The organism is Campylobacter sp. JH32 (assembly GCF_017846535.1).
Taxonomy (GTDB): domain Bacteria; phylum Campylobacterota; class Campylobacteria; order Campylobacterales; family Campylobacteraceae; genus Campylobacter_D; species Campylobacter_D coli.
In genome coordinates, this window is the sequence record NZ_JAEQBS010000012.1 from 1 (window position 1) to 45,967 (window position 45,967).

Below are 45,967 nucleotides of genomic sequence, written 5' to 3' on the forward strand. Positions count from 1 at the left end.
ATGATATGGCAGAATCTATTAAAGAGCAAACTGCAGGTATTACTCAAATCAATGAGAGTGTAGCTCAAATTGATCAAACCACTAAGGATAATGTAGAGATTGCTAATGAATCAGCTATTATTTCTAGTACAGTAAGTGATATAGCTAATAACATACTTGAAGATGTGAAAAAGAAAAGGTTTTGATTAAACTAATATGAAATATTGATTTTACATATTAGTTTATATGTTGGCTAATATATACAATTTAGATTGATATGCAAGTATCAATCTAAAGATTTTGATTTGTTGATACTTTTATTTATTACTCATTGATATCTTTAATTCATTATTCACCAATACCTAGATAGGTTGGGTGTTGATGAAATTTATTTACAAATTCTTCTTATATATTTCTTATCTTACTTATTTGAAAGTTTCTAAAAAGTTTCCAAACATTTCTATACTTTCATTGTTTTAATTTCAATACGGAGTAGAAAACAAATGCAAAGAAGAGTATTTTTAAAAGGTTCAGCTTTAGGTTCTATGGTGGCTTTTTTTGGAGGTTCAAATTTAAGTGCTGTGGTACTTAAGGATAAAGAGTTGTTAGGTTTTAAAGCTGTAAGTGCAAGCACAAAAGATGAAGTCATAGTGCCTGAGGGCTACGAGGCTAAAGTTTTGATATCGTGGGGAGATCCACTTTTTAGCAAAGCAAAAGCCTATGATGAAAGTAAAAATATCGATATGAATGCAGTGGATAATGCTCGCTTTGTTTTTGGAGATAATAATGATGGTATGAGTTTTTTTTCACTTTCAAAAAATAGAGGAATTTTAGCCATAAATAATGAATACATTAATCCTGAAATTATGTTTAATCATCAGGGTAAAAACTTGAGCAAAGAAGATGTTTTATATGAGCAAGCAAGTGTGGGTGTAAGTGTATTAGAAATTCAAAAAAAGGGTAATGAATGGGCTGTAGTTTTGGATTCTAAATACAATCGTAGAATTGATGCAAATACTAAAATGGAAGTAAGCGGAGCAGCTAAAAAAGAAGTTTTAAAAGATAAAAAATTTGCTTATGGAACTTTTGCAAACTGTGCAAATGGCCAAACTCCTTGGGGAACTTATATTAGCTGTGAAGAAAATTTTGATGATTATTTTGGAAGTTCTGATGAAAATTTAAAATTTGATGAAAATTTTAAGCGATATGGCTTTAAAACAAAAAGCGAATACGGCTGGGAAAAATTTGACGAAAGATTTGATCTAGCTAAAAATTTAGATGAAGCAAATCGTTTTGGTTGGATAGTAGAAATCAATCCTTTTGATGCAAAAAGCACTCCAATTAAAAGAACAGCCTTAGGTCGCTTTAAACATGAAAACGCAGAATTTATAGTAGAAAAAGATGGTTTGGTTATCGTTTATATGGGCGATGATGAAATCGATGAGTTTATTTATAAATTTGTTAGCAAGCACAAATATGTAAAAGGTGGAGATACAAGTAAAATTTTAGATGAAGGAACTTTGTATGTAGGCCAATTTAATGGCAATGTAGGGGATTTTAGAGGCAGTGGAAAATGGATAGCTTTAGAGTATGGTAAAAACGGCTTAGATGAAAGTAAAGGATTTAAATCACAAGCTGATATACTTATCAATACCCGCCTTGCTGCAAGTGTAGTGGGTGCAACTCCTATGGATAGATGCGAGTGGATAGCAAGCCATAAAGAAAGTGGCTCTAGGGAAGTTTTTGCTACTTTAACCAATAACAAAAACCGTACACAAGCTAATGCAGCTAATCCTAGAACAAAAAATCTTTATGGGCAAATTTTAAAATGGATACCAAAAAATTCACACAAGGATGATGAATTTACTTGGGAAATTTTTACTCTTGTGGGCAATCCTGATAATCAAAAAGGTTTAAACAAAGGGTCAAATAATATCACTAGTGAAAATAAATTTAATTCTCCTGATGGACTTAAATTTGATAGAGATGGAAGACTTTGGATACAAACAGATGGTTCTTATTCTAATAAAGGCGAATATGCGGGAATGGGAAATAATTGTATGCTAGCGGCCAATCCAAAAACAGGTGAAATCAAACGCTTTTTAACAGGGCCTATAGCTTGTGAGATAACAGGAATTGCTTTTGATGAGGATTATACTACTATGTTTGTAGGTATACAACATCCAGGAGAAGGACTTAAGGGTAGTACTTTTCCTTATGGAAAAACACCAAGATCAAGTATAGTAATGATAAGAAAACTTGATGGTGGAGTTATAGGAGCTTAATTAAAGATCTAAAGAACTTATAATAATATCTCTTTTATCCCAAAGATTAAATAAGATCAAAATTATAAGTTCTTCTTTATTTAGATTGTTTTAAGTCTTAAAAAATCTAGGACAAATTCCTAGATTAATGCAAGCTTTCTATATAAGCCATAGCACTAAGCGCTGCTACGGCTCCATCGCCTGCGGCACAAATAACTTGTTTTGGAGCATCTTTTCTAAGATCTCCTGCTGCAAAAAGCCCAGGAACATTAGTTTGCATTTTAAGATTGACACTTACTTGCCCGCCTTCTTCCATATTGCACAAAAACTTACCATCGTCTTGTTTTAAAATTTCATTTCTTACATTAAGTCCCACAAAGGTGAAAATTCCTGGCACATTTAAATCTCTAATGCTACCATCTTTTAATTTTACTTTCACGCCTGTAACACCCATTTTATCACCATATACTTCATCTATGCTTGCACTAGTGATAAGTTCGATTTTTTCATTTTTCTTCACTTTTTCTACTGTAGAAGGCGCAGCTCTAAATTCGTCCCTACGGTGGATTAGATAAACTTTAGAGCAAATATTGGCTAGATATAATGCTTCTTCTAAAGCAGTATCACCACCACCTAAAACCGCTACTTCTTTATTTTTATAGAAAAAACCATCACAAGTTGCACAAGTGCTTACACCCTTGCCAAAAAATTCATCCTCACCTTTAAAACCTGCTCTTTTTGGAGCAGAACCAGTGCAAACTATCACTGCTTTTGCAAGTTCTGTTTTACCGCCCTCTAGTCTAATGGTAAAACTTCCATCTTCATTTTTTGAAATTTGTTCTACACCTACCATTTCATGCTTTAAGCCAAAACGCATACATTGCTCACTCCAAGGTGCCATAAAAGAAATTCCATCCATAACTTGTGCAACACCTGGATAATTTTCAATTTCCGAACTAGAAGTAATTTGCCCTCCTGGCATCCCTTTTTCAAACATTACTACATTTTTAAGACCACCCCTAGTTGTGTAAAGTCCAGCACTAAGTCCTGCAGGTCCTCCACCTATAATTGCTACATCTAACATTCTTTTTCCTTTGTAATTTGAATTTTATTAAGAATGATATACAAATTATTCTTAATAGTAGTTAATAAAAATTATTATTTAGTATAAATTTGAAATTTTTGAATAAAAGGCTAGTAAAACTAGCCTTGAAGATTTTTATAGTAAAGAATTTAATTTATCGCTGATTGCTTGTTTTGATTGAGCACCAACTAATTGATCTACCACTTCACCATTTTTAAAGAAGATAAGAGTAGGGATAGAGCGAACGCCAAATTCAGCTGCTAAATCGCCTTGCTCATCTGTATTTACTTTACAAATTTTTGCTTTACCGTCAAAGTCATTCGCAAGTTCATCAATTACTGGAGCAAGCATTCTGCAAGGTCCACACCATGGAGCCCAAAAATCAACTAAAGCAACACCTTCTTTTGCTTGTGCAAAATTATCACTTGTTAATTCGATATATTTTCCCATAATTTTTCCTTTCACTAATTTTTGTAATTGTATTTTATTTTTTTAAATATTAGCTTAAAAACTGATATTTTCAAAAAATTGTATCATATCATCACTAATACAGATAAGATCCATTTGAAAATCATCTAAAATCCCATGTTTTAATTCATAAAATTCTATAGTTTTTAAAATTTTTTCATATTTTTTAACATTTAAGCGTTCAGAAACTTCATAATTATTTTGAGTAAATTTAACCTCGATAAAATGTAAAATTCCATCTTTTTTCGCAATGATATCAATCTCGCCAAATTTTGAACGAAAATTACGCTTTAAAATTTCAAATTTTTGTTTTTTTAAAAATTCACAAGCCTTATCTTCGCCTAAAATTCCACTAAGATATGATGCAAATCCCATTATTCTTCTATGCGCATCATAAAAGGCTTAGCCTTGATAAAATCTTGTTTTTCCAAGATAGAAAGTAAATTTTGAATACTTTTTTCAAAGGTATGATGAGTGGTAAAAAATAAAGTGCTGTAAGTTTCACCCTGTTTTGGTTTTTGCAAAAAGCTGTCTATCGAAATATTATTTTCGCTCATAAATTGAGTAATTTTAGATAAAACTCCTGTTTTATCTTCTACTTTTAATCTTAAATAATATTTTGTATAAATTTCATCTCTATTTAAAAGTTTAAAATTTAAATTATTTTCAAAGCCCATCATAGGACCCTTGGGTTCATTTCTTGCTATATCCATAAGATCAGCGATAACAGCACTTGCTGTAGCATTTCCTCCTGCACCTGCTCCATAATAAAGACTTTCGCCAAGTATATCACTGACTATGCTAATAGCATTCATCACCCCATCGACTTTTGCTATCATTTTATCTTTACTGATCATAGTAGGATGCACTCTTAATTCTACTATGGAATTTTGGGCTTTAGCTATGCCTAAAAGCTTGATAGTAAAGTCAAATTCTTTTGCAAAATACATATCTTCAGCAGAAATTTTACTGATACCTTCGATTAAAATATCTTCAGGTTTAGCGCGTAAACCATAAGCAATGCTTGCTAAAATCAAAAGCTTGTGCGCAGCATCTTGCCCTTCTATATCAAAGGTCGGATCTGCTTCTGCATAACCAAGTTCTTGCGCTTTTTTTAGCACATCATCAAAATTTAAACCCTTGCTATTCATAGCGCTTAAAATATAATTGCTCGTGCCATTGAGTATACCTTCAATACTCAAGATATTATTTGCGCTTAGTCCTTCTTTTAAAGCTTTGATAATAGGAATTCCGCCCGCAACACTTGCTTCATAGCCAAAAGTTGTATTTTTAGCTAACTCTTCAAGCTCATAGCGATGATAAGCAAGCATAGCTTTGTTTGCAGTGACTACAGGCTTATTTTTTTTAAGAATTTCACTGATAATTTTAAAAGGTGTTTCAACCCCACCCATTAATTCCACAAAAACATCTATATCATCTCGTTGCAAAATTTCATCTACATTTGTAACGATAGGAATCAGGGTATTTTCTTTTTGGCTTTTAGCAAGAGCAACAACAGGAATGATATCTTGTCCGCATCTTGCACGAATGATTTCTTTATTTTGAATTAAAACACGAGCAACAGCACTCCCTACAACCCCATATCCTAAAATAGCAACCTTCATTTTATTCTTCTTTCAAGTATTTTTTAATATTGCGTGCAGCTTGACGAATGCGGTTTTCATTTTCTATTAAAGCAATTCTTACATACTCATCTCCAGCTTCACCAAAACCAATACCTGGACTCACAGCTACTTCTGCGTGCTGCAAAAGTTGTTTAGAAAATTCCAAGCTTTTTAAATACATTTTACTTTCAGGCAGTTTTGCCCAAACAAACATACTAGCTCTTGGTTTGTGAAGTTTCCAACCCGCATTTTCAAATGCTTCTAGCAAGATATGCATTCTTTTATCATAAGTAGCACGAATTTCATCTACACAACTTTGATCCCCATCTAAAGCTATAGTAGCAGCTACTTGTATAGGAGTATACATACCATAATCAAACCATGATTTTATCTTTTTAAGAGCAGCTACTAAGCGTTTATTTCCAACTGTAAATCCCACACGCCAACCTGCCATATTGTAAGATTTTGAAAGAGTGTAGGTTTCTACAGCAACATCTTTTGCGCCCTCTACTTCTAAAATAGAAGGGGTTTTATAATCATCATAAGTTAAATCCGCATAAGCGATATCAGAAATAATATAAAATCGCTCTTTTTTTGCAGTTGCAACCAATCTTTCATAAAAACTTTTTTCACAAGTTACCGTTGTTGGATTGTGTGGAAAATTAACCACTACATATTTTGGACGCGGAATGCTTTCATGCAGGGTTTTATCCAAATCTTCAAAGAATTTGTTTTCATCAAGCTCAAATTTTTCATTATATTTAAGAGGCATTTTAGCTACATTTCCTCCTGCTATGATAAAAGCTTGAGTATGGATAGGATAAGCTGGAGCTGGCACTATAGCCACATCTCCTGGATTGATAATCGCTCTTGCTAAATTGACAAAACCCTCTTTAGAGCCCATAGTCGCTACTACTTCACTTTCAGGATCTAAATTTACTCCGTATTTTCTTTTATACCAATTGCAAATAGCTAGGCGAAGTTTATAAATCCCCATAGAGGTAGAATACCCCGAAGTTTTGTCTTTATTGGCGCTTTCACAAAGTTTATCAATGATATGTTGAGGGGTTTTACCATCGGGATTTCCCATAGAAAAATCGATGATATCCTTTCCAGCACGCCTTGCTGCCATTTTGATCGCATTTACTTCTGCAAAAACATAATTTGGAAGCCTTTCTATGGTATTGAAACGAATTTCATCAAACATTTCTCTTCCTTTTTATTTTTTTAGGGTGATTTTTAAACCTCTTCGGATATTGTCTAAACTATACATATCACTTACAATTGCATAAACTGCACCGCTTGGAATAAGCTCTGAAAAATGATTATTTTGAGCTTGACTCTTGACTGCTTTAATAAGATTTAAATTTTTATCTAAAAATAACACTTTAGGAAACCAAAAATCAGCATCATGAGCATCAATCATCAAATTTGAAGCCCCTTGAAGAGTAAATACATAATCTTTAAGCGGTCTTTCTAAAGCTTGTGTGGAATTAAGTTTTAAATCAATATTAGTATTAAGCTGAGCATTTTCAAAATTTAAATCATACTCATAGTCATAAGTACCTATGCGCTTGATATTGTCTATATAAACTGAATTATCTTTTAAAAGAGCGTATAAGGCACCTGGATCTAAAATGTATTGAGATTCTACTTGTATGGTATAGTCTATATTGCCATCGCGTAAAATCATATCCGTAGGAATAAAATATATATATCCAAGATTTGTAAGTGCGTCAGTTAAAATCTTAAAAAATACAACAGAATCTGCTTTAGCTTTAAAATTAAGCTTTAAAGTTCGAGGCTCTGGTAGAGTTAGGTTGATTAAAGAATTGGTTTTTAAAATTCTTGAAATTTTAGCTATGTCTGGATTGCCTTTATTATCCATATAGCTGGAGCTAGGAAACAAAAGACGCAATTGAGAATCTTTAGAAGGATTAGCAACTAAATTTTTCACTAGCTCTAAACTAGAAACAGCAAAAACAGAATTAGCTAAAAATAAAAAAATAAAGATTTTTTTTACCATTCTTTACCTTTATTTAACTTCATAAATTCAGCCGCCGAAATACTTGTAATTTTTCCATCTTTAATCAAAAAGCGCTTTGAATTTCCTGCAGGAAATTTTTGTTCTTTTCCATTTTCATCAAAAACACTTAAAGCCGCAGCTCCTGTTAAAACCAAACGATTTACTTCTAAAGAAAGATTAAAATCATTTTCTTTTACAAGACTAGTTTTTCTATAATTTGATAAATCAATCAAACCTATCCAAATTTTACCCGAAGCTTTAAAATGAGCTTCTTTATTGAGAGCTTTTGAGACTTCTGCAACTTCTTGATTTGTTGTTGCTAAAGAATCATTTGTGCTTAAATTTTCTTCATTGGCATTTGTATTATTTGGTGTGGTAGAAATTTGTTTTATTTCTTCTTTTGTATTGTTAAGTTCTGTATTTTGTATTTGAGTTAAATTGGCTTCTGTTTCATTTTCTTCAGCTTGATTGTCAATCACAACTACATTATTTTCTAAAGCTTTTAGATTAGATTGTGCTTTTCCGATAATATCTACAACGGCCGCACTTGAGTTGTTTTGATCCTTTTGAAAAAAAGATTTAATATAATCAAAATAATAAATCCCAAAACCTATAAGTGCTATAATTATAACTATAATTATAAAAGATACAAAACTAGTTGACTTTTGGCTATAAGCATCTAATTTAGGGGTTATCATCTTAGGCTTGGTGGTTGTATCGTTAAGATTATTTTCATTGAGATAGGTTTCAAATTCTTCATTAAAATCCGTAAAATCAAGTTCGTATTCACGACTTAAAATTTTTACGAAACCACGGACATTAAAACGATTTAAGGTGGCAAAATCCTTTTTAACTAAAGCTTCTAAAAATTCCAATTCGATTTTTGTTCTAGCAGCAACTTCTTTTAAATTTAAATCTTCAATTTTTTTCCAATTAAGCATTTATCATCCTATCACAAAGTATTGCAAAAGCTACACTGACATTAAGGCTGTCGAAATTATTTTTCATTTCTATGCCTACACATTCATCGCATTTTTTTATTATTTTAGCACTTAATCCCAAACCTTCACTTCCTAAAATCAAAGCTTTTTTACCCTTATCGACTTTATAATGATGAATTTGTTTACCTCCACTTGCACTAGCAAAAAGCTTAAATCCTACTTGTTTAAGCTCATTTAAAACGGTAAAAATATCATTATTTAAAGCAATTTCAAGATCTAGCGCCGCTCCACTGCTCGTGCGGATAACGCCTTCCATCGCGAGTCTTTCGCCGATAAAAATAAGTCCATCCACTCCTAAAGCATAAGCTGTTCTTACGATAGCTCCTATATTTCCAACATCACTGATACCATAAAGAATAGCTATAAATTCACCCTTTTTAAGAGTGTGCAAATCTTTAAATTCATACTCTTTAATATCTAGTAAAAAACCTTGATGATTTCCACCTTTAGCATAAGCTTGGGCTGTTTTAAAATCAAGTTTTTTGATCTTAAAGCCTGAACTAGCAATTTTTTTAAAAGTTTCTTTGTCGCACTCTTTAGCTAAATAAAGCTCATTTATAAGCTCTTTATGTCGTTCTAAAATATAAAAAAATATCTGTTTTCCATAAACTATCATTCTAAATTTTACCTAACTTTGACTTAAAAGCAGTTTTTGATAAATTTCTTTTGGATTTTTTCCATTCATCTTTGCCAAAAGCTTGCTTTTTGTTTTTAAAGGTATTTCAAGCTCTAAAATATCATTTTCACACAAGGAATGACTAATGTTATCTTTATCATTTTTAGCCAACACAACAACCCACTCACCCTTTAAATTTACCTGTTTTAATTCATTAAAAAGATCTATAGCCTTGCCTTTAAATTTGGCTTCAAATTTTTTAGAAATTTCTTTAATCGCAAAAACTTCTCTTTGACTATCTAAAATAGCTATTTGTTCTATTAAAGACAAAATGCGTTTAGGAGATTCGTAAATAACACTAGGATAAGGATGATTGAGTATTTTTTGGATATCTTTTTGGCGTTCTTTGCCTTTATTGGCTAAAAAACCCATAAAAATAAATTCTTTTTCGCACAAAGCCGAGCTTACAAGTGCCACCAAAGCTGCATTAGCACCGGGTAAAACTTCAAATTGGATATCATTTTCTAAAGCAAAATCAATTAAAAATTGCCCAGGATCACTAATCCCTGGCATACCCGCATCACTCAAAAAAGCAATGTCTTGATTAAAAAATTCCAAGTCTAAATTTTCTAAAACTTTTTTTTCATTGTGGGTGTGAAAAGATATAAATTTTTTATCTCCAAAATCGATTTCAAATTTAGAAGAAAGTAAAGAAAGTAAAGACTTGCTTACCCTTGTATCTTCACAAAAAAAAATATCGCAAGTCTTTAAAAGCTCTAAAGCACGAAAAGAAATATCGCTTAAATTTCCTATGGGTGTAGGAATAAAATAAAGCATAATTATTGCATTGCGTATTTTTTCTTAAATTTCTCTACACGACCTGCTGCATCTACGATTTTTTCGCTACCTGTGAAGAAAGGATGGCAGCTTGAACAAATATCAACTCTTAACTCACTTTTGTTTGATTTAGTAACAAAAGTATTGCCACAAGCGCAGCTAACTTTGCATTCTACATATTCTGGATGAATTTCTTTTTTCATAGCTTTTTCCTTAAAATTAAAACAATAAGCGGTGATTATATTAAATTTAATATAAAAAAAACATTAATTTAAGTAAAATTAAAGCAATATTTTTGCAGCCACTGCAATGGCAGCACTTTGACTTCTCAAAATATTAGGAACTTTAAGGCAAATTTTTTCTTTAAACATTTGTTTTTCTTTGGGGCTAAATCCACCCTCTGGACCTATAAAATAAAGTCGAGTTTTATCAAATTCCTTTACCTCACCTTCAAAATCAACCAAAACAGCATCAGGAAAAACCTTGCTAAATTCTTGTATATTTTTATAGCTTTGAATTTGCATTTTGTGACTTCTTCCGCACTGCTCACAAGATGAAATGATGATTTTTTCTAATCTCTCAAAATCAAGTTTAAAATTTCTTTGAGAAAATTCAGTAAAAACAAGGTGTAATTTTTTAACTCCAAGTTCATTTAAAAAAGGAAGTGTTTTTTCCAAAATTTTAGTATCAATAACCGCCAAGGCTAAATCAAGTTCGCTTTGCGGATGAGACTTAAAATGCTTATGTAAAAAATAAAGCAAACAAGAATTACGATCTAAATTTGAAATTTTATATTCATAAATAAAATCATCCTCTAAATTTCTTAAAGATAAAATTTCATTTTCTTTAATTCTTCTTGCTTTCAAGTGAGCAAATTCTTCGCCCTTAAGTTTTAAAATTTCTTCCCCTGCTTGCTTGTGGTATAAAAATTGCATTTATAAATATTTACCTGTTAAAAAAGGTAAGATTAAAAGGACAAGTTCACAAAATAAAATCATAAAACTAATGCGTCTAAAAGTTATATAGCGTCTTAATCTACGAGCTTTTTTAAATTGTATAAAATGAAAAATAGCTAAAGCAAAAATAAAAATCCAAGAAAAAATCATGAGCCAAAGATTTAAATGTGTTTGAAATTGTTTAATCGCTAAAAGCAAAGAACCTGTAAAAAGCATCAAGGCTAAAAAAACATAGTATATAGGTAAAAACAAACGGATTCTGCGGATAAATATAAATTCGGTTTTAAAATTTCCTTGAGTCAAGACAAGATAAAAAAACATTAAAAATCCACTAGCATAAAGACTATAAAGATGTAGAGCTAAAAAAAATTCATAACTTTTATCCATTTATTTCTCCTTGCTGATATATTTTGCTAAATTTTCTCTTTGTTCTTGGGTTAAGAAATTATGAGCTTCATCTTTTAAATTTTGAAGTCTTTGAATAAATTTTTCACTGCTTAAATTTTTAATTGCAATACCTTTTTTGGTTTTAACTTCTCCTTTTTCTCCATGACAAGTAGCGCATTTTTGTTTATATAAAGAATTAATAACACTTGGATTTACATCATAGTCTTCGCTGATACTGGCCTCATCATCAACCGGTAAGGGCAAATTCGTATCGCTAAATTCGGTTTTTTCATCATTTTGTTCAATTTGTACTATTTCTTCGGTAGTATTTTGGTTTTTGTGATTAAATTCTTTATCATCACTACAAGCGTTTAAAAATAAAACTGCAAATAAGCTTATTAAAATACTTAAGTTTTTACCCATTAAACCTCCTTAGGATTTGTAAAAATGTGTAAATTTTTCAACTTATCATAAAATTCTATATCATTCCATTCTGCTTTTATAGCAGGTGAAAATTCTATATCTTCAAGTGTGATTTTTGGCATAGTAGGACTATAAGCATCTTCTTTAAACCCTTGTGCATAGCCTGTTCTTGTTTCATGTACTATAATGCTTTGCAAATTTACACCTTGTTCGCCATTTATCATCTTGGTTTGTTTTAATAAAGCATCGATTAAAATAAAAAATACACGGCAAAAATTTTCAGCACTGACATTAACAGGCAAGCTTATCCAGCGCTGCGAGTATTTTTTCATTTCATTTAAATAAGATTCATCATCTTGATTAAAAAGTGTAATAGCATGATCAAAGCTGTCAATAATTTGACGCATATGGGTTTTTAAAAGCCCAAAGTCATAAACCATTCCCGCATTATCTAAATACTTGCTTTCAAGTAAAACCTCAACCTTGTAAGAATGTCCATGAATACTACTTTTACAACGACTTGAAGAACAAAATCTAACAATATGAGCATTTTCAAATTCAAATAATTTTCTTATAATCATACACCCTCTTTATCATTCCAAAGACGAATATGGATTCTATCAGAATAATTATAACCATTTTTAATACAAAACTCGGCTATTTTTAAAGCATTTTGTTTTAAATTTTGCTCATTTTCTCCCATAGGCATACAAAAAATTTCATTAGGCGCTTTTTCTAAAATTTCTAAAATTTCTAGTGACAAACTTTCTAATTGACTGGAATTTAAAACAAATTTGTAAAAGCTATCTTTAGCATAATGCTTAAAGCCTTTAAGGGCATTGAAATTTAATCTTTTTTCTTTACCCATCCCGCTATTTTGAAGCTTGACACTTAGAGCAAAAACACATTCTTTATAAAAAGGATATTTTTCAAAATCAAGCTCTATGCTTCCATTGCTTTCAAAATGCACTTCAAAATTATTTTTCAATAAAGCTTGGATAAAATCGATAAATTCTGGATTTTCATGATGGATTAAGGGTTCTCCTCCAGTAATCACCACAATAGGATTAAAATCTTTTTTTAAATCAAGCACGCGTTTAAAAAGTTCACTTGCATTTAAAATTTCATATTCTTCATTAAATTCTTTAGTAAAAACTGCCCTTATAGTATCGCAACCTTTAAGAGTTTTTCCATTTTTAATAAGCTTTACCCCAAAGCCTGAGCAATTAAAATTACATCCTGCAAAACGCATAAAAATGGCTAGTTTTCCGCTATATTTGCCTTCTCCTTGTATACTTAAAAAACTTTCAACAAGTTGCAAATTTAACCTCCGGTTTGATAAAAAGCGCGAGATGAAGTTTCGTTATCTACCACACTCCATCTATTTTTTTCAGGTTTATTGCGTAATACTTCTTGTAAAATGTTTGCAGCAGCGTTAATATCACCTTTTCTCACTGCTTCTTTAATGCTTAAAGCCTCATCAAAATAAAGACAAGGTATAAGTAAACCTTCAGCGCTTAAGCGAATGCGGTTGCAAGAATCACAAAATTCATGGCTATGTGGATCTATAATCCCAAATTCATAACCATCCGCACTATAAATACTCACAGGAGCTTTTTCAGCTTTTTTAATGAGTTTTACTTGATATTTTTGACTTAGAATTTGTATGATTTCATCTCTTTTTAGACCTTGTAATTTTCCATAAGCATGTATATTTTCCATAAATTCAATAAAGCGAATTTGAATGTTTTTAGATTTTGCAAATTCCAAAAGAGGTATCAACTCATCATCATTTAAACCCTTTAACACAACAGTGTTTAGCTTGACTTTTAAACCTACGCTTAAGGCCTCATCAATCCCCGCTAAGACACTATCTAAAACATCTTTTTGCGCGAGAATTTTTGCTTTTTTGCTTTCTAGGGTATCAAGAGAGATATTTAAACGCTTCAGTCCAGCATCTTTAAGATCTTTAGCAAAATCTTTTAATAAAAAACCATTCGTTGTAATGGCTAAATCAAGATCTTTTTTATAATCATTTATCATTTTTATAAACACACTTAAATCTTTACGCAGTAAAGGCTCTCCTCCAGTGATACGAATTTTTTCGATCCCTTCATCAATAGCCACTTTAACAAACAAAAAAAGCTCTTCAAAGCTCAGTAAATTTTCTTTAGGTTGATGATTAAAAGGAATTTTTGGCATACAATAAAGACAACGAAAATTACATCTTTGGGTTACTGATATTCTAAGATAATTAATCTTTCTGCCAAACTGATCAATAAGCATTGCCTCTCCTAGTGATTATTTGATAAGTTGTTTAAATTTTAAAACAAGCTCAACATTTCCAGTGCCTATACGCAAATCTTTTGCAATTTGCTCTATACTTTTTCCCTCTTTAAATAAATCCACAATTTTTTGCTCTTCGGTATCATAATTTGGTGTTAATTTTGTCATACTTTGTGCTTTTTGTTCCAAATTTAAAATACGATTTTGTTGCTCATTTTGAAAATCTTCTATAATATGCTCCATGGTTTTTAAAGTTCTTAAAACGGGGGTAATTTTTGCACTGATTTGTTTTTCAAGCGTGATTTGAATTTCTTCTTTCAATAGAGTAATTTTATAGTCCTCTTCCTCTTGATCGCCCTCATCTTTTACGCCTAATTCTTTGCGTAAATAATGAAGTTCTTTTGTAATATCTTCAACCACGCCTTGGAGTTTGTTTATTTTTGCACTACTTTCTTTATCTTTGATATTCATATAAGCTAATATTGCAACCAAAAGTACGATCATAAAAACTAAATAAAGCACATCATTACTCATTTTTGTCCTTTTTATTTCTTATCATATCTCTTTGCAATTGAACCACGAAAGCATCAAAAGCTATTCTATCTTCGGGTTTTATTTTGATAATTTGAGCTAATTTTTTATTTTGAGCTTTAGCAAAAATGGCCATTTTTTGATTATTAAGATCAAATCTTATGTAATACTCTTTTCCTTCTTCTAAAATCTCATCTAAAAAATTTAAATATTCAAAATTTAAAGATTCAACCACGCCTTTTTGTTTGAGTACTAAAAGATCTTTATTTTTATCCAAAGAATCCTCAAGTCTTAAAATATCTTCTTTTAAGCTCAAAAGTAAATCGAAAATGATTTTCTCGCCCTCATCAAAATCCACACGCAAGGCGAGTTTTTTCCATTTTGAAAGTTGAGAAATGGCACCTAATTTTAGATATTCTTGTAAAAAATGGTTATTTTCAATATCACAACACTCTAAAGAAGCTTCAAATCCTGCCTTAAAAAGACTTATTTCCATACTAAATCAACCCAAATAAAAATAAAAAATATTATACTTAAATATCCATTTAAAGTAAAAAACGCTTTATCAATGTGAGCAAAATTTTTATGTACAATTTTATGTTCAAAAGCCAAAATAATACCGCTGATAATCACTCCAAATAATGCAATATTTCCAAGCGCTACTCCCCAAACCTGCCAAACAAAAAGTAGCCAAAATAATACTGCTAATACATGGCAAAAAGCCGAGATAAATAAAGTCGCCTTAGAGCCAAATTTAGCAGGGATAGAATGAAGTCCTACTTTTTTATCATACTCCATATCTTGTAAAGAGTAAAGCAAATCAAATCCAGCCGTCCAAAAAGTTACCCCTAAGCATAAAATCACACTATAAATGTGAATTTCACCCATGACTATCACACTGCCTGCAATAGGTGCAAGTCCTAAACAAAATCCTAAAACTAAATGCGCTAAAGAACTAAAGCGTTTAAAAGCAGAATAAATTGCCAATACAAAAAGCACAGGAAAAGAAAGATAAAAAGCCAAAGTATTGATAAAATAAGAACACAATATAAAAATAATCGCATTAAGGATAATAAAAATCCAAACGCTTTTGCGTCCTATTTTTCCACTGACATTAGGGCGATTTGCACAGCGAGGATTGTCTTTATCGATATCTTCATCCATTAAACGATTGGTCGCCATAGCAAAATTTCTTGCACTTACAGCACAAATAATACCCAAAATCAAAGCCTTAAAACCAAACCAAGCGCTATCATTAACGAGTTTTGAAGCCACTATCATAGATGAAAATAAAAAGGGCAAGGCAAAAATAGAATGCTTAAATACCACAAGTTCCAAAATATCTTTAAATTTATTCCAAATTGTGTTCATGTTTTTCACTTTAAAATATTTTTTGCTATGATTTTACTAAAATTTTCATAAATTTTAGGATAAATTATCACATGTTTTTTCAAATCGCACTTATAGGAACCACTGCCAGTGGAAAGACTTATATAGCAAATGCCTTAGCTAAAGAATTTAATGCAGTGGTTTTAAGCCTTGATAGTCTTTGTGTTTATAAAGAAATCAATATAGCCAATGCCAAGCCATCTAAAGATGAGCTTGCAAATTTAAACTATTTTGGAGTAAATTTATTAAGTGTTGATGAGCATTTTAATGTAGAATTATTTATAAGAGAATACCAAAAAGCAAAAGAATTTGCTCTTATAAATGATTTGCCTTTGATTATAGTAGGTGGAACAGGTTTTTATCTAAAAACGATGATAGATGGTTTAAGTCAAAAAATTCAAGATACGACTAGCACTTTAAGTAATGATGAAATTTATGCTCTTTTATTAAAAATTGATCCGGCTTATAAAATAGAAAAAAATGATACTTATCGTCTTAAAAAATGGCTAAGTATTTATGAAAGTACAAATGAAATTCCTAGTGATTTTTTAAAAAAGACACAAAAAGATGGGGTGCTTAAGGATATTGAAATTTATGAGCTTGTATGGGATAGAGAAATTCTAAGAAAACGCATAGAAGCAAGAACAAAAGAAATGATTGATAATGGGCTTATAGAAGAAGCAAGAATGCTTTTTTCAAATTTTGATAACAATCTTAAAGCATTAAATTCTATAGGGCTTAAGGAATGCAAAGAGTATTTAGAAAATCAAATTTCTTTAAAAGAGCTTGAAAGTTTGATTAGTATACATACATCACAGCTTGCCAAGCGTCAAAGAACTTTTAATAAAAAATTCCAAAGCACTCCTTTGGAATTTTCTAAAGCCCTAGAGTTACTTAGAAATAAATTTTTAGCTAAAGAATAAATGCTCAACTAAAATTTTTATCCCTAAGATTATCAAAACAGCTCCCCCTAAAAATTCAGCTTTGTTTCTAAAGCGAGTGCCAAATTTATTGCCTAATTCTAAAGCAATAGCACATAAGATAAAAGTAATAGAGCCTATTAAAAATAATGCCAAAAACAAATCAACATCTAAAAAGGCAAAGCTAACTCCTATAGCTAAGGCATCAACACTTGTAGCTACAGCTAAGGCAAACATGATTTTAAATCCAAATTGATTTGAATTGGTGTCGCAATTTTCATTCTCAAAAGATTCTTTAATCATTTTTAGCCCAATTAAAGAAAGTAAAACAAAGGCTATCCAATGATCAATACTTGCAATAAAAGATGCAAAAGTGATGCCTATAGCATATCCAATAGCTGGCATTAAAGCTTGAAAACCACCAAAATAAACTCCTGTAATAATATAGTGTTTTAAATTCAATTTTTTAACACTAAATCCCTTACATAAAGATACAGCAAAAGCATCCATCGCTAGTGCACAGGATAAAAGAATAAGACTATAAAAATCCATGACAACTCCTATGAAAGATGTAAAAGTTGAGAATTATAATAAAAATTTCTTAATTAATTTTTTTAATGAAATTATGATTAAAAATTTATAGCAGTGGATTATATTTAATTAAACTTTAAGAATAAAAAATATATAATTCAACTTCGTTTTTATTTTTACTCCTTTTAAAAGTGGCCCATTCGTCTAGCGGTTAGGACATCGCCCTTTCACGGCGGTAACACGAGTTCGAGTCTCGTATGGGTCACCACTTAAATCCTTTTTTTAATATTTCCGAAATCAATCATAGATGTTCTTTAGGATTTTTACTTAATATTTTTATTGTTTTTCATAAAAATGGATTTATAAACTTATAAGAATTTTATTTGTAGAATTTTTTGTTTTATTAGAATGATGAGGATTAATAAACAAATGAGCCATGATACCAATTTTTTCTTGTTATATTTTAAAGATAAAATTCCAAAGGATTCTTTAATTTTTCTTAAGGAAAGTTTAGAAAAAGCAAGCGAAGAACAAAAAGAAAAGCTTTTATTTATCAAACTGAAAAATCCCCTATATGGACTTTTATTTGCTTTTTTGCTTCCTGGTTTAGATAGAATTTATAATGGCAATATAATTTTAGGTATACTTAAAATCATATCAGCAATACTTGTTTCTATAGGTTTAATAATAGCAGAAGATAAAAATGATGAAAGCACTATGCTGATTTTTATAAATTTATTTTTCATACTAAGTGTTTGGGTGATTTTGGATTATTTTTTGGTATGGAAAGATATTTGTCAAAATAATCTTAAAAAAATTTTTGAAGTTTTACAATGAAGCAAGATAAAACGATATTGCTCATATTTAAAGATAAGATTCCCGAAGAAAGGCTATTTATCTTAGAGGAAGAATTAAAAAAAGCCAAAAAGATCTAAGTGCTCTTTATGCTATCTCTCTTAAAAATCCTTTGGTTGGCCTTGTATTAAGTATAACTGTGGGATTATTTGGGGTTGATAGATTTTATAAGGGCGATATCTTGTTAGCTTGTATTAAATTAGCTTTTTTTATAATACCTTTATTTGCTACTTTTGCTGCTTTTATAGCATTGTTAGATGAGAGCCATTCGATTTTTATAGATTATTTTGCCATTTTTGCTTTAATGTTTGTTGTTGCTAGCATTTGGAAGCTTGTAGATATTTATCTTGTTTTTGTAGGTATTAAAAAAGATAATTTTCATAAAATTCTTAATTTTTTCTCTTAAAAAATGTCTTGGAAATTTAAAGAAATAATTAAAGACTTTCTTAGTCTTTTTATATAATTTTTATGCTACAATATTTTGTCAAACTACTAAATTAAAGGAGAAATTATGTTTGAATTAAGAAAATTACCTTATGATACCAATGCTTTTGGTGATTTTTTAAGTGCTGAAACTTTTAGTTATCATCATGGAAAACACCACAATACTTATGTAACAAATCTTAATAATCTTATCAAAGATACTGAATTTGCAAGTAAAGATCTTGTAAGCATTATTAAAAGTTCAAGTGGTGGAGTATTTAACAATGCTGCTCAAGTTTATAATCATGATTTTTATTTTGATTGCATTAAACCGATCACAGGCTGTGGCTGTGGTGGCTCATGCCAAAGTATGGATGCTAATTTACAAGCAGCTTTAGAAAAAGAATTTGGTTCTTTAGAGAATTTCAAAGCTGAATTTATCAAAGGTGCGACAGGGGTTTTTGGTTCAGGTTGGTTTTGGTTAGTTTATAATACTAAAAATCAAAAATTAGAATTTGTGGGTACTTCAAATGCAGCTACACCTATCACTGAAGATAAAGTTCCTTTACTTGTTGTGGATGTTTGGGAGCATGCTTATTATGTAGATCATCGTAATGCGCGTCCTGCGTATTTAGAAAAATTCTATGCTCATATTAACTGGGAATTTGTAGCAAAAGCTTATGAATGGGCTTTAAAAGAAGGTATGGGATCAGTTAGCTTTTACGCAAACGAACTTCATCCTGTAAAATAATACAAGGCATCTTAAAAGATGCCTTTTTACTCTCCTAAACTTGGAGTCATTTCGATAATCTTCCATGGAAGTCCTTGAGAATTAAGCTCATCCATAAAAGGTTTTGCGTCAAATTCTTCCATATTAAACACACCTTTTCCTTGCCAAATTCCTTTAGCGATTAGTTTTGTACCTATCATCGCAGGAACTCCTGTAGTGTAGCTTACCGCTTGTGCGCCGGTTTCTTTATAACATTCTTCGTGATTGCAAACATTATAAATATAAACTTGTCTGTCTTTGCCATCTTTTATACCACGGATTACACAACCTATATTGGTATAACCTTTTGTGCGAGGACCTAAACTTGCAGGATCAGGAAGTAGGGTTTTTAAAAATTCTATAGGAATGATTTCTTTACCTTGATGCATCACAGGTTTTATACCTAGCATTCCAACATTTTCAAGGCATTTCATATGAGTTAAATAACTTTGTCCAAAAGTCATAAAAAAGCGAATTCTCTTCAAGCCCTTGATATTTTTTACCAAGCTTTCAAGCTCTTCGTGATAAAGTAAGTAACTATCTTTTACGCCTACTTCAGGATAATCCCATTCCATTTTTATTTCCATCGGTTGTGTTTCTATCCACTCGCCTTTTTCCCAGTAGCGTCCCTTAGCAGAAACTTCTCTAAGATTGATTTCGGGATTAAAATTAGTCGCAAAAGCATAGCCATGATCGCCTGCGTTACAATCTAAAATATCTATATAAGAAATTTCATCAAATAAATTTTGCTGCGCATAAGCACAAAAAACATTTGTAACGCCAGGATCAAACCCACTTCCTAAAAGTCCTAAAATTCCTGCTTCTTTAAATTTATCATTTCTTGCCCATTGTTCTTTATACTCAAATTTAGCTAGATCTGGATGCTCATAGTTTGCTGTATCAACATAATCAATTCCTGCTTTTATGCAAGCATCCATCAAGCTTAAATCCTGATAAGGCAAAGCTACATTAAGCAAAATTTGCGCCCCTGTTTTTTTAATAAGCTCTACAACCGCATCGCTATCATCTGCATCAATTTGTGCGGTTTGAATTTCTACTCCTAGACGCTCTTTGATAAAACTAGCAATTTCATCGCATTTGCTTTTGGTTCTACTTGCTAGAGTGATTTTACTAAAGGTATCTGAATTCATTGCGCATTTTACGGTAGCTACGCGACTTACCCCGCCTGCGCCTATAATTAAAAGATTTTTCATTGGTCGTGTCCTTAAAGAAATTTTAGGAATTTTAGCTAAAAATTGATAATATCAAAATTTATTTTTTCTTTTAGCGTGTAATTTGAGCTGAGCAACATAAAAAAATCTATATTTTTATATCTTACTTTGAGTCTATAAAAAGCTCCTAAAAATTCTTTTTGCAAAATTGTAGCTTCAAAACGATTTCCTATTTTAAGTTCTGCATAGCCAAAAGTATAATTTTTTGAAGCAATCCACTGAAAAAATTCATCTTCTAAATCAAGCTCTTCTTCTATGATATTTAAATCAGGTAAAATTCTAGCACTTTTATGATTAGGCTTAAAATAAAGCTCTTTAGGATCTGCATGAGCTAGAATTTCTCCTTTATCAAGAAAGGCGATTTTATCAGACATACAATAAGCATCCTCGATATCGTGAGTTACCATAATGGCTGTAATTTTTTGTTTTTGTATGAGTTTTTTTAGCTCTCTTCTTAAGTCTTGTTTTAAATTCTGATCTAAATTAGAAAAAGGTTCATCTAAAAGCAAAAGTTTACAGCCTCTTGCTACTGCTCTAGCAAAAGCCACTCTTTGCGCTTGTCCGCCCGAAATTTCATCAATTTTCTTATATCTTAAATTTTCAATTTCAAAGGTTTTTAACAAATCCTCTAAAATTTGTTTTTTATCTTTTTTATCATAGAGTGCAAAAAGTATATTTTTTTCAACATTTAAATGGGGAAATAAAGCATAGTTTTGAAACATCATCGCCACTTCGCCCTTGCATTTTAAAAATTCACAAGAGCTCGCTTGTTCTAGTTGGGCGATGATTCTTAAAAGTGTACTTTTACCACTTCCGCTCCCTCCTAAAATGCTTAAAAATTCTCCTTCTTTAACATGAAGATTGATATTTTTTAAAGCTTGTATTTTGCCAAAATTTTTTGATAGGTTTTTAATTTCTAACATCATCTTTCCTTGTGATTTTATCCATCCAAATAACAACTATTAAAGAAAGTAAAACAATGAGCAGCGAAGGCAAAGCAGCATCATAAATTCTCTCATCACTTGCAAACCAAAAAGCTTTTACACTTAGAGTTTCAAAACCAAAAGGAGCTAAAATTCTACTCAAAGGAAGCTCTTTTATGGTATCGATAAAAACAATGATAAAAGCCAAAAATAAAAAATGTTTCATTAAAGGAGTATGAATTTTAAAAAATAAGATCAAATAACTCGGCCTTAAATTTAAACTTGCTTCATCGGTGTTAAGATGGATTTTATTATAACCCCCTTCTAAAGAATAAATTGCACTCGCTAGAAAACGAATAATATAAGCAAAAACTAAAATAATCAATGAAGTGCCTAATAAATTAAGATGAAAAATTTTATCTAAAAACACGAAAAGGACAATCATGCTAATTCCTAAGGCAGCCGCAGGTATAGAATAACCCAAAGAACTTAGCTTAAGAATACATAGGCTGAAAAAGTTATTTTTTATGATTCTTGAGCTAAACATTAAAAAATAAGCCAGTAAAGTCGTAATCAAAGCTGTGATGAAAGCCAATATAATGGTTTGAAAACTAATGATATAAAATTCTGCTTCAAAAAGTTTAAAATCTTTTAGCCCCCAATAAACAAGCCATATAAAAGGCAAGATAAATCCTAATAAAGCGATGATAAAACAATAAAAACAGGCTAAAATTTGCTTTATATGACTTAATTTCCTTTTTTTGATAAAAAGAGTTAAATTTTGATTAAAACTATAATGATGCTTGTTTTTATAATAATAATCTATATACATGATTAAAAAAACAAAAATCATCAAAATTCCTGACAAAATACTAGATGAATAAGAATCATTCAAATCATACCAGAGTTTAAAAATCCCTGCCGAAAAGGTATCTACCCCCAAATAAGCCGAAGCTCCATAGTCGCTTAAAGTTTCCATCAACACAAGCAAAGCTCCAGAAAAAATAGCAGGTCTTGCACTTAAAAGCATGATGCGTGAAAAAATTCTAAATTCAGAATATCCCATAATTTTAGCTACTTCATAAGCTTCTATGGCTTCGCTTTTAAAAGCAGTTTTGGCAAATAAGTAAATATAAGGATATAAAGAAATTCCTAAGACAAAAATAACTCCATAGTGGTTGAAAAAATCTATCCTAAAACCAAAAACTTCATGAAAAAAGCCCTGAAAATCCATAATTCCAACATATACAAAAGCTAAAATATAAGCAGGTATTGCCAAGGGTAAAATGAGTAATTTTTCTAAAATCCTACAAAAGTAAAAATTATAATTTGCCATCAAATAAGCACTACTTACACCTAAAATCAAGCTTAGTAATAACACCCCTATACTAACTATCAAAGTATCTTTGATGAATTTTAAAAACAAATAATCAAAAAAATGACTCAAATTTTCTTTAATGGATGAAATTTCAGCCAAATTGCTTGTATTGAAATTTTGAAAAAGAATATAAAAAAGCTCAGCAAAGATGCCAAAAATAGGTAGAGTAAGAAAAAGGGCAAGTAAAATTGCCCCTATCTTGTAATACTTTAGGGTTTTAAGCATTATCTAAAACCGACTTGATCATAAATTTTAACAGCCTCTTTAACCTTTTCTGCTATTTGACTCACAGGTATTTGATCTTCTTTAAAAGTTCCAAAATCTTTTACCGTTTGGCTTAATTCTACATCGTTTCTTATAGGAAATTCATAATTGCTATCAGTGAGAATTTTTTGAATTTCTGGAGTTAGCATAAATTCCATAAACTTCTTAGCTGCTTCTTGATTTTTGCTTGATTTTGTCATAGCAATACCGCTGATATTTATATGAGTTCCTCTATTGTCTTGATTTGGAAAAATAATACCTAAGGAATTTCCAACTTCTACATCTTTTGGATTTTTAGAATTTTTTAAAAGCCCTATATAATAAGTATTCATAACAGCAAATTTAGCCTCACCTGCAAAAACTTGTCTGGCTTGATCCCTATCTCCACCCTTTGGTTTGGTTGCAAGATTGTCAAGCACACCCTTAGCCCATACTTTAGCGTTTTCATCTCCATCATTAGCTATAATAGAAGCTAAAAGAGTTTTGCTATAAGGAGCTGTAGCACTTCTCATAACGATTTGTCCTTTAAATTCAGGCTTAGCCAAATCTTCATAGTTTTTCATTTTGCTAATGTCAGTGTTTGCATTTTTATTGTAAGCAATAATTCTTGCTCTTTTTGTAATCGCAAACCATTCCCCATCTTTATCTCTTAAATGAGCGGGTATAGTATCTTCTAAATATTTTGATTTAACAGGGCTTAAAAGTCCAGAATTTTTTGCTTCTGTAAGATTGGATATATCGGCTGTTATAAAAATATCAGCAGGCGAATTGCTTCCTTCAAGCGAAAGTCTTTTGATGAGTTCTGAAGCTTTAGCTTGAGTATGATTAACTTTAATGCCTGTTTTTTCCTCAAATTTTTTTATAATCTGAAAATCAGCATCATAATGTCTTGCCGAGTAAATGTTAAGTTCTGCAGCACCTAGTAAAGAAAAACCTAATAAACATAAAGAAAAGATTTTTTTCATTTATTTGTCCTTATATTGAGAATTATATTTAGTTTTATCATGATCTTTAAAATCAGCATTAGAGTGTTCAGAGCACGCAAATGCAAAACCTAAGCAAAATAAAAATAAAACTAATTTTTTCATTATTTCTCCCCTTTTTTTTTGTGATTAAAATTAGACTAATTTTTGATAAAGGATATTAATATTAAAAAGTAAATATAAAGTAACTTAATGATTTTTCTAATGATAAGTATTTTCATTTTATTATAATTAATTTTGATATTAATTATAAATAATTAAATTTAATATAAATATTTAAGAGTATTTTTATATATAAAATATTAATATTCAATATCAAAAATAAACCACAAAGAAAGTAGAAATAATAATGAAATTTTATACCATGTTAAGCACATTATTTATAAGCTTTATGTTAAGTGCTTGTGCTGTTTTGCAAAAACCATCTCCACTTCAAGAAAACAAAGATTTTTATATACTTGATACTCATACTCAAAAAAAGATTTCTTTTGAAGATATGATTGTAGAATTATTAAAAGCAGATGTGATACTGCTTGGCGAAAAACACGATGAAGCAAAGCACAAGATAAGCCAAGTTATGATTTTTAATGCCTTAGAAGGAAATTTAAGTTCTCAAAATATAAGCTTTGATGTGGCTTTAGAAATGTTAGCAAGCACAGAGCAAAATCACTTAGATAAAGCTTTTAAAAATAAAAAAACCATTAAAACCAATGAACTTACTAATGCGTTAAATTGGGATAAGGGCTGGAAATGGAAAGATTATGATCAATTTGTCAATGCAGTTTTTTATTCAAGAGCAAAAATATTAGGCGCAAATCTTTCACGCTCAGAAATTACAAGTATTTATAATGGAGTTCAGCCTTTAAAGGGCTATGTTTCAACCACAAATGAAGTAAAAAAACAAATTTTTGACATTATATCCTTAAGTCATAAATTAAATCCTCAAGAAAATAAAGAATTACTAGATAAATTAGTAGAAATTCAACAATTTAAAGACAGGCGAATGGCTGATGTATTGGTTCATCATACAAACAAGGTTTTATTGTTAGCTGGGAGCTATCATACAAGCAAGAAAATAGGAATTCCTTTACATATACAAGATTTTAAAAGTGATAAAAAAATAGTCGTGGTGAATTTAAACTATGGAGAAAGAGATTTAAAAGACAGTGATTATACTTTTATTTATTATTAAAGGAGAATAATGAAAAAATTAAGTTTATTTTGTGTTATGGGTTTATGTTTTGCTAATTTTGCTTTTTCCGAAGAATTAGAATTTGATAGTCTTGAAATTTCAGGCTCAAAAATCAAAAACGATGAAAAACCCTTTGTAACTCCCGGAGCAACAAGCACAAGAGATAATTTAAATTCAAACACTCAAAGTATAGATTCTATAGTGCGTAGTGTTCCTGGTGCTTATACTCAAGTAGATCAAGCACAAGGGGGAGTTTCAGTAAATATTCGCGGTATGACAGGACTTGGAAGAGTAAATACACAAATTGATGGTGTAACTCAAACTTTTTTTGGTTCTGCAAGTGATGATAGCTTTCATGGGCAAATTGGAACTTCAAGTTTTACAGCCCCAATAGATAAAAATTTTTTAGTCGCCTTAGATGTTAATCGTGGAACTTTTAGCGGGGCAAATGGAGCTAATGCTTTAATGGGTTCGGCTAATTTTAGAACTATAGGCGTAGATGATATAGTACAAGAAGGAAGAGTTTTTGGTTTTTTGGGAAAATACTCTTATGGTAGCAATGCTATAGGACCTAATTTTATGGGTGCTATAGCAGGAAAAACTATGTTAGAAAATAATGCTAATTTAGGCATTTTATTTGCTTATAGTGGGCAAAATGTTTCTCAAAATTATAAAATTGGAGGTGGAGGCTATATAGGCGATCAAAAACCCCCATTTGACACTGATGATGATGGCATTCCAGATGATAATTTAGCAGCACCTATAAACCCAAATAATCTTTATAATCAGCCTAGAAGTCAACTCTTTAAAGTAGAATACAAATCCGATATTAGTGAGGCGATTTTAAACTATAGAGCTTATAAGAACAATCTTGCGGGTAGAAAGATTACAAATGATACCTATCAAATTGATTATCGTTTAAATCCTGATTCTAATCTTTTGGATCTAAAGTTTTTATTTGCTTACAATGATGGAAAGCAAAAGTATAATCAAGGCAGCACTTGGGGTTATCACGATATGAGTGGAGTTAAGACTAAAAATCGAGCGGTAACTTTTGATCTTAGTAATACCATGAATAAAGAATTTTCACAAGATTCAAATTTGTATTTTACTTATGGGGTTAATATTTTAAACAATCATTATAGTAATGATTTTCCACAAGATAGAGTGCTTTTGCCTTATATTTTAACCAGTTTTTATCCTAAAGGAAAACAAGATATCAAAACCCTTTATTTGGATACGAGTTTTACAAAAGGAATTTTCACCTTAAATTCTAATATCAATTGGACTAATGCGCAATTAAGTGGATATAAAGGAATTTGTAGCATGGCTAATCCTTATTGCCAGCCAAAAAATGCGACAAATTTAGAAAAGGATTACAATAATTTTAATTATTCTTTGATGCTTTCAGCAGATATCCATCCGCTTTTTAATCCTTTTATTTCTTATTCTAAAAGCCATAGAATTCCAAATGTCCAAGAGTATTTTTTCACCCATGATGCAAGTTTTGAGCATAATATGAACACATTTTTAAAGGCTGAAAGTGCAGATACTTATCAAATCGGTTTTAATTCTTTTACACATGAAATTTTAAATGATAGCGATACTTTAGGTTTTAAAATGCTTTATTATGATACTAAGGTAAAAAATTATATTTACAATAGAAGATATTGGCAAAAAGCTGACGATGCTATCTTTCTTATGCAATTAAATGATGATGAAAAAGCTAAATTTCACGGGGTTGAACTTGAATTTAAATACGATACGGGATTTTTTTATTCTATACTATCTTATACTTATCAAAAATCCAAGCATAAATTTTCAGATACAGAATCTTTAGAATTTGGGGGTGCACAATCAGGCCAAAGTCAATTTGCCCAACTTCCAGAGCATTATGCTAATCTTGATATGGGTGTAAGATTATTTGAAGAAAAGCTAACTCTAGGAGCTCTTGCTAAATACACAGGAAAAGCAAAGAGAATAGTTCCTGTAGGTAGCTTAGATGATGATCCAAGCAATCCTGATGCTATGGCTCCGCTTAAAACTACAGATGAATTGCCAAAAATACCAACTATTGTTGATCTTTATGCAAATTATAAAATTTTGAAAAACTTTACAATCAAAGCAGAAGTACAAAATTTATTTGACAAAAACTATATGGATGCACTTTACTCTTACAACACAGGGGAAAACCAAAATGCTGGAGGGTTATTTGATCCTATTTATATTTATAACAACTCTGCTCGCGGTCGCACCTTTATAGTAAGTTTTGAATATAAATATTAAGGAAATATATAAATGCTAAAAAAAATATTTTTATTTTGTTTTTTATTGTTAAATTTAAATGCTGAAGTGAATGTAACAGATACAAATTTATCTTTTGATTCTCCTAAAATAGAAGCCGAAGTACCAAAAATAGAGCTTTCTCTTTCTAGTCTTTATCAAAACGCTGATGAGGTGGTAAAAGGTGTTATTTATATATTGGTTTTATTTTCTGTTTTAGCATGGGCGGTTTTTATTTCTAAGCTTATGCAATTTTATTTTATGAAGAAAAATTTAGACTTCTCTATACACAAGATAAAAGAATTAAAAAATCTCAATGAATTAGATCAGACAAAAGGTTTTGCAGGTGTTTTATCTTTAGAAATTCAAGATGAGCTTGAAAAAAGTGAATATAAAAATGATCATATAAAAGAGCGTATAGAATTGCGCTTGCAAAATACCATCTCAAAACAAATCACAGCAAGCAAAAATGGCTTGAGCTTGCTTGCAAGCATAGGCGCTAGTGCACCTTTTATAGGGCTTTTTGGAACAGTTTGGGGGATTATGAATGCATTTATAGGTATAGCCAATCTTGGTAATGCCTCCTTAGCAGTCGTTGCACCGGGTATAGCTGAAGCCTTGTTTGCTACAGCTTTTGGCTTGATAGCTGCTATCCCTGCGGTGCTTTTTTATAATTATCTTACAAGAAAAAATTTAAAACTTATGCACCATTTAGATGAGCTTGCAAATTTTGTCTATATACTTTTTCATAGGAGTTATTTTAATGATAAAAACTGAAATGGCTCACAAAGAAAAGGAGTTAAGTGAGATCAATATAACTCCTTTTATAGATATTATGCTTGTATTATTGATCGTTTTTATGGCTGTTACTCCTCTTATTACAAGTTCTATTAAGATAGAACTGCCTAAGAGTTCGCAGCAAGCAGAGGATAAGCTTAAAAATCCCATCATACTTTATTTAAATACCGATAATACTTTGGCTATTAATGATGATAAATTAAGCCTAGAAAATCTTGCAAATGCTTTAGATATAAAAACCAAAGGTAATAAAGAAGAAATTATTTATTTTCATATTGATAAAAGTGTAAAGTATGAAGATATTATGCAAGTAATGCAAAAATTAAAAGAGAATGGCTATGGAAAAATAGCCCTTTCAAGTAAGAAGGTGGATTAATTATGAAATCTGGTATGATTTTTGGATTGGTGTCGAGTTTAATATTGCATGCTTTGGTATTAATGTTTTTTCTTTTTTCTTTCTATACTCAAGAAAAATCAAGCGGTGTTGATTTTAAACAAGGAGTGGAATTTACTTCCATTATGATGGTATCAGAGCTTCCTATTGGAGAATTAAAAGAAGTTTCAATCGATCAAAAAAAGAGCAATTCTCAAGATAAAAACAAAAAACAAGATGAAAAAATGAGTCTTAACTCCCAAGATAAAAATGCTGTATTAAAAGCTCAAAAAAAGATAGAAAAACAAGATGAAAATCAAGCCCAAAAAGAAATAGCTAATGCAAGTGAAAATTCAAAATTTAAAAATGAATCGCTCAGTGCTCCGCTACAAAGTAATGAAGATAAAACACAGACTATAGTAAGTGGCAATGCTAAAGAACAAATTAAAAGCTATCAAGCCTTGCTTATGGCTCATTTGGCTAAATTTAAAAAATATCCTCAAGAAGCGATAATGCAAAAGCAAGAAGGTGTTGTAAGAATTCGCGTAAGCATTGATGAAAGTGGAAATGTCTTAAGTAAAGAGCTTAAAAAATCCTGCCCTTATGCAGTGCTTAATGATGAAGTTTTAAGTTTATTTAAAAGAGCTTCTCCCTTGCCAAAACCACCTAAAGAAATGTTGAAAGATGGTGAAAAAATCAGTTTTGTTATGCCTATTGATTACAATATTAAAGACTATTTAGGTAAAAAATAAACTCTTGATTAAATAAAATTGATTAAAATTTTCGTTTTGAGATTAAGGCGGTGGTATGTTTTCTTCGTTTTTTGCAAGTAAAAAATGGGCTTTATGGGCTTATTTGGGGCTTTTTTTGCTTTTATTTTTCTTATATATGCAAACAAGCTTAAATGTTGCGATCAATTCATGGTATAGTGATTTTTATAATGTTTTACAAAAACCAAAAATAGAGCTTTTAGATTCTAATACAACGCAAAAGGCGGAAGAGAAATTTGAAAACAATGCAAGTTTAATCCAAGAGGCCAATCAAAAAGCACAAGAAAATTTCCAAAAAGCTAATTTTATCAATAAAGGCGCACTTTATTATTATCAAAGTTTATTGGAATATTTTTTTAATTCTAGGGCTATGATTGAAAAAGAAAGCTATTCTGCGAGTGATTTTTATGCTTTGATTTTAGTATTTTTAGCTATTGCTATTCCTTATGTTTTAATTGCAACGATTAATATTTATTTTGCTAGTGTTTACGCCTTTAAGTGGCGTGAAGCTATGACTTTTTCTTATTTGAAATTTTGGAAAAATAAAAATGATAACATAGAAGGAAGTTCGCAAAGAATTCAAGAAGATACTTATAATTTTTCTAAAATTGTAGAAAGCTTAGGACTTAGTTTTATAAGAGCTTTAATGACTCTTGTAGCTTTTATACCGATTTTATGGACTTTAAGCGATGTTGTAAGCAAGGCTTTATTTGCAAATTTAAGTGAGAATTCTAGCTTTTATTTTTTAAAAAACATCGATGGTTTGCTTGTTTATGTTGCACTTTTGATTTCTTTAGGAGGATTAATCGTATCGTGGTTTGTAGGAATTAAACTTCCAGGACTTGAATACAACAATCAAAAAGCCGAAGCAGCTTTTAGAAAAGAGCTTGTTTATGCTGAAGATAACCGCAAAGAATACGCTAAAAATGAAACCATGATAGAGCTTTTTACAGGACTTAAATTCAATTATAAAAGACTTTTTTTGCACTATGGATATTTTAATATTTGGTTAATTTTATTTGAGCAAATGATAGTTATCGTTCCATTTTTAATCATGGCTCCAGGACTTTTTGCGGGAGCTATAGGACTTGGTATTGTAATGCAAATTAATAATGCTTTTGATCAAGTAAGAAGTTCTTTTAGTGTTTTTATCACAAATTGGACAACTATCACCCAACTTAGAAGTATACATAAGCGTTTAAAAGAATTTGAAAAAAATATCGAATACGCGAAAAATAAAAACAAAAATCATTTATAAAAATGTCTAAATTTGCTAAAAATTATCAAAGCGATGAAAAGTAAAAAGGCTGTGAAAATACATAAAAATTCCCAGCCAAAACTTTCATAATAAAAACTTGGCAATACAGAACCCAAAGCACCCCCACTATAATAAAATGTCAAATAAATTCCATTAGCCAAGCCCTTTTTATCCACAATCGAATTTAAAATCCCTGAAAATATACAATGACTTATAAACATTCCGCTACAAAATACAAACATAGCAAAAAAGGCAAAATAAAAATTCCCTACTATCATACAAAAACAACCCGCTATAAAAACCAAAAACCCAAATATAGCTGTGCGAATTTTTGAGCCTAAAATTTCTATGGTTTTACCTATAAGTAGTGAGCTTATTACTCCGGTTAAAAATCCTAAATAAACAAGTCCAATTTGTGTTTGAGTGATATCTTTTATGCTTTCTTTAAGATGAAAAGGTAAAAAACTTACTATGCTTTGAAAAGAGAAAAAGATAGTAAAAACACAAAATAATATCACCATAAATCTAAGTTCTTTGATAAAGGGTAAAAAATCCCTCAAGGAAGTTTGAGTGTTTAAGCTTATAGGATGCTCTTTAAAAAACAAAAATAAAAAAGCACAAACCATCATTAAAATACTAAAAAAATTTAAGGCAAAATGCCAAGAAAAAAGATCGCTCAAAAAACTTCCAAAAACCCTCCCAACAAAACCACCAAAAGTTGTAGCACCTACATAAATGGCTATGTTTTTTTGTATATTGTCGCTTTCTAAACGACTAAGCAAGGTAAGAAGTGCTGTCAGTATAGCAGGTATACAAAGAGCTTGTAAAAATCTAAGAAATAGAAAAAAATAAAAATTATCGTTTAAGTTTCCAATAATACCAAAAATAGAACATAAAAACAAAGAAACAACAAGAATTTTCTTTAAGGAAAAAATTTCAAGTAAATAACCATAAACCAAAGGTGCGATTGCTAAGGGAATAAGCGTAACACTGATTATCCAAGAAATTTGGTGCAAATTTACATGAAAATAATTAGACAATAAGGGTGCTATAGGTTGCGGAGCATAGACAATAGATAGGGTTAATGTAGCACAAAAAATAATCAGAATTTTAAGCATTTTCATGCTTTAAATTAAACTCCAATGCAAATTAATTTTAGCTTAAAAACCATTTTTAAGCTAAAATTTTACTTTTAATTGTGTATAATTAAATATTTTATTTATAAGGAGCTTTTATTGGACCCCAGTCAGGTTTTAGATTTAAACCAAACTTTACCTACAGCGTCTTTTGATGCAGGATATTCTATACTTATGGTTGTCATTGCACTAGCTTTAGTGCTTTTAAATGGCTTTTTCGTTTTGTCTGAATTTAGTATTGTTAAAGTGCGTCGTTCAAAACTTGAAGAAATGGTTAAGGAAAAAAAAGTAGGTGCTAAAAAAGCACTAGAAGTTACTTCAAGACTTGATACCTATCTTAGTGCTTGTCAGCTAGGAATTACTTTAAGTTCGCTAGCCCTTGGTTGGATAGGTGAGCCTGCTATAGCAAAAATGTTGGAAATTCCTCTTGCAAATCTTGGATTTAATGGAGTTATTATCCATACTATAGCTTTTATTATCGCCTTTAGTATCATCACTCTTTTGCATGTGGTTTTAGGCGAGCTTGTTCCAAAAAGCATTGCAATTGCTATTGCAGATAAAGCTGTGCTTTGGGTAGCAAGGCCTCTTCATTGGTTTTGGATACTTTTCTTGCCTTGTATTAAAATTTTCGATTTTCTTGCGGCCATGACTTTGAAGCTTTTTGGCATCAAGCCTGCCAAAGAAAGCGAGTTAACTCATAGTGAAGAAGAGATTAAAATCATAGCAAGCGAAAGCCAAAAAGGCGGTGTTTTGGATGAATTTGAAACTGAAATTATCCGCAATGCGGTTGATTTTTCAGATACTGTTGCAAAAGAAGTGATGACGCCTCGTAAAGATATGATTTGTCTAAATAAACAAAAAACTTATGCTGAAAATATGCAAATCATTTGCGATCATAAGCATACGCGTTTTCCATATATAGATGGTTCTAAAGATACTATTTTAGGTATGATACATATACGAGATATAGTGCAAAATGAGCTTAGTGATAAGAGTGAAAATTTAGATACTTTTGTTAAGCCTTTGATTTTAGTTCCTGAAAATATTAGCATTTCAAAAGTTCTTGTGATGATGAATAAAGAGCGTTCTCACACTGCACTTGTGATTGATGAATACGGTGGAACAGCTGGAATTTTAACCATGGAAGATATCATGGAAGAAATTATCGGTGAGATTAAAAGTGAAAATGAGGAAGACAGCTATAAAAAACTTGCTGAAAACATCTATGAATTCCAAGGTCGTTGCGATATAGAAACCGTTGAAGAAATGCTTTTGATAAGCTATGATGAGGATTTAGAGCAAGTAACGATAGGTGGCTATGTGTTTAATCTTCTAGGGCGCTTGCCCGTAGCGGGTGATCGCATTGAAGATGAGCTTTGTTACTATGAAGTTAAAAAAATGGATGGTAATTCTATAGAGCGTGTTAAGGTGGTTAAAAAAACCAACAAAGATGAAGAATAAGCCTTTTTGGCTTATTTCTTTCTATAAACTTTATTTTTAAGTTCTATACACTCAAAACCTTTTTTGTCTAAAGTTACTATACGCAAATGTCCCCCATCATCTACTTTACCTTCGCACAAAAATACTCTTTTTTCTATTTGCACAGGCAATTTTGTGCGGTTTCTATGTCCAAAGATTTGATAAACATTGTCTTTTGTAAATTCACAAAACTGACTTGCTACTTTTTGACTCTCTTCATAATTTCCTACGCCATAAATAAAATCATAACTTGGCATAAAGCTTATTTGATAAGCCTTAGAAGGTAAAAGATTTACCCCGCCATGCGAGCAAAAAACTTGTTTTTCATGAAATTTATAGTACAGACATTCTTTTAAGTAAGGATAAAACTTTCTAGCATCCCTAGGCGTGAGTTTTTCTTTTCTAAAATCTTTGAGTGTATTTTCGTTAAATTCTTTAGAGCTTGATAGTTCTCCATTGGCCCATTTTATCAAATGTCTTTCGTGATTTCCTTCAAGTAAATATACATTCTCTCTTTCACAAATTTTAAGCAAGAATTTTAAGACCTTGCCATTTTCTATGCCTCTATCGATATAATCCCCTAAAAAGATATAGCATTCATCATCTTCGAGCTCTTGTAGATATTCTTTTAAGATGCTAAAGCAGCCTTGAATATCGCCTATGTGGTGAATTTTCCTATACTTACTAAGATTAGGCATTTGATAAAGGCATTTTTTCCAATCATTAGGATTTAAAATCGTATATTTTTTAGGAATTCTTTCAAGCAGGTGATGGGTTTTTTTTAAAAGTGATTGTGAGACTATATAGCCACGCTCTTTGGCTTTTTGCTCGTTTTTTCTAAGACATTCTTCTAAAGAGCTTTTAAAATCTATAATATAAATATCATAGCGATATTGCTTAGCTAGTTCTTTATAAACCTTAAGGGTTTCATTATAAGCGTTAATGATGCAAAATTCACCTTTTTGCATACGCATTTCTAAAAATTGAAGTAAAATTTTATATAATTCTTCATCATTTTTTAGATTTAAATTTTTATATTTACTTACGATTTTACTTACACTTCCTGAAAGCAAACGCAAAGAATTTAGATCAAGAGTGTAATCTTTTAAGCGATTTTCTTTGATAAATTCTTCTTGTCCTGCGTAGTAATTCCCCCTTAAAATAAGTAAAATACGCAAATTCTTTCCTAAATTTTCTTTAAAAATTCAGTCTTTAGTACAATAACGCCAAATTTATCTACTTTAGCTTCAATTTCATTTTCTTTAGAAGTAAGTTTGATATTTTTTATCGTTGTTCCGCGTTTTAAAGTAGTGCTAGCACCTTTAACTTTTAAATCTTTTATCACGCTTACGCTATCTCCAGCATTTAATTCTGTTCCATTTGCATCTTTAGGCATTTTTTTCCTTTTTAAATTTTTATATCATTGTATATTTTATCATCATTTTCTAAGATTTTTCTTGAGCTAAGCGCTTCTTTTTGATATAGATATTGATGGATTCTACACCCAAAGAAAAAGCCATAGCAAAATATACATAAGTTTTTGAAATATGAAAATCCAAACCTTCGGCAACTAAAGTTACACCAACTAAAATCAAAAATGCTAGAGCTAAAATCTTAATCGTTGGATTATCATCAACGAAATTTGAGATACTTTTGCTTGCAAGCATCATTACAAAAACAGCTACAACCACTGCAATCATCATAATTTCTATATTATTAACCATACCTACAGCAGTAATAACCGAGTCGAGTGAAAAAACAATATCTAAAACAGCAATTTGTATCAATATGCTAAAAAATCCTCTTTTAGCTCCCTCTTTTAAAACCTCTTCATCGCTTTTTTCTCCGGCATTATCGATATCATGATGAATTTCTAGTGTGGATTTTGCTATCAAAAATAATCCACCTAAGATCAAAATAATATCCCTTCCTGAAATTTCTTGTGAAAATACGCTAAAAAGCGGAGTTGTAAGTTTCATAATCCAAAATAAAGAAAGGAGCAATAACAAACGCGTAATCATCGCCAAACTTAAACCAAAAATTCTTGCTCTTTGTCTTTTTTCCTTAGGGAGTCTTCCTACCAAAATAGCGATAAAAATGATATTATCTATCCCTAAAACAATCTCTAAGCCAATCAAAGTCGCTAGAGCGATCCACATTTCAGCACTAAAAATCCACTCGAACATAAGCTTCCTTAAAATTTGAAATTTTTTAAAGTGTAATTTTATAATTTCAAAGCAAATATTAAATATTTTGATATAACATATAATTAAATTTTTACAAGGAAAAACAATGAAAACATTAGAAGATATTAAGGCTATGAGTTATGAGAGCAGCTCGCACTTGTGGAGCAAATAATAATGATTTTTCTATTTTAGATTATTTATTTGATGAGTATGGCTTAAGTCTAAAAGATCCTAAATATAATTTTCGCTTTGCAGATATGAAATATATCAAAGAAGCTAATGATAAATATATTGTAGTAAGATATATGGAAGATAATCCTAGCATTTACAAAGAAGCTTTAATCTATAGGTATATCCTAAAAGTTAGAAATCCAAACCCCCAAATTATCCAATACCTAGCAAATCATGGAGCTAAATTTGAAGTGTATCGCGAAGATACAGGCTGGTCTCCTATACATTTTTGGGCTAGTAATAATGATTATAAATTTCTAGAGCTTGCCATCAAAGGAGGGGCTAATGTGGATATGGAAGAATATGAGTTTGAATCAATCTATAAATATCAGGATACACCCTTATTTGAAGCAGTGAAAGAGTCAGGAAATTACAGAACCGTGCAACTTCTAATAGAGCTTGGAGCTAATGTTAATTTTGTTCCCTATTTAACGACACCTTTAGATCAAGCCGAAGGAGCTAGAAATAGAAAACTTTTAAAAGCTGCAGGTGCAATGACTTCCGATCAACTTGAAAAGAAATTTAATATCTTTTATAAGGATTATGAAGATCGTAATGAATATTGTGATTTATTAAATGAAGCTATAAGAAAGGATAAGGAAAAAGAAAACCTACAAAAAAATTAAAGGAGCAACAATGGAAAATAAAAATTTATTAGATGAAGATATGCAACAAATATTTGAATACTATCTTAAAAATGATAGTTATTAAAAGGTGCCATAGATGGCTTAAAAAAACATGAAGCAAGAGCTTTTATAGGCAATGTTTTAAGCTACGAATATAAAAATCTAGTGGAAAATGGTAATTTAAAAGTTGATGAACAATATAAAGTTACCTTACCGCCTAATCTAATCACTGTTTTAGAATACGATAAAAAAGATTTTGAAGGTGCAACTCTTAAAAATTTCATTGATGATGTAGAATGTGAGTTAAGTGATTGGGAAATTGAGCTTTATGATGATCCTCACTTTATGGATATGATGAAGATGAGGAGGGATATGAAGATGATGAAGATGATGAAAAAATGAGTGTAGATGAATGGGTAACAGATCAAGTAAGCGATATTAGAGATTTTTTATATGCTTTAAAAAATTTTAAAAGTAAATACCGATAAAACACTCAAGTAAATTTAATTTTCTAAAATTTAGCGATAAAATATCTTAACTTAATGACAATTTTCAAAAATTTCTACTACACTTAAGGGTAAAATTTCATGCTCTAGGCCATGAATTTTTGCTTCAAATTCTTCAAAGGTTAAATTTTGTTTTTCAAAAGCCTTTTGAGCGATGATTTTTCCTCCATCTAATTCTTCATTTACCCAATGCACACTCACTCCAGCTACTTTCATATCGCTTTCATAGCTTTCTTTGATAGCATGAGCTCCTTTAAAAAGGGGCAGTAAAGATGGATGAAGATTGATTGCTTTGATATTTTTTGTAAAAACAGGGCTTAAAATTCGCATAAATCCAGCCAAGATAGTAAGATCTGCTCCGCTTTCTTTGATTTTTTTTACCAAAATTTCGTCAAATTCTTCTCTGTTTTTATAATCTTTGTGTTCAATGATCACGCTTTCAAGGTCAAAGTTTTTAGCTCTTTGTATCCCATAAGCATCTTTTTTATTGCAAAGACAAAGCACGACTTCATAGGTGTTTTTACCTATAGTTTTTTTATGAAGTTTTTCTAAGATATTTTGTAAATTACTTCCATTTCCACTAAAAAGTACCGCTAATTTTACAAGCATTTTAATCCTTTTATAAGTTTTATTGCATCGAAGCTGTTTTTGTTAAATTTATATTTTTTAGCCACAAGAGCGTGTGCTAAACAAGCATTTTTAGCCGCTTCCAAAGCGCTGAATTTTACCCCTAAAAGCGCAGCTATCATACCGCTTAAAACATCGCCACTTCCGCCTTTTGCTAAAGCTTCATTTCCAAGATTTACAACAAAGATTTTTTCTTTTTGTATGATGATAGGATTTACACCCTTTAAAACAAGAACACAATCATAATTTTGTGCAAATTTTTTAGCATAAAAAAAGCGATTTCTTTGCAAATCTTCTATACTTAAATCCTCATCAAAACACATTTTATAAAGTCTTATAAATTCTTTTGGATGCGGGGTGATGACTACATCTTTTCTACTTAGATACCAAAGCACAGCTTCACTTAAAAAGCAATTTGCATCCAAAACCAAAGGAATATTTTGCAAAATCTCATCTTTTAAAATATCTAAATTTTCAAGTCCCATACCTAAAGCAATGGCACTTGCATTATCTTCAATCTTTTCTTTTAATATTAAAAGAGGTGAAAAACTTTTTTTTGCAACTAAGGATACAAGCCCGCTACCAAAATTTAAAGCCCCAAGTCCTGCTAGGGTTCCTGCACTTGCACTAGCTATTATATAGATATGACCGAAATTTCCTTTATTGGAGTTTGTATTTCTTTCTATGGTTTTTAAATCTTTTTCTTCAAGTAAAAAAGCTTTGGAATCAAGACTAAATTTTTTAGCATTAATACCTAGGTTTGCGAGTTTGATTTTGCCTACAAATTCTTTAGCAAAATCCTCAAGCAAAATTTCTTTTAAAGCTCCCATACACTGCGTGATATCAGCTTTAAAACAAGGAGTAAAACCCAAATTTGTAGGTATGTCACAAGCTATTTTTAAAGCTTTACTTTGATTTACCTTTTCTAAAATTTCTTTTGTTTTTTCATCTACTTCGCGGTTTGTTCCTGTGCCTAAGATACAATCAACAATAATATGAAATTTTTTAAATTTAGGCTCTTTTTTTGCAAATTTAAAACCAAAATTTTTTAAAATTTGCTCTTGTTTTTTAAAAATTTCATTTTCTTTAAAGCCTAGTTTATAAGCTTTTGCATGCTTTAAATTTCTTAAAGCTACTAGGCCATCAGCAGCGTTATTGCCTCCGCCCAATAAAAAAAGTATTTTTACTTTCTTTATCTTGTATTGTTTGCGAATTTTTTTTGCTTCTTTTTTAATAAGCTTAGCTAAATTTAATCCTGCGTTTTCCATTAAAATAAGCTCATCTAAGCCTTTATTTATAGCATTTTGTTCTAAAGTTTTAATATCATCAGTAATAGTTTTCATAATCTTTTTTCACCAGAAAATAAATATTTTTTTCTCGCTCTTCTTCAAATTTTTTCATTTTGGGTAAAAATTTCTGAATTAAAGCACGAAAATTTTTAAAGCCATAATTTTGCGGATTAAAATCAGAATATTTGCGGTTCATATTGGTGCGAATTTGCGCGTATTCGGCGCGTCCTTTTTCATCGATGAGTTGTTCTGTGATATTGATCAAAGCTCTTAAATAATCCTTGCTTAAAATATCTTCTTTTTTGTTTTCATCTTGATCAAGGTAAAAAAACTCACTAAAAGCGTTTACATAAGATTTTATAGACTTTTCAAGACCCATTCCTATAACTTGCTTTTTGTTTTCTCTTAGCTTTTGAATGAGCGAGGTATAGTCACTATCGCTAGAAACAATGACAAAAATATCAATATCTTTCTCATAAAATATACTCATAATTTCAGTGATTAAATACATATCACTTGAATTTTTATTTGCTGCGAAATTAAACTGTTGCATAGCGATTAAAGAATACTCAGCAATTTGCTCTTTCCAAGCTTGAATATTTTTTTGAGTCCAATCTCCATAAATACGCTTGATAATTATTTCACCATAATCCGAAGCGATATCAAAAATACTTTTTGCGTATTTTGCGGGTATATTTTCCGCATCGATAAAAATAGCTATGCTTTTATTTTCCAATTTAACTCCTCATCCTAAAACTCAAAGCTTCTAAAATATGATTTTTACTAAGAAGTTCTTTTTCTTCAAAATCTGCAATAGATCTTGAAACTTTTAAAATTTTATTTAAAGCTCTTTGTGAAAGATTATAACGCGAAATGGCTAAATCCAAAGTATCCTTGGCATCTTTTTCTAAAATACAAAATTTTTGCAATTCTGTATCGTTTAATTTGCCATTAAATTCTTTTTGGCCGCGTTTTTTGCCAAAGATAAAAGCCTTTAAAATTCTTTCACTCATTTCTTTTGAATTTATACTTGACTTATCATCTTTGCTGATCTCATCCATAGCTACATAAAGATCAATTCTATCCATAATAGGGGCTGAAATGTGATTTTTATACCTTTTAATCTCATTTTCACTACAAACGCAAGACAGATTTTTAGAAAATAAATTTCCACAAGGACAAGGATTTTGAGCGGCAACAAAACTGAATTTGGTTTCATAAGTGGTTTTTGAATTGACTCTTGAAATATGAATTTTATGATCTTCTAGAGGTTCTCTTAGACTTTCGATAATCTGTTTGTTAAAATGAGGAAATTCATCAAAAAATAAAACTCCACCATTAGCTAGAGCGATTTCACCTATCTTCGCATTTTTTGCTCCACCACCAAAAATACTAGCTCTTGTAGAGGTATGATGAGGGTGTCTTAAGGCTCTTTTTTGCGTAAATTCGCAATTTTTAGAATTTAAAGACATATAAGCATTTTGCATTAAAACCTCATTTAAACTTTGTGGAGGCATGATTTCAACAAGGCGTTTTGCACACATACTTTTGCCACTTCCTGGACTTCCTTCAAAAAGTATATTGTGCATACCTAGTGCTGCTATCAAACAAGCTCTTTTAGCTTTTTCTTGTCCTTTGATATCTTTAAAATCAAGTTCAAAATGATGATTTTTAATAAAAATTTCATTTTCTATAATCAAAGGATTTGCAAATAAAGGATGGCTTTGGGTGAATTTGAATTTCTCATAGTTTTTTTCTTTAAAAAATTCAATCACTTCATTTAAATGCTCAAGTCCATAAATTTCTAGATTGGGTATCATAGAAGCTTTTAGAGCTATATTTTTTGGGACTACAACTTTTGCACTTTTTACCTTTGTGGATAAAAATAAAAGTAAAGAAAAAAGCTCATTGGTGCTTTTGATACTTCCATCAAGACCAAGCTCGCCTACCACAAAAAAATCATCAAAGTCTTCATTTTGCAACAATATAAGCGTAGCGATAACTAAATCAAAATGAGAACCTTTTTTTGGAATTCCTGAAGGGCTAAGATTGATGGTGATTTTTTTAGCAGGAAATGAAAAATTGCAAGTTAAAAGTGTGGCTTTGATACGCTCGATACTTTCTTTAATTGCAATATTTGCAAGTCCGACTATGCTTAAATTAGGTAAGCCTCTTGTAAATGTAGACTCTACATCGATGATATCTAAATTCTCATCAAAGCTTACACATTTTAATTTTTTCATTTAGATTTTTTTTGATTTTTAAGTTTCTTTTTAAATTCTTTATCAAATTTTTGTCTTTTTAAAAAAGAAATCTTTTCTATAAATAAATGACCATTAAGATGATCATTTTCATGCTGGATGGCCACAGCTAAAAATCCTTGAGCTTCTAATTCTTTAAAATTTCCAAAGCGATCTTGATATTTAAGCAAGATATGATTATAACGCTCCACTTCTTCAAAGAAGTCAGGCACGCTTAAACAACCCTCAGTGCAGGTGATTTTTTCTTCACCTAAAGGAATGATTTGCGGATTTATAATTTCTAGTAAGTCTTCTTTTTTCTGCTCTTCATTTTCATCTAAAATATTTACGATCAATGCACGAAGTGGGATATCTACTTGTATAGCAGCCAAACCCACTCCTTGACTAGCAATCATAGTATCATACATATCATCAAGCAGGGTATGAAGTTCTTGATCAAATTGCTTTACAGGTTCAGAATTTAAAAAAAGTCTAGAATTAGGATAAGTGATAATTTTTCTAACCATAAACAACCTTTATTTAAATGATTTTACTCATTTAAAACTTTTTTCTAAAACCTTATCGATCAAACCATACTCTTTAGCTTCTTGTGCTGACATGAAAAAATCTCTTTCTGTGTCTTTTACTATTTTAGCGACTTTTTGCTTAGTATTTTTTGCCAAGATATCATTAAGTATAGCTTTTAATCTTAAAATTTCTTTGGCTTGAATTTCTATATCCGTAGCTTGTCCTCTTGCACCACCTAAAGGCTGATGTATCATGATGCGTGAATTAGGCAAAGCAAAACGCTTGCCTTCTGTTCCACAACTCAATAAAAATGCACCCATAGATGCAGCTTGACCTATGCAAATCGTACAAACATCAGGCTTGATATAATTCATAGTATCATAGATACTAAAACCGCTTGTGATCACACCACCTGGAGAATTGATATAAAGATATATATCTTTTTGTGGATCTTCAGCTTCTAAAAAAAGAAGCTGTGCTACGATAGAAGCGGCAAGTTCATCATGAATTTCGCCACTTAGCATAATAATTCTATCTTTTAAAAGACGCGAATAAATATCATAACTTCTTTCACCGCGGCTTGTTTTTTCGATTACATAAGGTATGTACATTATTTATCTTCTTTCTCTTTTTTACTTGCTTTATCGGTTTTTGGCATAAAAATATCGCTGAAAAGTTTTTCTTCGATCAAAGCCATTTTTACTGCAGGTAAAGCCCCTTGTTTTTTATAATTTTCTAAATGTTCTTTTGGATTCATTCCATAACGATAAGCTTCAAAATAAATCGCTTGAATCAATTCTTGATCATTTACTTCAATCTTACGAAGTTTTGCAAGCTCATCAATGATAAAAGTAAGTTTTACGCTTTTTTGCGCTTCTTCTTTGAAAGAATCGCGTTTTTCTTGATATTTTTCTTTACTTGCTTTAAGTTCTTCAATTTCTTTTTCGCTAAAAGTATTAAAAGCCGCACGCATCTGCATATCAGTTTCTTGTTCTACTATGCCTTTAGGTAAATCAAAATTATATTTTTCAATCAAAGCATCAGCAAATTTAGCTTTTAGCTCATCATTTACAAGCTTGAAAAGTTTTTCGTTTTTGATTTGCTCTTTAAGTTTTTCATCCAAAAGTTCAACTGTTGGTTTTTCTTCATTTTGTAAAAGATTTTTTAACATTCCTTCATCGAGCTCAGGCAATTTTAATTCTTGAATTTCGTGCAATTTTACTTTAAATACCGCATCTTTTCCTGCTAAATGTGCTGCGCCGTATTCTTTAGGAAAAGTTACTTTTACATCTTTTTCTTCTCCGCTTTTCATTCCTACCATACCTTCTTCAAAACCTGGTATGAATTGTTTAGAACCTATTTCTAAAACATAATTTTCAGCTTTACCTCCATCAAAAGCTTTCCCATCTACAAAACCCTCAAAATCAAATTTTGCAAAATCACCTTCTTTTAAAGCTCTTTTGGTTTTAATAGCTTCAGGAGTAGCAAAGCGTTTTAATAATTCTTCTTTTTTCTCATCGATTTCTTTTTTAGTTACTTTTGGAGTTTGATACTCAGGAATCAATTTTTCATAGCCATCGAGTTTAAATTCAGGCTTAAAAGAAAGAGCTAATTCAGCAACAATTTCTCCATCTTTACGATCAAATTTTTCAAAATATGGCTCACCTACAAGTTCTTTTGCTTCTTTTTTTAATTCTTTTAAAGCGCTATCAACAGCAGATTTAAAAAGATTTTGTTCCGCATCTTGAGTCAATTCTTTTTGATATCTTTTAAGTACAGCAGCAACAGGAACTTTTCCTGGTCTAAAGCCGTCCATTTTTACATTTTTAGAAGCTTTTTTAGCTAAATTTTCTACTTCGCTTTTAATCATCCCTGAAGGAATTTTTACACTAGCAGTCGCATTAACAGAGTCTAATTGCTTTGCTTTTACTTCCATAACATTTTTCCTTATAAAATAAAATTTGCTTTAATCATAGCAAATTTTTCCTTATTAGTTGCATAAAATTTTAAAGCATTTTATGTTAAAATGAGCCAAGAAAAAAATACGGAGAATAATTTGCAAGAAAAATTTGAAAATTGCGTAAAAACTATGCTTGAAATTATGGGGGAAAATCCAACTAGAGAAGGACTCGTAAAGACGCCTAATCGTGTTTTTAAAGCTTATGAGTTTTTAACAAGTGGATATAAAAAAAATGTCAAGGAAATACTAAATAATGCTTTATTTGAAAGCTCAAATAACGAAATGGTTCTAGTGCGTGATATAGAATTTTACAGTCTTTGCGAGCACCATCTTTTACCTTTTTTTGGCCGCGTGCATGTGGCTTATATCCCTGACCAAAAAGTGGTTGGGCTTAGCAAAATTCCACGTCTTGTAGAAGTATATGCGAGAAGACTTCAAATTCAAGAACAACTTACCGAACAAATTGCTGAAGCTTTGATGGAAAATGTTGGTGCAAAAGGTGTTGGTGTGGTTATAGAAGCAAGACATATGTGTGTAGAAATGCGTGGGGTACAAAAAGCAAATTCTACTACTACCACTTCGGCTCTTCGTGGACTTTTTTTAAAAAATGAAAAAACACGCGAAGAATTTTTTTCACTCATTAATTCTCCTAAGCAAGTTCGTTTTTAATGAATTTAGAAAAACTTCGTTCTAAGCTTGGCAAAGAAAATTTAAGTGCTGTTTTTGGAGAGATCACTAAAATTTCTGCTACAAGTATAGAAATTCGAGGACTTAAAACGGGTGTGGGTGACATCATTAAACTTGTTTCAAATGAAAATGAAAATTTAAACACCTTAGCTATGGTTGTTGAAATTAAAGAGCAATTTAGCTATCTAAGTCCTTTTTCTTTCATAGAAGGTTTTAAAATAGGCGACCGCGCTTTTATAAGTGATGCAGGAATGCAAATAGGCGTTAGTGATGAGCTTTTAGGAAGAGTGGTGGATCCTTTTATGCGCCCTAAAGATGGCAAGGGTGCTATAGAGGCGACTAAATATATGCCTATCATGCGTGCACCTATTGATGCGATGAAAAGAGGACTTATAGAAGAGGTTTTTCCTGTGGGAGTTAAAACCATAGACGCGCTTTTAACTTGTGGCGTGGGGCAAAAATTAGGCATTTTTGCAGGAAGTGGCGTAGGAAAATCTACTCTTATGGGTATGATAGTTAAAAATTCAAAAGCTCCTATCAAAGTAGTCGCACTTATAGGCGAAAGAGGGCGCGAAATTCCTGAATTTATACAAAAAAATTTAGGTGGAAAGCTTGATGATACGGTAATTATCGTTGCAACAAGTGATGATAGTGCTTTAATGCGAAAATATGGAGCATTTTGCGCTATGAGCGTGGCCGAATATTTTAAAGAACAAGGCAAAGATGTACTTTTTATCATGGATAGCGTAACGCGGTTTGCCATGGCACAAAGAGAGATAGGACTTGCCCTTGGCGAACCTCCTACTACAAAAGGCTATCCTCCAAGTGTTTTAAGTCTTTTGCCTCAGCTCATGGAAAGAACGGGAAAAGAAGAAGGTAAAGGAACCATAACGGCGTTTTTTACTGTTTTGGTTGATGGAGATGATATGAGTGATCCTATCGCCGATCAAAGTCGTTCTATCTTAGATGGGCATATTGTTTTAAGTCGTGAGCTTACGGATTTTGGAATTTATCCTCCTATTAATATACAAAATTCAGCCTCAAGGGTAATGGGCGATATCATAAGTCCTGAACACAAACTTTGGGCTAGAAAATTTAAACGCTTAAATTCGCTTTTGAAAGAAAATGAAGTATTACTTCGTATCGGTGCTTATCAAAAGGGTAGTGATAAGGAGCTTGATGAAGCTATAGCTAAAAAGGAATTTATGCAAAAATTTTTAGGACAAAATCCCGAAGAAAGCTTTGAATTTGAAGAAACTATAAGACTTTTAAGTCAAATTGATGCTAATGTTGCCCCTAGTGCAGTGCAGCAAAATATCAATATGGGAAGTTCTAACGCAACACTACCTAATCCTAATCTTAAATAATCTTTTTTTGTATTAAAAATAATTTCAATAAATATAGAAATGTAAATTTCATCAACAAATCAAAATCTTTAGATTGATACTTGCATATCAATCTAAATTATATATATTAGCCAACATATAAACTAATATGTAAAATCAATATTTCATATTAGTTTAATCAAAACCTTTTCTTTCTAACATCCTCAAGTATATTATTAGCTATATCACTTACTGTACTAGAAATAATAGCAGACTCATTAGCAATCTCTACATTATCCTTAGTGGTTTGATCAATTTGAGCT

General features: G+C 30.8%; 52 protein-coding genes, 1 tRNA gene and 2 pseudogenes. 18 read left to right on the forward strand and 37 right to left on the reverse strand.

Annotated elements, in window-relative coordinates:
- Both KAR67_RS08440 and KAR67_RS08445 read left to right on the forward strand, forming a co-directional pair.
- Positions 1-185 (forward strand): annotated as a pseudogene (locus tag KAR67_RS08440) (chemotaxis protein); the annotation flags it as partial.
- A gap of 297 nt (positions 186-482) precedes the next feature.
- Positions 483-2,264 (forward strand): PhoX family phosphatase, encoded by a 1,782-nt coding sequence (locus tag KAR67_RS08445; RefSeq protein ID WP_002778631.1) that lies wholly within the window; start codon positions 483-485, stop codon positions 2,262-2,264.
- Between the two features lie 124 nt (positions 2,265-2,388).
- Here the strand turns inward: KAR67_RS08445 and trxB are convergent, their stop codons facing one another.
- From trxB to mqnP, 19 genes are all read right to left on the reverse strand, one after another.
- Complete coding sequence (gene trxB / locus KAR67_RS08450) at positions 2,389-3,327, reverse strand: thioredoxin-disulfide reductase (RefSeq protein ID WP_002785476.1); 939 nt, start codon at positions 3,325-3,327, stop codon at positions 2,389-2,391.
- 135 nt (positions 3,328-3,462) lie between these two features.
- Positions 3,463-3,777 carry a thioredoxin gene (gene trxA / locus KAR67_RS08455; RefSeq protein WP_002778629.1) on the reverse strand — a complete coding sequence of 105 codons (315 nt, stop codon included), beginning with the start codon at positions 3,775-3,777 and terminating at the stop codon, positions 3,463-3,465.
- A gap of 54 nt (positions 3,778-3,831) precedes the next feature.
- Positions 3,832-4,170 (reverse strand): YraN family protein, encoded by a 339-nt coding sequence (locus KAR67_RS08460; RefSeq protein WP_002778626.1) that lies wholly within the window; start codon positions 4,168-4,170, stop codon positions 3,832-3,834.
- Positions 4,170-5,420 (reverse strand): homoserine dehydrogenase, encoded by a 1,251-nt coding sequence (locus KAR67_RS08465; RefSeq protein WP_002778624.1) that lies wholly within the window; start codon positions 5,418-5,420, stop codon positions 4,170-4,172. Before KAR67_RS08465 ends, KAR67_RS08460 begins: the two co-directional genes overlap by 1 nt.
- Position 5,421: 1 nt before the next feature.
- The gene (locus tag KAR67_RS08470) at positions 5,422-6,627 is read right to left on the reverse strand and encodes an LL-diaminopimelate aminotransferase (protein WP_002778622.1); all 1,206 of its coding nucleotides are present in this window, start codon (positions 6,625-6,627) and stop codon (positions 5,422-5,424) included.
- Positions 6,628-6,639: 12 nt separating this feature from the next.
- Complete coding sequence (locus tag KAR67_RS08475; protein ID WP_002778620.1) at positions 6,640-7,446, reverse strand: hypothetical protein; 807 nt, start codon at positions 7,444-7,446, stop codon at positions 6,640-6,642.
- Complete coding sequence (locus KAR67_RS08480) at positions 7,440-8,387, reverse strand: membrane protein (protein ID WP_002781509.1); 948 nt, start codon at positions 8,385-8,387, stop codon at positions 7,440-7,442. The genes KAR67_RS08475 and KAR67_RS08480 overlap by 7 nt, the downstream gene beginning before the upstream one ends.
- The gene (rlmB, locus tag KAR67_RS08485) at positions 8,380-9,063 is read right to left on the reverse strand and encodes a 23S rRNA (guanosine(2251)-2'-O)-methyltransferase RlmB (protein WP_002778617.1); all 684 of its coding nucleotides are present in this window, start codon (positions 9,061-9,063) and stop codon (positions 8,380-8,382) included. The genes KAR67_RS08480 and rlmB overlap by 8 nt, the downstream gene beginning before the upstream one ends.
- A 12-nt stretch (positions 9,064-9,075) precedes the next feature.
- On the reverse strand, positions 9,076-9,900 hold the full coding sequence (gene rsmI / locus KAR67_RS08490) for a 16S rRNA (cytidine(1402)-2'-O)-methyltransferase (protein ID WP_002783601.1): 825 nt from the start codon (positions 9,898-9,900) through the stop codon (positions 9,076-9,078).
- 2 nt (positions 9,901-9,902) lie between these two features.
- On the reverse strand, positions 9,903-10,103 hold the full coding sequence (gene rpmE, locus KAR67_RS08495) for a 50S ribosomal protein L31 (protein WP_002778612.1): 201 nt from the start codon (positions 10,101-10,103) through the stop codon (positions 9,903-9,905).
- A gap of 78 nt (positions 10,104-10,181) precedes the next feature.
- A complete protein-coding gene (locus KAR67_RS08500; protein WP_002781505.1) occupies positions 10,182-10,835 on the reverse strand; it encodes a 16S rRNA (uracil(1498)-N(3))-methyltransferase in 654 nt (217 codons plus the stop codon).
- Positions 10,836-11,243 carry a hypothetical protein gene (locus KAR67_RS08505; RefSeq protein ID WP_002778609.1) on the reverse strand — a complete coding sequence of 136 codons (408 nt, stop codon included), beginning with the start codon at positions 11,241-11,243 and terminating at the stop codon, positions 10,836-10,838.
- On the reverse strand, positions 11,244-11,666 hold the full coding sequence (locus KAR67_RS08510) for a c-type cytochrome (protein ID WP_002778601.1): 423 nt from the start codon (positions 11,664-11,666) through the stop codon (positions 11,244-11,246).
- The gene (locus tag KAR67_RS08515) at positions 11,666-12,247 is read right to left on the reverse strand and encodes a 6-carboxytetrahydropterin synthase (RefSeq protein ID WP_002778599.1); all 582 of its coding nucleotides are present in this window, start codon (positions 12,245-12,247) and stop codon (positions 11,666-11,668) included. Before KAR67_RS08515 ends, KAR67_RS08510 begins: the two co-directional genes overlap by 1 nt.
- Entirely contained in the window at positions 12,244-12,987 is a 744-nt protein-coding gene (locus tag KAR67_RS08520) for a 7-carboxy-7-deazaguanine synthase QueE (RefSeq protein WP_002781502.1), read from the reverse strand. The genes KAR67_RS08515 and KAR67_RS08520 overlap by 4 nt, the downstream gene beginning before the upstream one ends.
- A 2-nt stretch (positions 12,988-12,989) precedes the next feature.
- A complete protein-coding gene (moaA, locus tag KAR67_RS08525) occupies positions 12,990-13,952 on the reverse strand; it encodes a GTP 3',8-cyclase MoaA (protein WP_002778595.1) in 963 nt (320 codons plus the stop codon).
- Between the two features lie 15 nt (positions 13,953-13,967).
- Entirely contained in the window at positions 13,968-14,486 is a 519-nt protein-coding gene (locus tag KAR67_RS08530) for a hypothetical protein (RefSeq protein WP_002778593.1), read from the reverse strand.
- Positions 14,479-14,979, reverse strand: coding sequence for a hypothetical protein (locus tag KAR67_RS08535; protein WP_002778591.1), 501 nt, complete (start codon positions 14,977-14,979; stop codon positions 14,479-14,481). Before KAR67_RS08535 ends, KAR67_RS08530 begins: the two co-directional genes overlap by 8 nt.
- On the reverse strand, positions 14,970-15,854 hold the full coding sequence (gene mqnP, locus KAR67_RS08540) for a menaquinone biosynthesis prenyltransferase MqnP (RefSeq protein ID WP_002778589.1): 885 nt from the start codon (positions 15,852-15,854) through the stop codon (positions 14,970-14,972). Before mqnP ends, KAR67_RS08535 begins: the two co-directional genes overlap by 10 nt.
- A gap of 71 nt (positions 15,855-15,925) precedes the next feature.
- Here mqnP and miaA point away from each other — a divergent pair, with 71 nt between their 5' ends.
- Complete coding sequence (gene miaA / locus KAR67_RS08545; protein WP_002781500.1) at positions 15,926-16,795, forward strand: tRNA (adenosine(37)-N6)-dimethylallyltransferase MiaA; 870 nt, start codon at positions 15,926-15,928, stop codon at positions 16,793-16,795.
- Here miaA and KAR67_RS08550 read toward each other — a convergent pair.
- A complete protein-coding gene (locus tag KAR67_RS08550) occupies positions 16,781-17,344 on the reverse strand; it encodes a manganese efflux pump MntP family protein (protein ID WP_002778585.1) in 564 nt (187 codons plus the stop codon). The two genes, miaA and KAR67_RS08550, sit on opposite strands and share 15 nt — an antisense overlap.
- Positions 17,345-17,516: 172 nt before the next feature.
- Between KAR67_RS08550 and KAR67_RS08555 the strand changes: the two genes are divergently transcribed.
- From KAR67_RS08555 to sodB, 4 genes are all read left to right on the forward strand, one after another.
- Positions 17,517-17,591, forward strand: a tRNA-Glu gene (locus KAR67_RS08555).
- Positions 17,592-17,752: 161 nt separating this feature from the next.
- A complete protein-coding gene (locus tag KAR67_RS08560; protein ID WP_002831460.1) occupies positions 17,753-18,160 on the forward strand; it encodes a hypothetical protein in 408 nt (135 codons plus the stop codon).
- Positions 18,161-18,317: 157 nt separating this feature from the next.
- Positions 18,318-18,584 (forward strand): hypothetical protein, encoded by a 267-nt coding sequence (locus tag KAR67_RS08565; protein WP_002833342.1) that lies wholly within the window; start codon positions 18,318-18,320, stop codon positions 18,582-18,584.
- Positions 18,585-18,689: 105 nt separating this feature from the next.
- Entirely contained in the window at positions 18,690-19,352 is a 663-nt protein-coding gene (sodB, locus tag KAR67_RS08570; protein WP_002778576.1) for a superoxide dismutase [Fe], read from the forward strand.
- 26 nt (positions 19,353-19,378) lie between these two features.
- Here the strand turns inward: sodB and KAR67_RS08575 are convergent, their stop codons facing one another.
- From KAR67_RS08575 to KAR67_RS08595, 5 genes are read right to left on the reverse strand one after another with little or no spacing between them, the layout of a single operon-like run.
- A complete protein-coding gene (locus tag KAR67_RS08575) occupies positions 19,379-20,584 on the reverse strand; it encodes a saccharopine dehydrogenase family protein (RefSeq protein WP_002778575.1) in 1,206 nt (401 codons plus the stop codon).
- A gap of 35 nt (positions 20,585-20,619) precedes the next feature.
- Positions 20,620-21,528, reverse strand: coding sequence for an ABC transporter ATP-binding protein (locus KAR67_RS08580; protein ID WP_072212050.1), 909 nt, complete (start codon positions 21,526-21,528; stop codon positions 20,620-20,622).
- Positions 21,512-23,128, reverse strand: coding sequence for an iron ABC transporter permease (locus KAR67_RS08585; RefSeq protein ID WP_002806319.1), 1,617 nt, complete (start codon positions 23,126-23,128; stop codon positions 21,512-21,514). Before KAR67_RS08585 ends, KAR67_RS08580 begins: the two co-directional genes overlap by 17 nt.
- Positions 23,128-24,132 (reverse strand): Fe(3+) ABC transporter substrate-binding protein, encoded by a 1,005-nt coding sequence (locus KAR67_RS08590; RefSeq protein WP_002778568.1) that lies wholly within the window; start codon positions 24,130-24,132, stop codon positions 23,128-23,130. Before KAR67_RS08590 ends, KAR67_RS08585 begins: the two co-directional genes overlap by 1 nt.
- The gene (locus tag KAR67_RS08595) at positions 24,133-24,255 is read right to left on the reverse strand and encodes a hypothetical protein (RefSeq protein WP_002778566.1); all 123 of its coding nucleotides are present in this window, start codon (positions 24,253-24,255) and stop codon (positions 24,133-24,135) included.
- Between the two features lie 244 nt (positions 24,256-24,499).
- Here KAR67_RS08595 and KAR67_RS08600 point away from each other — a divergent pair, with 244 nt between their 5' ends.
- The 6 genes from KAR67_RS08600 to KAR67_RS08625 are packed head-to-tail and all read left to right on the forward strand — an operon-like array spanning position 24,500 to position 30,824.
- Entirely contained in the window at positions 24,500-25,342 is an 843-nt protein-coding gene (locus KAR67_RS08600) for a ChaN family lipoprotein (RefSeq protein WP_002826909.1), read from the forward strand.
- Between the two features lie 9 nt (positions 25,343-25,351).
- Complete coding sequence (locus KAR67_RS08605) at positions 25,352-27,628, forward strand: TonB-dependent receptor (RefSeq protein WP_002788768.1); 2,277 nt, start codon at positions 25,352-25,354, stop codon at positions 27,626-27,628.
- Between the two features lie 12 nt (positions 27,629-27,640).
- Complete coding sequence (locus KAR67_RS08610) at positions 27,641-28,402, forward strand: MotA/TolQ/ExbB proton channel family protein (protein WP_002778559.1); 762 nt, start codon at positions 27,641-27,643, stop codon at positions 28,400-28,402.
- Positions 28,389-28,799, forward strand: a complete 411-nt coding sequence (locus tag KAR67_RS08615) for a biopolymer transporter ExbD (RefSeq protein WP_131235571.1) — start codon at positions 28,389-28,391, stop codon at positions 28,797-28,799. The genes KAR67_RS08610 and KAR67_RS08615 overlap by 14 nt, the downstream gene beginning before the upstream one ends.
- 2 nt (positions 28,800-28,801) lie before the next feature.
- Positions 28,802-29,548, forward strand: a complete 747-nt coding sequence (locus KAR67_RS08620) for an energy transducer TonB (protein ID WP_002785466.1) — start codon at positions 28,802-28,804, stop codon at positions 29,546-29,548.
- A gap of 55 nt (positions 29,549-29,603) precedes the next feature.
- Entirely contained in the window at positions 29,604-30,824 is a 1,221-nt protein-coding gene (locus tag KAR67_RS08625; protein ID WP_002793769.1) for a putative transporter, read from the forward strand.
- Here the strand turns inward: KAR67_RS08625 and KAR67_RS08630 are convergent.
- Positions 30,815-31,942, reverse strand: coding sequence for an MFS transporter (locus tag KAR67_RS08630; protein ID WP_131235572.1), 1,128 nt, complete (start codon positions 31,940-31,942; stop codon positions 30,815-30,817). The two genes, KAR67_RS08625 and KAR67_RS08630, sit on opposite strands and share 10 nt — an antisense overlap.
- A 117-nt stretch (positions 31,943-32,059) precedes the next feature.
- Here KAR67_RS08630 and KAR67_RS08635 point away from each other — a divergent pair, with 117 nt between their 5' ends.
- Positions 32,060-33,421: a hemolysin family protein gene (locus tag KAR67_RS08635; protein WP_002780082.1), complete on the forward strand. Its 1,362-nt coding sequence runs from the start codon at positions 32,060-32,062 to the stop codon at positions 33,419-33,421.
- 11 nt (positions 33,422-33,432) lie between these two features.
- Here KAR67_RS08635 and KAR67_RS08640 read toward each other — a convergent pair whose 3' ends face one another.
- From KAR67_RS08640 to KAR67_RS08650, 3 genes are read right to left on the reverse strand one after another with little or no spacing between them, the layout of a single operon-like run.
- Positions 33,433-34,617, reverse strand: a complete 1,185-nt coding sequence (locus tag KAR67_RS08640; RefSeq protein WP_002790604.1) for a serine/threonine protein phosphatase — start codon at positions 34,615-34,617, stop codon at positions 33,433-33,435.
- Positions 34,618-34,625: 8 nt separating this feature from the next.
- Entirely contained in the window at positions 34,626-34,835 is a 210-nt protein-coding gene (locus tag KAR67_RS08645; RefSeq protein ID WP_002780086.1) for an alkylphosphonate utilization protein, read from the reverse strand.
- 49 nt (positions 34,836-34,884) lie between these two features.
- Positions 34,885-35,625, reverse strand: a complete 741-nt coding sequence (locus KAR67_RS08650) for a TerC family protein (protein WP_002778542.1) — start codon at positions 35,623-35,625, stop codon at positions 34,885-34,887.
- Between the two features lie 140 nt (positions 35,626-35,765).
- Between KAR67_RS08650 and KAR67_RS08655 the strand changes: the two genes are divergently transcribed.
- Positions 35,766-36,482 (forward strand): ankyrin repeat domain-containing protein, encoded by a 717-nt coding sequence (locus tag KAR67_RS08655; RefSeq protein ID WP_002778541.1) that lies wholly within the window; start codon positions 35,766-35,768, stop codon positions 36,480-36,482.
- A gap of 165 nt (positions 36,483-36,647) precedes the next feature.
- On the forward strand, positions 36,648-36,884 hold the full coding sequence (locus KAR67_RS08660; protein ID WP_002778540.1) for a hypothetical protein: 237 nt from the start codon (positions 36,648-36,650) through the stop codon (positions 36,882-36,884).
- A 137-nt stretch (positions 36,885-37,021) separates the two neighbouring features.
- On the opposite strand, the gene purN is transcribed toward KAR67_RS08660, so the two are convergent.
- The 7 genes from purN to tig are packed head-to-tail and all read right to left on the reverse strand — an operon-like array spanning position 37,022 to position 43,608.
- Complete coding sequence (purN, locus tag KAR67_RS08665) at positions 37,022-37,597, reverse strand: phosphoribosylglycinamide formyltransferase (protein WP_002778539.1); 576 nt, start codon at positions 37,595-37,597, stop codon at positions 37,022-37,024.
- The gene (locus tag KAR67_RS08670) at positions 37,588-38,958 is read right to left on the reverse strand and encodes an NAD(P)H-hydrate dehydratase (protein ID WP_131235573.1); all 1,371 of its coding nucleotides are present in this window, start codon (positions 38,956-38,958) and stop codon (positions 37,588-37,590) included. The genes purN and KAR67_RS08670 overlap by 10 nt, the downstream gene beginning before the upstream one ends.
- Positions 38,942-39,640: an NYN domain-containing protein gene (locus KAR67_RS08675; RefSeq protein WP_002778537.1), complete on the reverse strand. Its 699-nt coding sequence runs from the start codon at positions 39,638-39,640 to the stop codon at positions 38,942-38,944. Before KAR67_RS08675 ends, KAR67_RS08670 begins: the two co-directional genes overlap by 17 nt.
- A gap of 1 nt (position 39,641) precedes the next feature.
- Positions 39,642-41,147: a YifB family Mg chelatase-like AAA ATPase gene (locus tag KAR67_RS08680; RefSeq protein ID WP_139847364.1), complete on the reverse strand. Its 1,506-nt coding sequence runs from the start codon at positions 41,145-41,147 to the stop codon at positions 39,642-39,644.
- Positions 41,144-41,671, reverse strand: a complete 528-nt coding sequence (gene def, locus KAR67_RS08685) for a peptide deformylase (RefSeq protein WP_002778535.1) — start codon at positions 41,669-41,671, stop codon at positions 41,144-41,146. Before def ends, KAR67_RS08680 begins: the two co-directional genes overlap by 4 nt.
- 27 nt (positions 41,672-41,698) lie before the next feature.
- Positions 41,699-42,283 carry an ATP-dependent Clp endopeptidase proteolytic subunit ClpP gene (gene clpP / locus KAR67_RS08690; protein ID WP_002783575.1) on the reverse strand — a complete coding sequence of 195 codons (585 nt, stop codon included), beginning with the start codon at positions 42,281-42,283 and terminating at the stop codon, positions 41,699-41,701.
- Positions 42,283-43,608, reverse strand: coding sequence for a trigger factor (gene tig, locus KAR67_RS08695; RefSeq protein ID WP_002785451.1), 1,326 nt, complete (start codon positions 43,606-43,608; stop codon positions 42,283-42,285). Before tig ends, clpP begins: the two co-directional genes overlap by 1 nt.
- A 120-nt stretch (positions 43,609-43,728) precedes the next feature.
- Between tig and folE the strand changes: the two genes are divergently transcribed.
- Both folE and fliI read left to right on the forward strand, forming a co-directional pair.
- Positions 43,729-44,301: a GTP cyclohydrolase I FolE gene (gene folE / locus KAR67_RS08700; RefSeq protein WP_002778530.1), complete on the forward strand. Its 573-nt coding sequence runs from the start codon at positions 43,729-43,731 to the stop codon at positions 44,299-44,301.
- The gene (fliI, locus tag KAR67_RS08705) at positions 44,301-45,686 is read left to right on the forward strand and encodes a flagellar protein export ATPase FliI (RefSeq protein WP_002778528.1); all 1,386 of its coding nucleotides are present in this window, start codon (positions 44,301-44,303) and stop codon (positions 45,684-45,686) included. The genes folE and fliI overlap by 1 nt, the downstream gene beginning before the upstream one ends.
- A gap of 157 nt (positions 45,687-45,843) precedes the next feature.
- Here the strand turns inward: fliI and KAR67_RS08710 are convergent.
- Positions 45,844-45,967, reverse strand: a pseudogene (locus tag KAR67_RS08710) (methyl-accepting chemotaxis protein); the annotation flags it as partial.

Bases quoted from the DNA above. Each gene is read 5' to 3' on its own strand.
- moaA (WP_002778595.1), bottom strand. From the start codon at position 13,952: ATGCTTATTGATCAGTTTGGCAGAAAGATTAATTATCTTAGAATATCA.
- rpmE (WP_002778612.1), bottom strand. From the start codon at position 10,103: ATGAAAAAAGAAATTCATCCAGAATATGTAGAATGCAAAGTTAGCTGC.
- KAR67_RS08445 (WP_002778631.1), top strand. From the start codon at position 483: ATGCAAAGAAGAGTATTTTTAAAAGGTTCAGCTTTAGGTTCTATGGTG.
- KAR67_RS08645 (WP_002780086.1), bottom strand. From the start codon at position 34,835: ATGCCTAAAGATGCAAATGGAACAGAATTAAATGCTGGAGATAGCGTA.
- tig (WP_002785451.1), bottom strand. From the start codon at position 43,608: ATGGAAGTAAAAGCAAAGCAATTAGACTCTGTTAATGCGACTGCTAGT.
- KAR67_RS08615 (WP_131235571.1), top strand. From the start codon at position 28,389: ATGATAAAAACTGAAATGGCTCACAAAGAAAAGGAGTTAAGTGAGATC.
- KAR67_RS08480 (WP_002781509.1), bottom strand. From the start codon at position 8,387: ATGCTTAATTGGAAAAAAATTGAAGATTTAAATTTAAAAGAAGTTGCT.
- KAR67_RS08670 (WP_131235573.1), bottom strand. From the start codon at position 38,958: ATGAAAACTATTACTGATGATATTAAAACTTTAGAACAAAATGCTATA.
- trxA (WP_002778629.1), bottom strand. From the start codon at position 3,777: ATGGGAAAATATATCGAATTAACAAGTGATAATTTTGCACAAGCAAAA.
- KAR67_RS08610 (WP_002778559.1), top strand. From the start codon at position 27,641: ATGCTAAAAAAAATATTTTTATTTTGTTTTTTATTGTTAAATTTAAAT.
- KAR67_RS08630 (WP_131235572.1), bottom strand. From the start codon at position 31,942: ATGCTTAAAATTCTGATTATTTTTTGTGCTACATTAACCCTATCTATT.
- KAR67_RS08510 (WP_002778601.1), bottom strand. From the start codon at position 11,666: ATGGGTAAAAACTTAAGTATTTTAATAAGCTTATTTGCAGTTTTATTT.
- KAR67_RS08585 (WP_002806319.1), bottom strand. From the start codon at position 23,128: ATGCTTAAAACCCTAAAGTATTACAAGATAGGGGCAATTTTACTTGCC.
- fliI (WP_002778528.1), top strand. From the start codon at position 44,301: ATGAATTTAGAAAAACTTCGTTCTAAGCTTGGCAAAGAAAATTTAAGT.
- KAR67_RS08535 (WP_002778591.1), bottom strand. From the start codon at position 14,979: ATGGAAATAAGTCTTTTTAAGGCAGGATTTGAAGCTTCTTTAGAGTGT.
- purN (WP_002778539.1), bottom strand. From the start codon at position 37,597: ATGCTTGTAAAATTAGCGGTACTTTTTAGTGGAAATGGAAGTAATTTA.
- KAR67_RS08505 (WP_002778609.1), bottom strand. From the start codon at position 11,243: ATGGATAAAAGTTATGAATTTTTTTTAGCTCTACATCTTTATAGTCTT.
- KAR67_RS08470 (WP_002778622.1), bottom strand. From the start codon at position 6,627: ATGTTTGATGAAATTCGTTTCAATACCATAGAAAGGCTTCCAAATTAT.
- KAR67_RS08595 (WP_002778566.1), bottom strand. From the start codon at position 24,255: ATGAAAAAATTAGTTTTATTTTTATTTTGCTTAGGTTTTGCATTTGCG.
- KAR67_RS08530 (WP_002778593.1), bottom strand. From the start codon at position 14,486: ATGAGTAATGATGTGCTTTATTTAGTTTTTATGATCGTACTTTTGGTT.
- clpP (WP_002783575.1), bottom strand. From the start codon at position 42,283: ATGTACATACCTTATGTAATCGAAAAAACAAGCCGCGGTGAAAGAAGT.
- KAR67_RS08575 (WP_002778575.1), bottom strand. From the start codon at position 20,584: ATGAAAAATCTTTTAATTATAGGCGCAGGCGGGGTAAGTCGCGTAGCT.
- KAR67_RS08655 (WP_002778541.1), top strand. From the start codon at position 35,766: ATGAGAGCAGCTCGCACTTGTGGAGCAAATAATAATGATTTTTCTATT.
- KAR67_RS08515 (WP_002778599.1), bottom strand. From the start codon at position 12,247: ATGATTATAAGAAAATTATTTGAATTTGAAAATGCTCATATTGTTAGA.
- KAR67_RS08500 (WP_002781505.1), bottom strand. From the start codon at position 10,835: ATGCAATTTTTATACCACAAGCAAGCAGGGGAAGAAATTTTAAAACTT.
- KAR67_RS08650 (WP_002778542.1), bottom strand. From the start codon at position 35,625: ATGTTCGAGTGGATTTTTAGTGCTGAAATGTGGATCGCTCTAGCGACT.
- KAR67_RS08460 (WP_002778626.1), bottom strand. From the start codon at position 4,170: ATGGGATTTGCATCATATCTTAGTGGAATTTTAGGCGAAGATAAGGCT.
- KAR67_RS08620 (WP_002785466.1), top strand. From the start codon at position 28,802: ATGAAATCTGGTATGATTTTTGGATTGGTGTCGAGTTTAATATTGCAT.
- trxB (WP_002785476.1), bottom strand. From the start codon at position 3,327: ATGTTAGATGTAGCAATTATAGGTGGAGGACCTGCAGGACTTAGTGCT.
- mqnP (WP_002778589.1), bottom strand. From the start codon at position 15,854: ATGAACACAATTTGGAATAAATTTAAAGATATTTTGGAACTTGTGGTA.
- rsmI (WP_002783601.1), bottom strand. From the start codon at position 9,900: ATGCTTTATTTTATTCCTACACCCATAGGAAATTTAAGCGATATTTCT.
- KAR67_RS08680 (WP_139847364.1), bottom strand. From the start codon at position 41,147: ATGAAAAAATTAAAATGTGTAAGCTTTGATGAGAATTTAGATATCATC.
- KAR67_RS08560 (WP_002831460.1), top strand. From the start codon at position 17,753: ATGAGCCATGATACCAATTTTTTCTTGTTATATTTTAAAGATAAAATT.
- KAR67_RS08625 (WP_002793769.1), top strand. From the start codon at position 29,604: ATGTTTTCTTCGTTTTTTGCAAGTAAAAAATGGGCTTTATGGGCTTAT.
- sodB (WP_002778576.1), top strand. From the start codon at position 18,690: ATGTTTGAATTAAGAAAATTACCTTATGATACCAATGCTTTTGGTGAT.
- miaA (WP_002781500.1), top strand. From the start codon at position 15,926: ATGTTTTTTCAAATCGCACTTATAGGAACCACTGCCAGTGGAAAGACT.
- KAR67_RS08580 (WP_072212050.1), bottom strand. From the start codon at position 21,528: ATGATGTTAGAAATTAAAAACCTATCAAAAAATTTTGGCAAAATACAA.
- rlmB (WP_002778617.1), bottom strand. From the start codon at position 9,063: ATGATAGTTTATGGAAAACAGATATTTTTTTATATTTTAGAACGACAT.
- KAR67_RS08600 (WP_002826909.1), top strand. From the start codon at position 24,500: ATGAAATTTTATACCATGTTAAGCACATTATTTATAAGCTTTATGTTA.
- KAR67_RS08475 (WP_002778620.1), bottom strand. From the start codon at position 7,446: ATGGTAAAAAAAATCTTTATTTTTTTATTTTTAGCTAATTCTGTTTTT.
- KAR67_RS08590 (WP_002778568.1), bottom strand. From the start codon at position 24,132: ATGAAAAAAATCTTTTCTTTATGTTTATTAGGTTTTTCTTTACTAGGT.
- KAR67_RS08465 (WP_002778624.1), bottom strand. From the start codon at position 5,420: ATGAAGGTTGCTATTTTAGGATATGGGGTTGTAGGGAGTGCTGTTGCT.
- KAR67_RS08605 (WP_002788768.1), top strand. From the start codon at position 25,352: ATGAAAAAATTAAGTTTATTTTGTGTTATGGGTTTATGTTTTGCTAAT.
- KAR67_RS08550 (WP_002778585.1), bottom strand. From the start codon at position 17,344: ATGGATTTTTATAGTCTTATTCTTTTATCCTGTGCACTAGCGATGGAT.
- def (WP_002778535.1), bottom strand. From the start codon at position 41,671: ATGGTTAGAAAAATTATCACTTATCCTAATTCTAGACTTTTTTTAAAT.